Source organism: Novosphingobium mangrovisedimenti (assembly GCF_025153475.1).
GTDB classification, from domain to species: domain Bacteria; phylum Pseudomonadota; class Alphaproteobacteria; order Sphingomonadales; family Sphingomonadaceae; genus Novosphingobium; species Novosphingobium mangrovi_A.
The window spans coordinates 1-56,416 of sequence record NZ_JANZXA010000008.1 but is presented as its reverse complement, the minus strand read 5'-3'; the positions used below and the strand labels follow the sequence as shown (position 1 = coordinate 56,416).

51 protein-coding genes and 1 other RNA gene (1 of these 52 cut by a window edge) are annotated in these 56,416 nt (G+C 64.9%); 31 read left to right on the top strand and 21 right to left on the bottom strand.

The window, feature by feature from the left end; all coding sequences use genetic code 11:
- The 3 genes from secD to NZK81_RS12640 all read left to right on the top strand — a co-directional run.
- A protein-coding gene (secD, locus tag NZK81_RS12650) for a protein translocase subunit SecD (protein WP_260046453.1) crosses the window boundary here: on the top strand, positions 1-716 show its 3' end. 898 nt of this gene lie to the left of the window's left edge; 716 of the gene's 1,614 nt are visible here — the last part of the coding sequence; its start codon lies off the left edge, out of view; it ends in the stop codon at positions 714-716.
- A 12-nt stretch (positions 717-728) separates the two neighbouring features.
- A complete protein-coding gene (gene secF, locus NZK81_RS12645; protein WP_260046452.1) occupies positions 729-1,715 on the top strand; it encodes a protein translocase subunit SecF in 987 nt (328 codons plus the stop codon).
- An 81-nt stretch (positions 1,716-1,796) separates the two neighbouring features.
- Positions 1,797-2,582, top strand: coding sequence for a hypothetical protein (locus tag NZK81_RS12640; protein WP_260046451.1), 786 nt, complete (start codon positions 1,797-1,799; stop codon positions 2,580-2,582).
- Between the two features lie 286 nt (positions 2,583-2,868).
- Here the strand turns inward: NZK81_RS12640 and NZK81_RS12635 are convergent, their stop codons facing one another.
- Positions 2,869-4,095, bottom strand: coding sequence for a glycosyltransferase (locus NZK81_RS12635; protein ID WP_260046450.1), 1,227 nt, complete (start codon positions 4,093-4,095; stop codon positions 2,869-2,871).
- A gap of 22 nt (positions 4,096-4,117) precedes the next feature.
- Entirely contained in the window at positions 4,118-4,690 is a 573-nt protein-coding gene (locus NZK81_RS12630) for a helix-turn-helix domain-containing protein (protein WP_260046449.1), read from the bottom strand.
- Between the two features lie 89 nt (positions 4,691-4,779).
- Here NZK81_RS12630 and NZK81_RS12625 point away from each other — a divergent pair, with 89 nt between their 5' ends.
- On the top strand, positions 4,780-5,250 hold the full coding sequence (locus NZK81_RS12625; protein WP_260046448.1) for a DUF6456 domain-containing protein: 471 nt from the start codon (positions 4,780-4,782) through the stop codon (positions 5,248-5,250).
- Between the two features lie 351 nt (positions 5,251-5,601).
- Here the strand turns inward: NZK81_RS12625 and NZK81_RS12620 are convergent, their stop codons facing one another.
- Positions 5,602-7,386: an ABC-F family ATP-binding cassette domain-containing protein gene (locus NZK81_RS12620; protein ID WP_260046447.1), complete on the bottom strand. Its 1,785-nt coding sequence runs from the start codon at positions 7,384-7,386 to the stop codon at positions 5,602-5,604.
- 133 nt (positions 7,387-7,519) lie between these two features.
- On the opposite strand from NZK81_RS12620, the gene NZK81_RS12615 reads away from it, so the two are divergent.
- The 4 genes from NZK81_RS12615 (at position 7,520) to NZK81_RS12600 (ending at position 10,318) form a co-directional block, all read left to right on the top strand.
- A complete protein-coding gene (locus NZK81_RS12615; RefSeq protein ID WP_260046446.1) occupies positions 7,520-7,825 on the top strand; it encodes a PepSY domain-containing protein in 306 nt (101 codons plus the stop codon).
- An 89-nt stretch (positions 7,826-7,914) separates the two neighbouring features.
- Positions 7,915-8,592 (top strand): response regulator transcription factor, encoded by a 678-nt coding sequence (locus NZK81_RS12610; RefSeq protein WP_260046445.1) that lies wholly within the window; start codon positions 7,915-7,917, stop codon positions 8,590-8,592.
- A gap of 109 nt (positions 8,593-8,701) precedes the next feature.
- Positions 8,702-10,024, top strand: a complete 1,323-nt coding sequence (locus NZK81_RS12605; RefSeq protein WP_260046617.1) for a sensor histidine kinase — start codon at positions 8,702-8,704, stop codon at positions 10,022-10,024.
- 90 nt (positions 10,025-10,114) lie between these two features.
- A complete protein-coding gene (locus NZK81_RS12600; RefSeq protein WP_260046444.1) occupies positions 10,115-10,318 on the top strand; it encodes a hypothetical protein in 204 nt (67 codons plus the stop codon).
- Between the two features lie 21 nt (positions 10,319-10,339).
- On the opposite strand, the gene NZK81_RS12595 is transcribed toward NZK81_RS12600, so the two are convergent.
- Positions 10,340-10,639: a chorismate mutase gene (locus NZK81_RS12595; protein WP_260046443.1), complete on the bottom strand. Its 300-nt coding sequence runs from the start codon at positions 10,637-10,639 to the stop codon at positions 10,340-10,342.
- 109 nt (positions 10,640-10,748) lie between these two features.
- On the opposite strand from NZK81_RS12595, the gene NZK81_RS12590 reads away from it, so the two are divergent.
- A complete protein-coding gene (locus tag NZK81_RS12590; RefSeq protein WP_260046442.1) occupies positions 10,749-11,765 on the top strand; it encodes a polyprenyl synthetase family protein in 1,017 nt (338 codons plus the stop codon).
- Positions 11,766-11,771: 6 nt separating this feature from the next.
- Here NZK81_RS12590 and NZK81_RS12585 read toward each other — a convergent pair whose 3' ends face one another.
- Together NZK81_RS12585 and NZK81_RS12580 are read right to left on the bottom strand one after the other, a co-directional pair.
- Positions 11,772-13,007 carry a glycosyltransferase family 4 protein gene (locus NZK81_RS12585; protein ID WP_260046441.1) on the bottom strand — a complete coding sequence of 412 codons (1,236 nt, stop codon included), beginning with the start codon at positions 13,005-13,007 and terminating at the stop codon, positions 11,772-11,774.
- Complete coding sequence (locus tag NZK81_RS12580) at positions 13,004-13,993, bottom strand: MlaA family lipoprotein (protein WP_260046440.1); 990 nt, start codon at positions 13,991-13,993, stop codon at positions 13,004-13,006. Before NZK81_RS12580 ends, NZK81_RS12585 begins: the two co-directional genes overlap by 4 nt.
- Before the next feature lie 204 nt (positions 13,994-14,197).
- On the opposite strand from NZK81_RS12580, the gene NZK81_RS12575 reads away from it, so the two are divergent.
- The 12 genes from NZK81_RS12575 (at position 14,198) to NZK81_RS12520 (ending at position 26,541) form a co-directional block, all read left to right on the top strand.
- Complete coding sequence (locus NZK81_RS12575) at positions 14,198-14,956, top strand: energy transducer TonB family protein (RefSeq protein WP_260046439.1); 759 nt, start codon at positions 14,198-14,200, stop codon at positions 14,954-14,956.
- Between the two features lie 50 nt (positions 14,957-15,006).
- Entirely contained in the window at positions 15,007-17,460 is a 2,454-nt protein-coding gene (gene hrpB / locus NZK81_RS12570) for an ATP-dependent helicase HrpB (protein ID WP_260046438.1), read from the top strand.
- Between the two features lie 45 nt (positions 17,461-17,505).
- Positions 17,506-17,784, top strand: a complete 279-nt coding sequence (locus NZK81_RS12565) for an ETC complex I subunit (protein ID WP_260046436.1) — start codon at positions 17,506-17,508, stop codon at positions 17,782-17,784.
- A 73-nt stretch (positions 17,785-17,857) separates the two neighbouring features.
- An RNA gene (gene ffs, locus NZK81_RS12560) (signal recognition particle sRNA small type) lies at positions 17,858-17,952 on the top strand.
- 92 nt (positions 17,953-18,044) lie between these two features.
- A complete protein-coding gene (locus NZK81_RS12555; RefSeq protein ID WP_260046435.1) occupies positions 18,045-19,940 on the top strand; it encodes a DNA polymerase III subunit gamma/tau in 1,896 nt (631 codons plus the stop codon).
- Between the two features lies 1 nt (position 19,941).
- Complete coding sequence (locus NZK81_RS12550) at positions 19,942-20,277, top strand: YbaB/EbfC family nucleoid-associated protein (RefSeq protein WP_260046434.1); 336 nt, start codon at positions 19,942-19,944, stop codon at positions 20,275-20,277.
- Positions 20,278-20,434: 157 nt separating this feature from the next.
- Positions 20,435-22,882, top strand: a complete 2,448-nt coding sequence (gene lon / locus NZK81_RS12545) for an endopeptidase La (RefSeq protein WP_260046616.1) — start codon at positions 20,435-20,437, stop codon at positions 22,880-22,882.
- A 181-nt stretch (positions 22,883-23,063) separates the two neighbouring features.
- Complete coding sequence (locus NZK81_RS12540) at positions 23,064-24,089, top strand: aspartate-semialdehyde dehydrogenase (protein WP_260046433.1); 1,026 nt, start codon at positions 23,064-23,066, stop codon at positions 24,087-24,089.
- Between the two features lie 20 nt (positions 24,090-24,109).
- Positions 24,110-24,850, top strand: a complete 741-nt coding sequence (locus NZK81_RS12535; RefSeq protein ID WP_260046432.1) for a DUF4336 domain-containing protein — start codon at positions 24,110-24,112, stop codon at positions 24,848-24,850.
- Between the two features lie 33 nt (positions 24,851-24,883).
- Complete coding sequence (locus NZK81_RS12530) at positions 24,884-25,300, top strand: carboxymuconolactone decarboxylase family protein (protein WP_311202092.1); 417 nt, start codon at positions 24,884-24,886, stop codon at positions 25,298-25,300.
- 51 nt (positions 25,301-25,351) lie between these two features.
- Entirely contained in the window at positions 25,352-25,789 is a 438-nt protein-coding gene (locus NZK81_RS12525) for a GFA family protein (protein WP_311202091.1), read from the top strand.
- Positions 25,786-26,541, top strand: coding sequence for an alpha/beta fold hydrolase (locus tag NZK81_RS12520; RefSeq protein ID WP_260046430.1), 756 nt, complete (start codon positions 25,786-25,788; stop codon positions 26,539-26,541). Before NZK81_RS12525 ends, NZK81_RS12520 begins: the two co-directional genes overlap by 4 nt.
- A gap of 7 nt (positions 26,542-26,548) precedes the next feature.
- Here NZK81_RS12520 and NZK81_RS12515 read toward each other — a convergent pair whose 3' ends face one another.
- The 5 genes from NZK81_RS12515 to rpsF all read right to left on the bottom strand — a co-directional run bounded on the left by NZK81_RS12515 (position 26,549) and on the right by rpsF (position 31,424).
- Positions 26,549-28,522, bottom strand: coding sequence for an OPT family oligopeptide transporter (locus NZK81_RS12515; protein ID WP_260046429.1), 1,974 nt, complete (start codon positions 28,520-28,522; stop codon positions 26,549-26,551).
- Between the two features lie 107 nt (positions 28,523-28,629).
- Positions 28,630-30,060 (bottom strand): AMP nucleosidase, encoded by a 1,431-nt coding sequence (locus NZK81_RS12510; protein WP_260046428.1) that lies wholly within the window; start codon positions 30,058-30,060, stop codon positions 28,630-28,632.
- 150 nt (positions 30,061-30,210) lie between these two features.
- Entirely contained in the window at positions 30,211-30,819 is a 609-nt protein-coding gene (gene rplI / locus NZK81_RS12505; protein ID WP_260046427.1) for a 50S ribosomal protein L9, read from the bottom strand.
- Between the two features lie 14 nt (positions 30,820-30,833).
- Positions 30,834-31,058: a 30S ribosomal protein S18 gene (gene rpsR, locus NZK81_RS12500; RefSeq protein ID WP_039284546.1), complete on the bottom strand. Its 225-nt coding sequence runs from the start codon at positions 31,056-31,058 to the stop codon at positions 30,834-30,836.
- A 3-nt stretch (positions 31,059-31,061) separates the two neighbouring features.
- Positions 31,062-31,424 (bottom strand): 30S ribosomal protein S6, encoded by a 363-nt coding sequence (gene rpsF / locus NZK81_RS12495; RefSeq protein WP_260046426.1) that lies wholly within the window; start codon positions 31,422-31,424, stop codon positions 31,062-31,064.
- Between the two features lie 652 nt (positions 31,425-32,076).
- Here rpsF and NZK81_RS12490 point away from each other — a divergent pair.
- On the top strand, positions 32,077-32,943 hold the full coding sequence (locus tag NZK81_RS12490; RefSeq protein WP_260046425.1) for an OmpA family protein: 867 nt from the start codon (positions 32,077-32,079) through the stop codon (positions 32,941-32,943).
- Positions 32,944-33,108: 165 nt separating this feature from the next.
- Here NZK81_RS12490 and NZK81_RS12485 read toward each other — a convergent pair whose 3' ends face one another.
- From NZK81_RS12485 to NZK81_RS12470, 4 genes are all read right to left on the bottom strand, one after another.
- Positions 33,109-33,822 carry an energy transducer TonB family protein gene (locus NZK81_RS12485; protein WP_260046424.1) on the bottom strand — a complete coding sequence of 238 codons (714 nt, stop codon included), beginning with the start codon at positions 33,820-33,822 and terminating at the stop codon, positions 33,109-33,111.
- A 2-nt stretch (positions 33,823-33,824) separates the two neighbouring features.
- Positions 33,825-35,960, bottom strand: a complete 2,136-nt coding sequence (locus tag NZK81_RS12480; RefSeq protein WP_260046423.1) for a TonB-dependent receptor plug domain-containing protein — start codon at positions 35,958-35,960, stop codon at positions 33,825-33,827.
- 125 nt (positions 35,961-36,085) lie between these two features.
- Positions 36,086-36,487, bottom strand: coding sequence for a DUF2946 family protein (locus tag NZK81_RS12475; RefSeq protein WP_260046422.1), 402 nt, complete (start codon positions 36,485-36,487; stop codon positions 36,086-36,088).
- Between the two features lie 86 nt (positions 36,488-36,573).
- Entirely contained in the window at positions 36,574-37,809 is a 1,236-nt protein-coding gene (locus NZK81_RS12470; RefSeq protein ID WP_260046421.1) for a polyhydroxyalkanoate depolymerase, read from the bottom strand.
- A gap of 125 nt (positions 37,810-37,934) precedes the next feature.
- On the opposite strand from NZK81_RS12470, the gene NZK81_RS12465 reads away from it, so the two are divergent.
- Positions 37,935-38,603 carry a glutathione S-transferase gene (locus tag NZK81_RS12465; protein ID WP_260046420.1) on the top strand — a complete coding sequence of 223 codons (669 nt, stop codon included), beginning with the start codon at positions 37,935-37,937 and terminating at the stop codon, positions 38,601-38,603.
- A gap of 110 nt (positions 38,604-38,713) precedes the next feature.
- Here NZK81_RS12465 and NZK81_RS12460 read toward each other — a convergent pair whose 3' ends face one another.
- Entirely contained in the window at positions 38,714-39,538 is an 825-nt protein-coding gene (locus NZK81_RS12460) for a flagellin N-terminal helical domain-containing protein (protein ID WP_260046419.1), read from the bottom strand.
- 249 nt (positions 39,539-39,787) lie between these two features.
- Between NZK81_RS12460 and NZK81_RS12455 the strand changes: the two genes are divergently transcribed.
- Positions 39,788-40,732, top strand: coding sequence for a DUF808 domain-containing protein (locus tag NZK81_RS12455; protein WP_260046418.1), 945 nt, complete (start codon positions 39,788-39,790; stop codon positions 40,730-40,732).
- 15 nt (positions 40,733-40,747) lie between these two features.
- On the opposite strand, the gene NZK81_RS12450 is transcribed toward NZK81_RS12455, so the two are convergent.
- Entirely contained in the window at positions 40,748-42,277 is a 1,530-nt protein-coding gene (locus NZK81_RS12450; protein ID WP_260046417.1) for a globin-coupled sensor protein, read from the bottom strand.
- A gap of 167 nt (positions 42,278-42,444) precedes the next feature.
- Positions 42,445-43,860, bottom strand: a complete 1,416-nt coding sequence (locus tag NZK81_RS12445; RefSeq protein WP_260046416.1) for a UDP-N-acetylmuramate--L-alanine ligase — start codon at positions 43,858-43,860, stop codon at positions 42,445-42,447.
- Between the two features lie 134 nt (positions 43,861-43,994).
- Here NZK81_RS12445 and NZK81_RS12440 point away from each other — a divergent pair, with 134 nt between their 5' ends.
- The 4 genes from NZK81_RS12440 to fabG all read left to right on the top strand — a co-directional run bounded on the left by NZK81_RS12440 (position 43,995) and on the right by fabG (position 47,361).
- The gene (locus NZK81_RS12440) at positions 43,995-44,828 is read left to right on the top strand and encodes an LD-carboxypeptidase (protein ID WP_260046415.1); all 834 of its coding nucleotides are present in this window, start codon (positions 43,995-43,997) and stop codon (positions 44,826-44,828) included.
- A gap of 71 nt (positions 44,829-44,899) precedes the next feature.
- A complete protein-coding gene (gene fabD / locus NZK81_RS12435) occupies positions 44,900-45,835 on the top strand; it encodes an ACP S-malonyltransferase (RefSeq protein WP_260046414.1) in 936 nt (311 codons plus the stop codon).
- A 149-nt stretch (positions 45,836-45,984) separates the two neighbouring features.
- Positions 45,985-46,587, top strand: a complete 603-nt coding sequence (locus NZK81_RS12430; protein WP_260046413.1) for an SAM-dependent methyltransferase — start codon at positions 45,985-45,987, stop codon at positions 46,585-46,587.
- Positions 46,588-46,596: 9 nt separating this feature from the next.
- The gene (gene fabG, locus NZK81_RS12425) at positions 46,597-47,361 is read left to right on the top strand and encodes a 3-oxoacyl-[acyl-carrier-protein] reductase (protein ID WP_260046614.1); all 765 of its coding nucleotides are present in this window, start codon (positions 46,597-46,599) and stop codon (positions 47,359-47,361) included.
- Positions 47,362-47,388: 27 nt separating this feature from the next.
- Here fabG and NZK81_RS12420 read toward each other — a convergent pair whose 3' ends face one another.
- Positions 47,389-47,748 carry a hypothetical protein gene (locus NZK81_RS12420; RefSeq protein WP_260046412.1) on the bottom strand — a complete coding sequence of 120 codons (360 nt, stop codon included), beginning with the start codon at positions 47,746-47,748 and terminating at the stop codon, positions 47,389-47,391.
- 219 nt (positions 47,749-47,967) lie between these two features.
- Here NZK81_RS12420 and dnaN point away from each other — a divergent pair, with 219 nt between their 5' ends.
- Positions 47,968-49,086 (top strand): DNA polymerase III subunit beta, encoded by a 1,119-nt coding sequence (gene dnaN / locus NZK81_RS12415; protein ID WP_260046411.1) that lies wholly within the window; start codon positions 47,968-47,970, stop codon positions 49,084-49,086.
- A 102-nt stretch (positions 49,087-49,188) separates the two neighbouring features.
- On the opposite strand, the gene NZK81_RS12410 is transcribed toward dnaN, so the two are convergent.
- Both NZK81_RS12410 and NZK81_RS12405 read right to left on the bottom strand, forming a co-directional pair.
- Positions 49,189-49,923, bottom strand: a complete 735-nt coding sequence (locus NZK81_RS12410) for an MBL fold metallo-hydrolase (protein ID WP_260046613.1) — start codon at positions 49,921-49,923, stop codon at positions 49,189-49,191.
- Between the two features lie 16 nt (positions 49,924-49,939).
- Positions 49,940-51,256 (bottom strand): FAD-dependent oxidoreductase, encoded by a 1,317-nt coding sequence (locus NZK81_RS12405; RefSeq protein ID WP_260046410.1) that lies wholly within the window; start codon positions 51,254-51,256, stop codon positions 49,940-49,942.
- 199 nt (positions 51,257-51,455) lie between these two features.
- On the opposite strand from NZK81_RS12405, the gene NZK81_RS12400 reads away from it, so the two are divergent.
- Both NZK81_RS12400 and lepA read left to right on the top strand, forming a co-directional pair.
- Positions 51,456-54,179, top strand: a complete 2,724-nt coding sequence (locus NZK81_RS12400) for an EAL domain-containing protein (protein ID WP_419181678.1) — start codon at positions 51,456-51,458, stop codon at positions 54,177-54,179.
- Positions 54,180-54,237: 58 nt separating this feature from the next.
- Positions 54,238-56,055: a translation elongation factor 4 gene (lepA, locus tag NZK81_RS12395; RefSeq protein ID WP_260046408.1), complete on the top strand. Its 1,818-nt coding sequence runs from the start codon at positions 54,238-54,240 to the stop codon at positions 56,053-56,055.
- The last annotated feature ends 361 nt before the right edge of the window (positions 56,056-56,416 follow it).

The following is a 56,416-nucleotide window of genomic DNA, read 5'->3' as shown; positions in this document are numbered from 1 at the left end:
AGAACGTCAACAAGCGCTTCGCCATCATCCTTGACGGCAAGGTGCTCTCGGCGCCCAGCATCAACGAGCCGATCATGGGCGGCAGCGCCCAGATCTCGGGCAGCTTCTCCGTGCAGTCGGCGACGCAGCTTGCGATCGCGCTGCGTTCGGGCGCGCTGCCGGTCGATCTCACCGTGGTCGAGGAACGTACCGTCGGGCCTGACCTCGGCGCCGATTCGATCAAGAAGGGCCTGATCGCCATGGGCATCGGCTCGGGGCTGGTCGTGCTGCTGATGATCGCGGTCTACGGCCGCTTCGGCATCTATGCGACGATCGCGCTGGTCTTCAACCTGCTGATGATCCTGGGCATCATGGCGGTCATGGGCACGACCCTGACGCTGCCGGGCATCGCCGGTTTCGTGCTGACCATCGGCGCGGCGGTGGACGCCAACGTGCTGATCTACGAGCGCATGCGCGAAGAGCGAAAGAAGGGGCGGCGCGTGATCGCCGCAGTGGAGAACGGCTACAAGGAAGCCAGCCGCGCCATCTACGATGCGAACATCACCAACTTCATCGCCGGCGTGCTGCTCTTCGCCTTCGGCTCGGGCCCGGTGCGCGGCTTCGCGGTGGTTCTCATCATCGGCCTGTTCACCTCGGTCTTCACCGGCGTGATGCTGACCCGCATGTGGGTCGCCAGCTGGCTGCGCAAGGCGCGGCCGACCGAACTGAACGTCTAAGGGACCTGCCCAATGCGTCTTCTCAAGCTCGTCCCCGACAACACCAACATCAAGTTCCTGCGCTGGCGGGTGCCGTTCTACGTGGTCAGCATGATCCTGATCGCCGCGAGCTGGGGCCTGATCATGACCAAGGGGCTCAACTACGGCGTAGACTTCGCCGGCGGCCAGGAAATCGAGGCGACCTTCACCAAGCAGGCCGAGGCGCCCGTCGCCGATCTGCGCAAGGAAGTCGGCAAGCTGGGCTACGGCGATCCGGTGATCCAGCGCTTCGGCGCGCCCAATGAAGTCTCGATCCGCACCAAGCTGCCGGCCAGCGCCGAAGGCAATGCCGGCGCGGCCGAGGCGATCAGCAAGCAGGTCATCGCGGCCATTCGCGCCAGCAATCCCGATGTGCGCATCGAAAGCGTCAGCACCGTTTCGGGCAAGGTCTCGGGCGAATTCCGCCAGACCGCGATCTACGCGCTGGGAGCCGCCATGCTGGCGATCTCGATCTACATCTGGGTCCGCTTCGAATGGCAGTTTGGCGTGGGTGCGCTCTTCGCGCTGTTCCACGACGTTTCGCTGACGCTGGGCATGTTCGCGCTGCTCCAGCTCGAATTCAGCCTGCAGATCATCGCCGCGATCCTGGCGATCATCGGCTACTCGCTCAACGACACGATCGTCGTCTACGACCGTATCCGCGAGGATCTGAAGAAGTTCCGCAAGATGCCGCTGCCCGAACTGCTCGACATGTCGGTGAACGAGACGCTGGCGCGCACGGTGATGACTTCGGCGACGCTGCTGGTCGCGCTGATCCCGCTGCTGTTCTTCGGGCCGGAAAGCCTGTTCGGATTGACCGCGGCGATCGTGCTGGGCATCTTCGTGGGTACATATAGCTCGATCTACATGGCGGCCCCGATCCTGATCTGGCTGGGCGTGAGCGGCAGCAGCTTCGTCCCCACCGAATCGGCGGTCGAGCGTCAGGAGCGTCTGGCGAGGGAACGCAGCGCAAGGCCCTGAACCGGGCTGCCGCTCCTCGCCTGCGGACAACACCTGCGAACAACACCTGCGAACAAGGGCAGGGGGGCGAGGAGAGGCGTGATGGCGAAAGTTCTGGTGGTGGAGCCCGACAAGGCTCCGGAGGTTGCCATGCCCGGCGGACTGCGCGGGCAGGGCAAGGTCTTCGCCGCCGTCACGGCGGATCGCTTTCCGCTGGAACTCCACCGTATCGAAATGGCGCCGGGCGAGCGCTGCGAGGCCGGGCCGCACGGAAGCGATACGGTGCTTTATGTCCTGGCGGGCGGCATCGGCGCTGGCGGCTGCTCGTTGCCGGCAGGTTCGAGCATGATCGTCGAGCGCGGCGCGCGCGCGATTTTCCAGGCTGGCTTCGAAGGCGCGACGGTGCTCGTCTTCGCCGGTACCCGTGCCGGGCGGGGCGAGGGCGGCCATGTCCATCTCCTGCCCAGGGCGCGCGTCCCGGCCTGCGAACGCATGAGTGAGCAGAGCGACACCGGCGGCGCGATCCATGCCGACTCGGACTGCCCGAGCTGCGAAGTCTGGCTGCACGAGAACCATTTCTCCGGCACCGCGCCGCCCACGCCAGAAGAGGCCGCGCGCGGCGTTCACTCGCACAGCGAGGACGAGATCATCGTCGTGCTCGATGGCGCGATGCGGCTGGGCGGCAAGCTGGTCGGCCCGGGCACTGCGCTCGCGATTGCGGCGGATACACTCTACAGCTTCACGCCGGGGCCCGAGGGGCTCTCCTTCGTCAACTTCCGTGCGCACCGCCCCGGCGACATTCGCTTCGTGCAGGGCCCGGCGATGAGTGAGACGAGCCTGTGGCGCGAGATCCTGCCGAGGCCCGAATACCTCGAGCCGCTAGCCTAGGTGCAAGGGTCGGAAGGCCGGTAGGACCAGCAATTCCCCTGTCCCCGTCATCCCAGCGAAGGCTGGGATCGCTGGCCGCTAAACGATAGGTTCGAACAGATCGTTCCAGCCGCCCATGGCGCGAGGGCATGAAATGCCGATAGCGAGTCGCTAAGTTCACAAACGAAGTGCAACACCAGCTTAATACCAGCCTGCGCGGGGATGACGGCAATATTCTAACGGGACCATTGCTCGGCGTACCCGGTCAGTCCGCTTTCAGGCAGGAAACCTCAGCAGCTGATGCCCGCTACCAGGCCCCCGCCAGATGCGCGTCTTCCGCGATCGGCGTGCCGTCGAGCACGTCCTTCCAGAAGCGCACGATGTTCTGGGCATTCACGCCCCAGCTGAAGCGGCTGACGTTCTCGGCCACCTCCGCTTGGCTGGGCGGAGCGGCCAGGATGGCCGCGACGGCCCCGGCAATGCTCTCGGGCGTGCGTTCGACGAGCCGCCCCGCGGTCTCGTCCTTCACGATCTCGCGCGCGCCGCCGATGTCGGGGATGACGATCGGCGTTCCGCAGGCCAGTCCCTCAACCCAGACGTTGGCGAGGCCCTCGCTGGCCGAAGGCAGCACCAGCACGTCGGCGGCGCACAGGACGTGGGGCAGCACGTCATGGTTGACGAGGCCGAGGAAATGGACGCGCTCGGCCACGCCGAGCTGCTTTGCAAGGGCCCTTAGGTGGCCTTCGTCCTCGCCGGTGCCCGCCAGTGCCAGCCGCGCTTCGGGCAGCCGGGTCAGGGCCTCTATCACCAGCCTCTGCCCCTTGCGGGGAATCAGCGCGCCGGGCGTGACCAGCAGCGGCCCTTCGGACCAGATGCCAAGGTTGGGCATGGCCGAGACGAGCGCGCGCGCGGCGCCGCGCTCGACCGGGTGGAACTTCTCGCGGTCGAGCCCGGTGTAGTGCACGCCGATGCGTTCGGCGGGCATGCCCAGCGCGATCATGTCGTCGCGCATGGCCTGGCTCACCGCGAGCAGGCCGGCCGCCTGCTGCGCCGCCTGCTTCATCTGCGCGAGGGCGCGCGGGCGCTGGCCCCAGAAATGGATGTCCGCGCCGCGCGACTTGATCGTCAGCGGCAGGTCGAGCTTGCGGGCAATGATCGCCGCGGCGGGGCCATCGGGAAAGAAGAATTCCGCATCGACCAGGTCGAAGGGCTTCCGCGCATGCAGTTCGCGCACCAGTGGTAGCACGGCGCTGGCAATGCGACCGGGATTGGAATCGCCGCCGATCTTGGGAAACAGCGTGAAGCGGGGGTAATGGACCTCGATTCCCACGGCATCGCTGGTTTCGGGAATGTCCCGCAGCCGGGCATAGGGCGGGCGGGTGGAGAGCGGCCAGGGCGGCATGCCGATGGGGCTCACCATCGTCAGGTCGACATCGCCGCGGGCCATGACCGCGCGCATCTGGTTGCCGACGAAAACGCCGAACGAAGGCTTCACCGGATTCGGGAAAAGCGTTGAGATCGAAAGGATCCGCATGGGTGAAGCCGTTCGTAGTGCCTCAGAGTTTTCTGACAAGCATTTCGGCAACGGCCAGCCATGCGGGATGTTCCACGATCACCTGTCGTTGCCCGCTGGACGGGGGCAGCAGGGCCACGCGTTCCCCGTCGCGGTCGATCAGGCGCCCGAAAGCGAAGCGGCCGCCGGGACGGGGGGCCAGAACGTCGCGGTTCATCAGCTTGCCGGCCTCTTCGGGCGGATGCTGGCGCAGCCAGACCTGGTCGCCGGCGCGGTACTCGCCGCAAGCGGTCTCTACCGCCAGCACCAGCCACGGAGCATCGGCGGAGAGGGCATTGGGCAGCACCGCCTCGATCGGCGCACGTATGGCATCGGCGCCCTGTTCGCCCAGCATCGCGACAATGCGGGGTGGCTCGCTCGCCTCGCTGCGCAGAAGCAGTTCGGGTTCGACGTTCAGCGCGGCCGCGATGCGGTTCATCCAGACGAGTGAGAGATTGCGCATACCGGTTTCGAGCCGGCCGATGGTCTGTGCGGTGGTGGGTGGCTCGCAGGCGGCGGCGACGTCGGCCAGCGTCAGGCCTTTCTGCAGGCGGATGTCGCGGATGCGGTTGATCATGACGGACCTTTAATAACCTATTTGGTTTTTACTTTCCTACATATCTTCCGTTTTGGCAAGGTTGGGTCCTATCCAACAGGGAGACAGTGATGAAGCGAGACCTCGTCGAGCGCGAACTGACCAGCGAAGGACCGGCGCGATCGGGCCCCCGGCGCGGCCGGCGCAGCGTAACGGTCAACCTGGCCGAATCGCCGCTGAGCTGGCTGCATGCGCGCGGCCACCTCACGGATCGGCAACTGGCCGCGGGCGAGCAATTGCGGTCCGACTGGGAGCGCGCGCAGCTTGCGCCGCGCGTGACCATGCGCTGGGATCCGGTACGCGTGGCCGGCGGGGCGGAGGCGGACCTGACGCCCGGCGAGCGCCAGCTTGCGGCCAGATCGCGTTTCGATGGGGCTATTGCGGCGGCAGGGCCGGGCCTGTCCGACATCCTGTGGCGCGTCGCCTGCGCGGGGGAGGGGCTGCCCGCGGCGGAAAAGGCGCTGGGCTGGCCGGTGCGCAGCGGCAAGCTGGTGCTGGGGCTGGCGCTCGACCGGGTGGCGGATTTTCATCGGTTGGGGTGAGAGTAGAGCATGGCCAGCAGTTCGTCGTCATTGCGAGTGGCCGAAGGCCGCGCGGCAACCCAGTGCGGTTCAGGCTGCCCTGGATTGCTTTACCCGCGTCGCGGGTTCGCAATGACGAAGCAAATGGGGGACGGCGGTGCGCGGAGGTGGTTCCTGGCGCAAGGTGACACCGGGTGTGCAAGGTGACACTTCGAGACAAGGTGACACGTTTCACTCTGGACAGTGTAAACCGTGTCAACCGGGTGTCACCTTGTCCATCCTTCGACAGGCTCAGGATGAGCGGAGAGAGGGGGGGATGACTTTGCCTTTTACCCGCTCGTGCTGAGCTTGTCGAAGCACGCTGGCGCAGCGTCAGCCCTCGACCTGCTCCGCCAGTTCCAGCCAGCGTTCCTCCGCCACTTCCTTCTCGCCGCGCGCCTTTTCGATGGCGGCGCTCAGCGCGGCGAACCTGTTCGGATCGCGCGTGTAGAGTTCGGGATCGGCCATGGCTTCCTCGTCGCGCGTGATCGCGGCTTCCAGTTCCTCGATGCGCTGGGGCAGGAGGTCGTAGTCGCGCTGGTCCTTGTAGGAGAGCTTGGTCTTCCTCGGCGGCGGGGGAGGGGGCGGGGTGGCCCCTTCGGCTTTCGCCCTGGCCTTGGCGGGCGCGGTGCGCTGCTTGCGCTTGGCTTCCCAGTCGGCATAGCCGCCCGCGATCATGTCGATACTGCCCGAGCCGTCGAGGCCGAGGGTGAGGTTCACCGTGCGGTCGAGGAAGTCGCGGTCGTGGCTTACGATCAGCACGGTGCCGTCGTAGTCCGAGATCACTTCCTGCAGCAGGTCGAGCGTTTCGAGGTCGAGGTCGTTGGTCGGCTCGTCCAGCACCAGCAGGTTGGAAGGGCGGGCGAACTCGCGGGCGAGCAGCAGGCGCGAACGCTCGCCGCCCGACAGCGTGCCGACCTTGGCATCGATCAGGCCGGGATCGAACAGGAAGTCCTTGAGGTAGCCCTGCACATGCTTGCGCACGCCGCGCACATCGAGCCAGTCGCTGCCTTCGGCGATCACGTCGCGCAGCTTCATCTCGGGCTTGAGCAGGCTGCGCTGCTGGTCGATGACGATGGTGGTCAGCGTTTTGGCCAGCGTGACCGTGCCTTCATCGGGCTCCAGTTCGCCGATCAGGATCTTGAGCAGGGTGGACTTGCCCGCCCCGTTGCCGCCGACAATGCCGATCCGGTCGCCGCGCTGGATGCGCAGGTTGAAGTCCTTGATGACCGTGCGGTCTCCAAAGCGCTTGGTCACGTGCTCGGCGACGATCACCGACTTGGTCTTGCTGCCATCGCCCGCAACGGCGAGCTTGGCAGTGCCGGTGGGGGACATCATCGCCGCGCGCTCGGCACGCATTTCCCAGAGCTTGGCAAGACGCCCCTGGTTGCGCTTGCGCCGGGCAGTGACGCCGCGTTCCAGCCAGTGGGCCTCGATCTTGAGCTTGGCGTCGAGCTTTTCGGCGGCGCGGGTCTCTTCCTTCTGGACTTCCTCTTCCCACGCCTCGAAGCCGCCGAAGCCGACTTCCTTGCGGCGCAGCGATCCGCGGTCGAGCCAGAGCGTCGCCCTTGTCAGGCGGGTGAGGAAGGTGCGGTCGTGGCTGATGACCACGAAGGCGCCGTTGTAGCGTTGCAGCCAGCTCTCCAGCCATTCGATCGCAGACAGGTCGAGGTGGTTGGTCGGCTCGTCGAGCAGGAGGAGGTCGGGCTCGGATGCCAGCGCGCGGCACAGCGCCGCCCGGCGCCGCTCGCCGCCCGAGGCACTGGCCGCCTCGCGCGACAGGTCGATGCCGAGCTGGTCGGCGATGGCTTCCACTTCGTGCTGCTGGGGCGCGTCGGGGCCGTGCAGCGTGAAATCGAGCAGGGTGTCGTGGCCTTTGAAGAACGGGTCCTGTTCCAGCGTGACGACGCGCGTTCCGGGCTGGATCGAGCGCTTGCCTTCGTCCGCGTCGACAAGGCCGGCGATCAGCTTGAGCAGCGTCGTCTTGCCCGCGCCGTTGCGCCCGATCAGCGCCAGCCGGTCGCGCGGGGCGATATTGATGTCGAGGTCCCGGAAGAGCCAGCCGGAACCCTGGATCAGGCCGAGGCCTTCCCAGCTGAGGATCGGTGCGATTGCCATGGCGCGCCCCTACAGCCGGCGGCGGGGGGCTGGCAAGCCGGAGTGGGAAATCGGCAACAGGTCATGCTGTCTGCCACCTTCCAGCCACATTCAGCACTTGTTCAACGCCCGAAGCTTAGGCACCCAGACTGTGATGAAGATGCTTCTTGCCCCATTCGCCGCGCTGTCCCTCCTTGTGGTCGGCGCGTTGTCGCTGCCAGCCCATGCCGACAACGGAGGCGATCAGGGCGAAGCCCGCAAGGAACGCAAGGCCGGCAATATCCTCTCGATCCGCCAGATCGAGAAGATCGTGCTACCGCGGATGGGGGGCAAGCAATACCTCGGGCCGGATTACGATCCGGCGGCAATGGCTTATCGCCTGAAGTTCATCGAAGACGGCAAGGTCTATTTCGTCGATGTCGATGCCCGCACCGGGCGCATCATCGGCCAGTCGCGTTAAGACCGCCGGGCATTGTCCATCAGGCGCCGTCGCTTGACGCTCAAGGGCTTTCGGCCCATTTCACCCGGGTTCATGAAGGGAGACCGGAATTGCGCATCCTGATCGTCGAGGATGAACCTACCCTGGGCAACCAGCTCAAGACCACGCTGGAGCAGAATGGCTATGCCGTCGACTTGTCGACGGACGGCGAGGACGGGCATTTCCTGGGCTCGACCGAGGAATACGATGCGGTGATCCTCGACCTCGGCCTGCCCGAGATCGACGGCCTGACCGTGCTGGGCATGTGGCGCAAGGAAGGGCGCAATTTCCCCGTCCTCGTGCTGACCGCGCGCGACAGCTGGTCCGACAAGGTGGCCGGTCTCGATGCCGGCGCCGACGACTATCTGGCCAAGCCCTTCCAGACCGAGGAACTGATCGCCCGTCTGCGCGCGTTGATCCGCCGTGCCTCGGGCAATACCTCCAGCGAACTGACCGCCGGCGACGTGCGGCTGGATACCCGCTCGGGCCGCGTCACGCTGGCCGGTGAGCCGGTCAAGCTGACGGCGCAGGAATACAAGCTGCTGAGCTACCTGATGCACCACAAGGGCAAGGTGGTCAGCCGCACCGAACTGATCGAGCATATCTACGATCAGGATTTCGACCGCGATTCGAATACGATCGAGGTCTTCGTCACGCGCATCCGCAAGAAGCTGGGTGCCGATGTCATCACGACGATCCGTGGCCTTGGATACAGTCTCGACGATCCCGCCGACGCCCCGCGCGGCTGAGGAGCCGTCCGCTTCGGCAGGCGAAACCGCGGTGAATGCGGTTTCGCCGCCGGCGACGGGCGCCGCCGGGCCGGCGCATGTCCGTCATACCGGCTCGCTCGCCCAGCGCATGATGCTGATCGCGGCGGGCTGGATTTCCATCCTGCTGCTGGTCGGCGGGCTCGCGCTCGATCACACGCTGACCGGGCTCATGACCCGCAATTTCGATGAACAGCTCGGCTACATGCTGACCGGCATGATCGGCTCGGCCGAAATCGGGCCGGACGGCGAGGTGTTCTTCATCCGCCCGCTGGGCGACCAGCGCTTCATGGAGCCCAATTCCGGCCTCTACTGGCAGATTCGCGGCAAGGGGCACGAGGACTATCCCTCACGGTCGCTGTGGGACCGCAGTCTCGACGTGCCCGAGGATCACTTCGACGCGCAGCCGCATGTCTATGACAGCGACCAGTTCGCGGGTGAGCCGCTGCGGGTCATGGAACGCTCGATCATCCTGCCCGGCAGCAATACGAAATGGATGTTCACGGTCGCCGCGAGCCGCCAGGATCTCGACGATCAGATCAAGATGATCCGCTCGATCCTGATCTACAGCTTCGTCGCGCTGGGCGTCGGGCTGTTGCTCATGGCCGGGCTGCAGACCTGGTATGGCCTGTTCCCGCTGCGCCACGTGCGCCGGGCTATCCAGAAGCTGCGCGCGACGGGTGCCGCCCGCGTCACCGATCCGCTGCCACGCGAGGTCGAACCGCTGGTCGATGAACTCAATGCGCTGCTGGCCCATACCGAGCGGCAGGCCGAGGAAGCGCGCACCCATGCCGGCAATCTCGCCCATGCGCTCAAGACGCCGCTAACGGTGCTGATGAACGCCGCGACGGCAAGGGCGCCCGATCTTTCCGACACGGTCATCCGCGAGGCGGCGGTGATGCGCCGGCAGGTCGACCATCACCTCGCCCGGGCGCGGGCCGTGGGGCGGCGCGCGGCCGGCATGTCGCGGGCAGAGGTCTGGCCGAGCCTGGAGGCGGTGCTGCGCGCGGTTGGGCGGTTGCACGAGGAGACGCGCTTCGATCTCGACGGCAACCACCACGCGACGGTCGCGATCGAGAAGCAGGATCTGGAGGAAGTGCTCGGCAACCTGATCGAGAACGCGGCCAAGTATGGCGGCGGCAGCGTGTTCGTCACGGTCGACGCCGGGCCGAAATCGGATGCGCGCTGCTGCGAGATCTGGATCGAGGACGACGGCATGGGTATCCCGCAGGCCGAGCGCGTGCGCATCTTCGATCGCGGTGCACGGCTCGACACCGGCAAGCCGGGCACTGGGCTGGGCCTTGCCATCGTGCGCGATGTTGTGGAAATCTACGGTGGCACCGTCGAACTCGACGAGAGCGAGGACCTCGGCGGGTTGCTGGTGAAGCTCAAGCTGCCGCGCGCGGTGGGCTGACGGATTTTCCGGTGGGATCGCGCGGGATCACGGTTGCGCGATCTCCGTTGTGCCGCCATGTGCGGCTCGTTCGCAAATCAAGGAGCACTCATGAACCAGACCATCAATCTCTCGCTCTCTTCCGATGAGATCGAAATGCTGGTCGATGCGCTTGAAGCCGACATGGAAGGCTACGTCGAATCCGCGAAGGAAGCGCGCGGCAACGGCAATCGGGACGAAGTGAAGACTTTCACCGAAGCCGCGACGCGCATTCAGACGCTGATGAGCAAGCTGCAGGACCTGGTCGAAGGGTAAGCTGCCCGCCAAAAGCGGGGATTACCCCGCTTTTGCCTGCTGGTGGTGGCGGATCACTTCGTCGATCACGAAACGGATGAACTTCTCCCCGAAGTCGGGGTCGAGGTGGGCATCCTCGGCCAGTTTGCGCAGGCGGACGATCTGCCGCTCCTCGCGTCCGGGGTCCGAGGCCGGCAGGTCGTGCTCGGCCTTGTAGGCGCCCACGGCCTTCGTGATGCGGAATCGCTCGGCCAGAATGTGGATCAGAGCGGCATCGATGTTGTCGATGCTCGCGCGATAGCCGGCAAGAACGGGGTCGATAGCGGGAGTGTCCTGAGTCATCGTGCCGTTCCGCTAGCACGGGTTTTCGGCCTCTGCCAGCCGCACAGTTTGCGTCGATGATGGCGTTTGCCCTTGCGTTAATCTCGCTCAGCGCGCAATGCGCGGGGCAATGAGTGCAGATGTCATCACCCTGCGCCCGCGCAGGCAGGAACCCTCCCTTGCTCCCATGCTGGCACTGACCGCTGCCGGCATGAACAGCGTCAATTCCGTCATCCTCGATCGGATGCAGAGCGAGATTCCGCTGATCCCGGCGCTCGCCGGTCACCTGATTTCGGGCGGCGGCAAGCGCATGCGCCCGATGCTGACTGTCGCGGCGGCAGAACTGTGCGGTTATCAGGGCGCGCGCCACCACAAGCTGGCGGCAGCGGTGGAATTCATTCACACGGCAACGCTGCTGCACGACGATGTCGTCGACGGCTCGGACCTGCGCCGTGGCAAGGCGGCCGCCAACATCGTCTACGGCAATCCGGCTGCGGTTCTCGTGGGCGACTTCCTGTTCACCCGCTCTTTCGAGCTGATGGTGGAGGATGGCAGCCTCAAGGTGCTCAAGATTCTCTCGCGCGCCAGCTCGGTGATCGCGGAGGGCGAGGTCGACCAGCTCACCGCCCAGCGCAAGGTCGAGACGAGCGAGGAGCATTACCTCCAGATCATCGGCTCCAAGACCGCCGCCCTGTTCGCCGCCGCGACGCGCATCGCCGCCGTCGTTGCCGAGAAGAGCGAGGCCGAGGAACTGGCACTCGATGCCTATGGCCGCAATCTGGGCATTGCCTTCCAGCTCGTCGACGATGCCATCGACTACGATTCGGAAGCGGCGGAATCGGGCAAGGACAAGGGCGACGACTTCCGCGAGGGCAAGATGACGCTTCCGGTCATCCTGGCCTACGCACGCGGCGACGCGAAGGAACGCAAGTTCTGGGAAGAGGCAATCGCCGGTTTCCGCACCGAGGACGAAGACCTTGCTCACGCGGTCGAACTCATCAACCGCCACGGTTGCGTCGAGGCAACGCGCGAACGCGCGCAGCATTACGCCCAGCGCGCGATCGATGCGATTGCCTGTTTCCCGGCGGGCGAGGCCCGTTCGGCGATGGCCGAAGCGGTCGAGTTCGCCGTGGCGCGCCGCTACTGAACGGTTCTACGCCGGCCGGGTGTGGCTGGCGAGTGCCGCGAAATAGGCTTCCACGATTCCGGCATTGGCGCGGTCCCAGGTAAAGGCCTGGCTGTGCGCGTGCGCGTTGAACGCATGGGCCTTGCGTAGCGCGGGGTCGGCCAGATAGCGCGCGATTGCCCGGGTATAGCCCTCGACATCGGCCGGCGGGACCAGTGCGCCGGTCAGGCCATCGACAACGAGATTGCTGTTGCCGGTCGCATCGGCAGCTACCACCGGCACGCCGCAGGCCATTGCTTCGAGCGAGACATTGCCGAAAGCTTCGGTCGTTGATGGATTGAGCAGGAGGTCGGAACTGGCGATGGCACGCGCCAGTTCAACGCCGTGCTGAAAACCGATAAAAACGGCGTCGCGGAGCCTTTCGGCGAATTCGGCGCGAGCGGGACCATCGCCGATGACAAGGATTCGGAAGCGCGCATTTTCGGCACGAAGCCGGGCGATGGTGTCGGCAAAGTCGCCCAGACCCTTTTCGACCACGAGCCTGCCAAGAAAGGCAATGACGGGTTCGTCCCCGAATCCGTGGGCCCGGCGCCATTCCAGATCGCGTCGGGCAGGTGAGAATGTCTGGGTATCGACACCGCGGGTCCAGATACCGATGTTTTCGCCCATGCCCTGGGCTTGCATCGTTTGCGCGGCGGATTCGCAAGGCGCCACGACCTTGTCGCAGGCCCGGTAGAAGCGGCGGAGCACGGCAAGCAGGGGTTTTTCGAAGATGCCCAGCCCGTAGTAGCGCGGGTAGGTCTCGAAGCGGGTGTGCATCGCGGCGACTACGGGCAGGTCCATCGTGCGGGCCAGCTTGAGCGCACTGCGGCCATGCAGCAGCGGCAGTGAGATATGGAACAGGTTCGGCGCAAATGCCCTGATGTCGTCGCGCGTCACCTTGGGCAGGTGCCAGGCTATCCGGTATTCCTTGCGGCCGAACGGCAACGGCGACGAGGGTATGCTGACAAGGTCGCCCATCGGTTCGAAAGCGGGATTATCACAGGTCGGCGAATAGACGCGCACGGTCGCTCCCCGATCCAGGAGGTAGCGTACCAGCATGTTCTGCGCACGGTTGGCACCGTCGCGAAGGCAGTTGTAGTTGCCGCTTACGAAGGCGATTCGCAGCGCGGAGAGGTCCCCGGCAGGCCGGGACAGGCCCGCACCGGTTGGGGGTGCGGGCGCAGCCAGGTCTTCAGGGTCGAGGCGGGCGGACTGGCTCATGGCGTGCCGGTTGTTTCCGGCATGGCGGCAGGATCTGCCGGAGCCTCTTGAAGGGGAGCGGCCTCGGGCTCGGCGGCCGGTGCGTCCTCCGATTCGATCAGCGGGCCATCGACCGTCTTGCGACGCCCCTTGAGTACGTCGATTTCGGCCCGCCTGCGGGCCAGATATTCCTCGCGCTGCGCGACATAGGGATCAGCGCTCTCCTGGAAGCCAGTGAGCTTGTCGTCATTTTGCGCGCGCTCGTCGACAGCGCTCAGGACGCCTTTGCCGAGGGCGACTTCTGGCCTTGCGAAGGGCTTGGGCGCGATGGCGGGAAGGATCGCGAGATCGAAGGGCCGGGCAAGCAGATCGCGCAAGGTGGTGGCGCCGATGATCGGAAGGAACATGTAAGGGCCGGGGCCTACGCCGTAGTAGCCGAGCGTGTCGGCAAGGCCATTGGAACGGCGCGGCAGGTTGAACGGCTTCTTCTTCGCGACATCGAACAGCCCGCCGAGGCCCAGGGTCGTGTTGATGACGAAGCGTCCGAGCGTTTCTATCGCCTTGCCCGGCTTCAGCTGAAGCAGGAAGTTCACGAACACGATCGGCTCGTCGAGGTTGTCGAGCACGTTGTGCACGCCGTCCTGGATCGGCTCGGGAAGCGTGCGCTTGTAGGTCCGGGCGATCGGTCCGACGATGGCCTTGTCCAGCGCCTGAACCGCTTCGTAGGAGACGACATTGAAGGCTTCGACCGGATCGGCGGGGGAAGCCGCGCGGTGCGTGACGATAATGGTGTTGTCCGCGGGAGCGTTTTCCGCGGATGATTGGGCGTCTTGTTGTCCTGTAGCCTGCTCCTGCTCGGCAGTGGTCGCTTCATCGGCAGGCGAGGGCGGGTTGGCTTCCTGCGATGTTTGCGCCGCTGCGATCGGCGGCAGCGTTGATGGAAGGTCACCTGCCTCCACTGGCGCGCTGGCCAGCAGAACAGGCAGTGCAAGCATTGAAACGCTCAAGAAGTTTCCCCGGTTTTCCCTCAGTGTACGTGGTCTCGACGTCATCGAGTCGTGACCATCTGTTACGACGTAACCGCGGGCACATAACCACAGTTGCATGCATGGGTAAAACTTGCGTGTGGATGAACAGGGCAGGACATCGCAATCGGCTGTGGGTGAAATCTGGCGTTGCCGCTCTGGCGCGCGCCGTCTAGGTCAAGGCCGATGCGTTCCGATACCGATCGGGCTGTGACGGGTTACAGGCCCGGGTCGCCCCGCCAGCGTGCGATTTCCAGCGTCCTCTCTGCGGGGCTGATCCTGCTTGTCCTGCTTCTCGCGATCTACCAGACCGGCGTCGTGCCCATGCTCGACAAGCGCAGCAGCAATCCGGTGACTTTCGATGTGGCGGGCAAGGATGCCGATCAGGGGGCCAAGTCGCCCGACAAGCAGCCGGAAAAGCGCAAGCAGCGAAAGGCGAAGCAGGAGGCGGTCAAGGAGACGAGGGTTGTGCCCCCGGTCGAACAACCGGTTGAAAAGAAACCCGCCTTCACCTTTCTCAAGCTTTCGAGCGCCGATTTCGCGGCTTCGGATATCGGCGCGATGAAACCTTCGCAAAGCGACGATGCTGCGTCGGGCGGTGGGAACGGTGGCAGTACATATGGTCCCGGAGAGGGGCCTGGCGGGGCCATTCTCTATAATGCCAACTGGTACAGGGAGCCGAGCGATGCGGAACTGGGTGGCTACCTGCCTCCGAACGCTCCTCGCGAAGGCTGGGGCATGATCGCCTGCCAGACGAAGGCTCACTACAAGGTCGACAATTGCGAGATTCTGGGAGAGTCGCCGCGCGGTTCGGGGTTCGGCAGGGCAGTGCTCGATGCGGCGTGGCAATTTCAGGTGGTGCCGCCGCGCATCAACGGAAAACCGCAGCTGGGAGAATGGGTGCGTATCCGAATCGAATATGGAACGAGGAAGGCCGCGGGCTGAAGCAGGGTCGGGGCGTGACCTGACGGCCTTCGCGGCCTAAGAGAGCGCCGGTGAGCGAGCTTCCGATCAACTCTGTACTGCCGGACCTGCTGGGCGCTTTGCGTGCCGGCACGGGTGGCGTGCTGATCGCGCCGCCGGGTGCGGGCAAGACGACGGCCGTGGCACCCGCGCTGCTCGGTGAGGCGTGGTGTAGCGGAACCGTGATCCTGCTTTCGCCCCGCCGCGTCGCCGCGCGTGCCGCTGCCGAGCGCATGGCGGAGCAACTGGGCGAGAAGGCCGGCGAGACAATCGGTTACGTGACGCGCCTCGATACCCGGCGCTCGGCGAGAACACGCGTTCTGGTGATGACAGAGGCGATTTTCGTTTCCACGATCCTGTCCGATCCCGAACTGTCGGGCGTTTCGGCCGTGCTTTTCGACGAAGCGCATGAACGTCATCTCGACAGCGATCTTGGCTTGGCCCTTGCGATCGAGTGCCGCGATGTGCTGCGCGACGACCTGCGGCTGGTGGTCATGTCCGCCACGATCGACGGCACGCGTTTCGCGGCACTGCTGGGGGAGGATACCCCAGTGGTCGAGAGCGAGGGCAAGGCCTGGCCGCTGGACCTGCGCTGGCTGGGCAGCGCGCCCGACCAGCGGATCGAGGATGCCATGACCTCCGCGATCCTGACCGCATGGCGCGAGCAGGAGGGGGACGTTCTCGCCTTCCTGCCCGGCGTGCGCGAGATCGAGCGGGTGGCCGAACGCCTTGCCGACAAGCTCCCGCAGGCGCTTGTCCTGCCGCTCCACGGCCAGTGCGAGCCTGCCGCGCAGCGCGCCGCGATCCGGCGGGATCGTGAGGGCCGCCGCCGGATCGTGCTAGCCACCGCGATTGCCGAGACATCGCTGACGCTCGACGGGGTTTCGGTCGTGGTCGACAGCGGCCTGTCGCGCCGCGCCGAATTCGACAAGGCGGCGGGCGTGACCCGGCTGGTGACGCACCGGGCAAGCCAGGCCTCCGCCGCGCAACGTGCTGGACGCGCCGCGCGGCAGGGGCCGGGTGTCGCCTACCGGCTGTGGGAGGAGGCAGCGCACGCGGGGCGTCCGGCGTTTGATCCGCCCGAGATCGTGACCAGCGATCTGGCGCCACTGACACTTTCTCTTGCGCAATGGGGCAGCGGCAATCCCGCGGCCATGGCCTGGCTCGATCCACCGCCGGTTCCCACGCTGGAAGCGGCACGCAAGGGGCTGCAGGCGCTGGGCGCTCTCGATGAATCGGGGCGGATCACCGAGTTCGGAGGAAAGGTCGCCAGCCTGCCGATGGAGCCTGCGCAGGCTGCGATGGTGCTGCGCGGCAGCGAGCTTGGTGCGAGCGAGACTGCCGCCCGGGTGGCCTTGCTTCTGCAGGAGCGGGGCCTTGGGGGCCGTAGCGACGATCTGGCGCAGCGTCTGTCCCGATGGAACGGGGATCGGTCACCACGCGCCGAGGCATCGCGCAAGCTGGCTGGGGGGTGGGCGAAGCGCGCCCGGTCGCTGGTTTCCCGTGCAAGGGGCGACGAAGAGATACCTGTTGGTGCGCTGCTGGCACTTGGCCGCCCTGATATGGTCGCGCGCCGGCGCGATCCTTCGGGCGAAAGCTGGCTTTCGGCCGGGGGCAGGGGATACGTGCTCGATCCCGCCTCGCCGCTTGCCGCGCGCGAGTGGATGGTGATCGGCGATGCACAGGGGCAGGCCAAGGGCGCGCGAATCCTCTCGGGGGCGTCCCTTGAAGCATCCGAAGTGGAGCAATGGCTTGGTGAGAGCATCGCCCGACGCTCGATCCTGCGCTGGAACGCGGAGGAGGGGCGTGTCGAGGCGCGGCTCGAACGCCGGCTCGGCTCGATCACGCTGGCGAGCGGTCCGGACCCGTCGCCTGATCCGGCGGCAATTTCGGCCTTCTTGCTGGAGCGCGTGCGGGAGAAGGGGCTGGCGCTGGTGCCTTTCGGAAAATCCAGTCTCTCGCTTCTGCGTCGCGCGCGCTTTGCAGGGATCGAATCGCTTTCCGAAGAGGCTCTGCTGGCCGATCTGGCCGAATGGCTGGGGCCGCTGCTGGGGCGTCGGCTCGATGCGCTGGATAAGGGCGCGTTGCACGGGGTCTTGAAGGGGCGGCTGACCTGGGATGACCAGCAAAGGCTGGAGAAACTGGCCCCGCCCGAGTTCCGCAGCCCGGCCGGCACCACGCATGCGATCGATTACGAGGATGAAGGCGGCCCCAGCGTGGAAGTGCGCGTGCAGGCACTGTTCGGACTCGACCGGCATCCCACGTTCGGCCAGCCGGCGCAGCCGTTGCTCCTCAAGCTGACATCCCCGGCGGGCCGGCCGATCCAGGCGACGCGCGATCTGCCCGGCTTCTGGCGCGGATCCTGGCGCGACGTCCAGCGTGACATGAAAGGCCGCTATCCTAGGCACCGCTGGCCCGATGAGCCGTGGACCGAAGATCCCAGCCTCAAGACCCGCAATGCCTTCGAGGCTTCGAAGGGAAAGTGATTTCGGCTTGATTTTCGGCCTGATTCGGGGGCAAAGCGCTCTCTCATGAGTGCACGCATTTATCAGCGCCCGAAGAACGCCATGCAGTCCGGCAAAGCGCTTCTCGACCAGTGGATCCTCGAATTCACGCCCGCCGAGGCGAAGAAGGCCGACCCGCTCATGGGTTGGGCCGGATCGGGCGACATGCAGCAGCAAGTCACGCTGAAGTTTCCCACGTGCGACGAAGCCAAGGCCTATGCCGAACGCTACGGCATCGAGGTGGAGGTTCACGCCACGCCGCCGCGTCGTCTCAAGATCCAGGCTTACGCCGACAACTTCCGCTGAGTTCGTTCGTTCGGCCTTCCGGGGCTGGACAAACGGGACTGGACAAACGGCAGGGCTCTCTCCATATGGCCGCCCGGGAGTCGGTCGGACGCTTGCGTCCGCCAACCTGGTCAGGTCCGGAAGGAAGCAGCCACAACGGGTTGCGGCGGGTCGGCCGGCTCCTTTTTTCCACATCGCTGAATAGAGTGTGCCTTTCGCGGCTGTGGAGCAATTTGGATTTCTCCTGACAATCCCCGTGCCACCGCCTAGTTTGGGATGCGATGGACGATTCACGCGACATATTCGGCGATTCCCCTCCCTGGGACAACAAGGACGAGGAAGACGCCGCGCCCAGCGCCGCAGAGCTTGAGGCGGCGGGGCAGTCGTCGATGTTCGGTGAACCCGAGCCTGCACCGCCTGAGCCCGAGCCCACGGCTGCCGAACTGGAAGCGGCTGGACAGTCGGCGATGTTCGGTGAAGCCCCCGCGGCCGCGCCGCAGCCCGCTGTGGCTCCCGCTCCAGCAAGCCCGCCCGCCGGTACGCCTTCGCAGCCCTATCGTGTGCTGGCCCGCAAGTACCGTCCGCAGACCTTCGGGGAACTGATCGGGCAGGAAGCGATGGTCCAGACGCTGGCCAACGCGATCAAGCGCGACCGGCTGGCCCATGCCTTCCTGATGACCGGCGTGCGCGGGGTCGGCAAGACCTCGACCGCGCGCCTCATCGCCAAGGCCCTGAACTGCATCGGTCCGGACGGACAGGGCGGCCCGACCATCGATCCCTGCGGCCAGTGCGAGCCGTGTCTGGCGATTGCCGAAGGCCGCCATATCGACGTGATCGAGATGGACGCCGCCAGCCATACCGGCGTCGACGACGTGCGCGAGATCATCGAGGCGGTGCGCTATGCGGCCGTTTCGGCACGCTACAAGATCTACATCATCGACGAAGTCCACATGCTGTCGCGCAATGCGTTCAACGCCTTGCTCAAGACGCTTGAGGAACCGCCGGCGCATGTGAAGTTCCTCTTCGCGACTACCGAGGTCGACAAGCTTCCCGTCACTGTGCTCTCGCGCTGCCAGCGCTTCGACTTGCGCCGGATTCCCACGCCGATGCTGGCCGAGCACTTTGCCCGCGTCTGTGGGAAGGAAGGCGTCGAGGCCGAGGAAGAGGCGTTGGCCATGGTTGCCGCTGCGGCCGAAGGGTCGGTGCGCGATGGCCTCTCGATCCTCGACCAGGCGATTGCCCATGCCGATCTCGACGGCGAAGGCAAAGTGCGCGCCGACAAGGTGCGCGACATGCTCGGCCTGTCGGACAAGTCGGTGCAGCGCAAGCTGCTTGCCGCGATCCTCGACGGCAAGGGTGCCGAACTGCTCGATCTGGTCGCGCATCAGTTTGCCCTCGGCGTCGAGCCGATCGCGATGCTGCGCGGGCTGATGGAACTGACGCACCGCGTCGCCGTGGCCCAGGTCAGCGGCAGCGCGGCCGATGCGCCCTCGTCGGAAGAGCGCGAGGCGCTGGAAGGTTGGGCTAAGGCCTTGCGGGCCGGGCAGCTTCACCGTCTCTGGCAATTGCTGTTGAAGGGGCATGACGAGGTCAAGTCTGCCCCCGATCCGCTGGTGGCCGCGCAGATGGCGCTGCTGCGCATCATGCATGCCGCCGACATGCCCGATCCGGGCTCGCTGGTGAAGAAGCTGGAAGAGCTGGCCTCGCGCGCACCGGCTGCGGCACCGGCGGGCGAGGGTGGTGCGGCTGCGCCTGGCGCGCCTTCGGCTGCGGCCCCTACGGCCATCGCGCCGCGCTGGGAAGCGCTGGTCGATGACGTCGAGCATCTGGGGCAGCCTGTCGCGGCCAATGTCATGCGCATGCAGGTCCGGGTGGTGGAACTGGCGCCCGGTGTGCTGCGTTACACCCAGCCTCCGGGCTTCAACGAGGACATTTCCGGGCAACTGCGCAGCGCTCTGGGCGAGGCCACGGGCGATCGCTGGCAGGTGGAACGGGTGAACGCGGAAGGCGCGCCCACGCTGGTCGAGCAGGCGGAAGCGAAGAAGGCGGCGGATACGCAGGCCGTGCGCGGTGCGCCGCTGGTCGAGGCCACGCTTGCCGCTTTTCCCGGCGCAGAATTGATCGAAGACGACCGCCCGGCCGCGATCGGCGGCGGATCGCGCAACTGGAGACGCTGACATGAAATCGATGGAAGAGATGATGCAGGCGGCGCAGAAGGCCGCCGAAACCATCCAGAAGCAGATGAACGAGACCCAGGCCAAGCTCGACGAGCTTGAGGTGGAGGGGCTTTCCGGCGGCGGTCTGGTCAAGATTCGCTGCTCGGCCAAGGGCCGTGTGATCGGCGTCTCGATCGATGACAGCCTGATGCAGCCGTCGGAAAAGGCCATTCTGGAAGACCTCGTCACGGCTGCTTTCAACGACGCGCGCGTCAAGGCGGACTCGGTGGCGAACGAGGAGCTGGCCAAGGCACAGCAGGGCATGGGCCTGCCGCCGGGTTTCAAGCTGCCGTTCTGATCCGTCTGCAAATGACGGCCTGAGGGAAATAACGGGTTGCGCGGCATGCGCTTCCACAGTCTTTAGTACCTAATACGTTGCACGGTAGCTCAGAGCCCCCATATCTTGGGAAATGGCCGTGGGAGTTCGCAAGACCTCCCTGTGCGCGATGAAATGGATGTATTCTGTGAACCTGTTACCCCTTCTCCCGCTGCGCGACATTGTCGTTTTCCCGGGCATGGTCGTGCCTCTTTTCGTTGGCCGCGAGAAATCCGTGGCCGCGCTCGAAGCCGCGATGGCTGGCGACAAGGACATTTTCCTGCTCGCACAGCTCGATCCCGGTTGCGACGATCCTGATCGCGACGATCTTTACGACACCGGCGTGATCGCCAGTGTCCTGCAGCTGCTCAAGCTTCCGGACGGCACCGTGCGCGTGCTGGTCGAAGGTCAGGACCGTGCGCGCCTTGAAGGGCTGCGCGCGGAACAGACCGACGACGGCGAAATGCTGGTGGCCGAGGTCGAGACGATCGAACAGCTCGAAGCCGAAGGCACCGAAGTGTCGGCGATGATGCGTTCGGTCATCGAGCAGTTCAATGAATATGCCAAGCTCAACAAGAAGCTGAGCCAGGACGCCGGCGACCAGTTTGGCGATATCGAGGATGCCGCCAAGCTGGCCGACACCGTGGCCGCGCAGCTTTCCGCGAAGGTTTCCGACAAGCAGGCCGTGCTGTCCGAGCCCGATCCGCTCAAGCGCCTCGAAATGGTCTATTCGTTCATGGAGGGCGAACTCGGCGTCCTGCAGGTCGAGCGCAAGATCCGTGGCCGCGTGAAGCGGCAGATGGAAAAGACCCAGCGCGAATATTATCTCAACGAGCAGCTCAAGGCGATCCAGAACGAACTGGGTGGCGGCGATGGCGAGGAAGCCAACGAACTGCAGGAGCTGCAGGAAAAGATCGAGAAGACGCGCCTGTCCAAGGAAGCGCGCGAAAAGGCCACGGCCGAGCTCAAGAAGCTCAAGTCGATGCAGCCGATGAGCGCGGAAGCGACCGTCATCCGCAACTACCTCGACGTGCTGCTCGGCCTGCCCTGGGGCAAGAAGAGCAAGCTCAAGCGCGACATTTCGGCGGCGCAGGACATCCTCGATGCCGATCACTACGCGCTCGACAAGGTCAAGGACCGGATCATCGAGTATCTGGCGGTGCAGGCGCGCACCAACAAGTTGAAAGGTCCGATCCTGTGCCTCGTCGGTCCGCCGGGCGTCGGCAAGACCTCGCTGGGCAAGTCGATCGCCAAGGCGACGGGGCGTGAGTTCATCCGCCAGTCGCTGGGCGGCGTGCGCGATGAGGCCGAGATTCGCGGCCACCGCCGCACCTACATCGGCTCGCTGCCGGGCAAGATCGTCACCAACCTCAAGAAGGCTGGCAAGTCGAATCCGCTGTTCCTGCTCGATGAGATCGACAAGCTGGGTCAGGACTTCCGCGGCGATCCGGCTTCGGCGCTGCTCGAAGTGCTCGATCCCGAACAGAACGCCAAGTTCCAGGACCACTATCTGGAACTGGACATCGACCTGTCGGACGTGATGTTCGTGTGCACGGCTAACAGCCTCAACCTGCCGCAGCCGCTGCTCGATCGCATGGAGATCATCCGGCTCGAAGGCTATACCGAGGACGAGAAGGTCGAGATTGCCCAGCGTCACCTGATCGCCAAGCAGATCGATGCGCATGGCCTAAAGCAGGGCGGCTTGTTCGTGGATAATCTCGGAGGGCTTCAGAAATGCGAGTTTACGCTGACCGAGGCAGGCCTGCGCGACCTTATTCGCTACTACACCCGCGAGGCCGGCGTCCGCACGCTGGAGCGCGAGATCGCACGCCTCGCTAGGAAATCGCTGCGCCAGATTCTCGAAGACAAGGTGACTGCCGTCACCATCACTCCCGAAAACCTTGCCGACTACGCAGGTGTGCGGAAGTTCCGTCATGGCGTGGGCGAGGAAGAGCATCAGGTGGGGGCGGTCACCGGCCTTGCGTGGACCGAGGTTGGCGGCGAACTGTTGACCATCGAAAGCGTCACGGTTCCCGGCAAGGGGCAGATCAAGGCCACCGGCAAGCTGGGCGACGTGATGAACGAGTCGATTTCGACCGCGTGGAGCTTCGTGCGCGCCCGCTCGCCCGCCTATGGCATCAAGCCGAGCGTGTTCAACAAGAAGGACATCCACATCCACCTGCCCGAAGGCGCGGTGCCCAAGGATGGTCCTTCGGCGGGCATCGGCATGGTCACTTCGATCGTCTCGACGCTGACCGGCGTTCCGGTGCGCAAGGATGTCGCCATGACCGGCGAAGTCACGCTGCGCGGCCGGGTTCTGCCGATCGGCGGGCTCAAGGAAAAGCTGCTGGCAGCGCTGCGTGGCGGGATCACCACGGTCCTCATTCCGGAGGAGAACCGCAAGGATCTGGCGGAGATTCCGGAAAACGTGAAGCAGGGGCTGGAGATCATTCCTGTCAGCCACGTTGACGAGGTCCTCGCCAAGGCGCTTACCGAAACGCTGACCGCGATCGAATGGACCGAGGCCGACGAACTGGCCGCGGCCCCGCCGCAGCACGCTCCGGCCACTGGAGCGACCGCACACTGACCTGATCCCGGACCGGGCGTGTTTCGTTTCGCGATACGCGTCCGCCGGGACATTTTGCTGCCGAGTTTGGCGTCTGAGGGAAAGGGCAGGGTCTTGCCCGCTTGTCAGGCGGCTTAAGGACCTGTAACGGGCCGCGTTCGCGCGCGTTTCGTGCGCGACTTTTTGCATGAAGGATCTTGAAATGGGTTACCGGGTAGCCGTTGTCGGCGCGACCGGAAATGTCGGACGCGAAATGCTCAATATCCTCGCCGAGCGCGAATTCCCCTGCGACGAGATCGCAGCGGTCGCTTCGCCCCGCTCGACGGGCACGGAGATTGAGTACGGCGAAACCGGTAAAATGCTCAAGGTCAAGAACATCGAGCATTTCGATTTTACCGGCTGGGACATTGCGCTTTTCGCCGCAGGGTCGGGGCCGACCAAGATCTATGCGCCCAAGGCCGCCGCGCAGGGTTGCGTGGTGATCGACAACTCGTCGCTCTACCGCATGGAACCCGACGTGCCGCTGATCGTGCCCGAGGTGAACCCGGATGCGATCGACGGCTACACGCAGCGTAACATCATCGCCAATCCCAACTGCTCGACCGCGCAGATGGTCGTGGCGCTCAAGCCGCTGCACGACAAGGCGAAGATCAAGCGCGTCGTCGTCTCGACCTACCAGTCGGTGTCCGGTGCGGGCAAGGCGGGTATGGACGAGCTGTTCGAACAGAGCCGTGCGATCTTCGTGGGCGATCCGGTCGAGCCGAAGAAGTTCACCAAGCAGATCGCGTTCAACGTGATCCCGCACATCGACGTCTTCCTCGACGATGGTTCCACCAAGGAAGAGTGGAAGATGGTCGTCGAGACCAAGAAGATCATGGACCCGAAGGTCAAGGTGCAGGCGACCTGTGTGCGCGTGCCGGTCTTCGTCGGCCACGCCGAATCGATCAGCCTTGAATTCGAGGACGAGATTTCGGCCGAGGAGGCGCAGAACATCCTTCGCGAAGCGCCGGGCGTGATGCTCGTCGACAAGCGCGAGGACGGCGGATACGTCACGCCGGTGGAATGCGTGGGTGACGGTGCGACTTACGTCAGCCGCGTGCGTGAGGACCCGACCGTGGAGAACGGCCTGGCGCTGTGGTGCGTTTCGGACAACCTGCGCAAGGGCGCGGCGCTCAATGCCGTGCAGATCGCCGAACTTCTGGGCCGGCGCCATCTAAAAAAAGGCTGAGTTATGATAGGTTTCCACGCATGGATTCGATGGAAACCTATTCGCCGCTGAATTGCCCCAAGCCATTTGGCGAGGGCATCTGGATTTTTGACGGCCCGTTGATCCACATGGATCTCGGGCCGTTCAAGGTTCCATTTCCCACGCGCATGACGGTCGTCCGGCTGACCGACGGGGCACTGTGGGTGCATTCGCCGATTGCGCCCGACGAAGCGCTGTTCGCGGCCGTCGATGCACTGGGCCCGGTGCGGCACCTGATCGCGCCGAATTCGATCCATTACTGGTACATGGCCGACTGGCTGACGCGCTATCCCGATACGCAGTCCTACGCCGTTGCCGATCTGGCCATCACGGCCAAGCGCCCATTCCGGATCGATCATCCGTTGGCTGACGGCGCGCGCTTCGCTTGGGAAAGCGAGATCGACTGGCTGCTGGTGCCGGGCACCAAGGTGAACGAGGCCGTGTTCCATGTGTCGGCGGCACGAACAGTGATCCTCGTGGACCTGATCGAGAATTTTGAACCTGCGAAGCTATCCAATCCGTTCATGCGGTTCATGCTGAAACTGGTTGGCGGTCTCGACCCCAATGGTATGGCGCCGCTCGACTTGCGGATGACGTTCCGGCCGAAACGCAAGCAGGTGCGCGAGCGGCTGCAGCGCGTTGTCGACTGGGAGCCGGAAAAGGTCATCATGGCGCACGGCAGGATCTATGATCGGGGAGGAACCGGGGAACTGCGCCGCGCATTCCGCTGGGCGATCGGATGATCTCGGGAATGGCGGGCATGTTTGATTTCGCGCATGGTGGCGGTTTCGCTGCCGGGCAAAGAAGTGATTGAAAGGAAACGCACTATGGCGAAAAGCAATTTCAAGGACTGGCCGAACATGGCCAAGGCGATGAACCCGGCGGTGGGCGAGCTGAAGCGGAGCGCGCCGGGGCCGATGCAGGCTTTTTCCGAGATGGGCAAGACGGCGCTGGAACCCGGCGCGCTCGACACCAAGACCAAGGAACTGATTGCGCTCGCCATCTCGGTGGCGGTGCGCTGCGATCCTTGCGTGACCTATCATTCGTCCGCTGCGCAGCGCGCCGGGGCTACGCGCGACGAGGTGGCAGAGGCGATGGGCATTGCCGTCTACATGGGGGCAGGGCCGTCGGCGATGTATGCCGCGCAGGCTCTCGAAGCCTTTGATCAGTGGGATGAAAAGGCGAAGGGTTGAGCCTTTCGCGCCTCCGGCAGGTCGTCTAGCCTGCCGGGCATGAGCAAGACCATGACCGGCGGTTGCCAGTGCGGCCGCATTCGCTACAGCGTCGAAGTCGAGGGCGAGCAAGCCGGCTTGTGCCATTGCCGCAAGTGCAAGAAGGCGACGGGCGGGTTTGCCGCGGCGATTGCCATGGTGCAGCGAAGCGCCGTGCAATGGAGCCGGGAACCGGACTGGTATGCGAGCTCTCCGGTCGGGCGGCGCGCATTCTGCTCGTCTTGCGGCTCGCCGCTCGGCTTTGCCTATGTCGACCCCGACGAGCCGGAGATGGATCTCTACATCGGCTCTTTCGATGAGCCCGGTTTTTTCCGTCCCGTCGCGCATGGCGGTGCGGAAAGCTTGCATGAAGCCTGGCTCGATACCAAAGACCTGCCACGCAAACGCACGGCGGAGAGCGCAGGCGTTGCAAAGCAGTGGAAGGCGGCAGGCCTGGAGGTTCCCGAGTGAGCGAAGTGCGCAAGGATTACGTGGAAGGTTTTGGCGGTACGCGGCTCGCCGTGCACACGATGGGGGCAGGGCGTCCGCTGTTGCTGCTCCACGGCCTGTTCTCCAGCGCGCAGGTAAACTGGATCAAGTACGGCAATGCACAGATCCTTGCCGATGCCGGTTTCGAGGTCATCATGCCGGATTTGCGCGCCCATGGTGAGAGCGAGGCGCCGCACGACCCGGACCTCTATCCCGAGGATGTGCTGGTCGACGATCTCAAGCTTCTCGTGGCCGAACTCGGCCTTTCCGATTTCGATCTGGGCGGCTTTTCGCTCGGTGCGCGCACTTCGGTGCGCGGGGTTCTGGCCGGCCTTGAACCGCGCAAGCTGATCCTGGGCGGCATGGGGCTTTCGGGCCTTGCCGGCTGGGCGCGGCGCAGTGCGCATTTCGTCGATGCCATCGACCGGTTCGGGACCATCGAGCGGGGCGATCGGGCCTTCGTGGCGCAGGCCTTCATGAAGACGATGAAGATCGACCGCGTGGCGGCACGCCTCCTGCTCGGTTCCGTCGATGACACGCCGCCCGAAGCCATCGCCAGCATAACGATGCCGACCCTGTGCGTGTGCGGAAAGGACGATGCGGACAACGGTTCTGCACCGGACCTCGCGGCAGCCTTGCCGAACGGCCACTATGCGGAGACCCCGGGAAATCACATGTCCTCGGTCACCTTCAAGGAGATGGGCCGGGCCATGGTGGACTTCCTGCAGTCCTGATGCCGACCTAGGGTGCGATCACGAGGCGCCGGGTTCGCATATAGAGCAGATAGACTAGCGTGACGAACAGTGCCGTCCCGCCCACAAGCGCGGATGTCTCATAGCCGTCGCCGATCAGGACCAGTGCGCTGTCGCTGCCGGAAGCGGCGACAATGCCTGCGAAGGTCACGCCCCACAGGCTCTCGCCGACAATGAGGCCGGTCGCGGTCAGGACGCCCATGCGTATTGCGAATTCGGGATCGGCCCGTCCAGAGGCCCAGCGATCGTAGACCCAGCCGAGCAGCGAGCCCACGACGACGGGCAGGATCGCACTCATCGGCAGATAGATACCGATGCCCACGCCGAGTGGAGGCAGGCGCATGCGGTTCATAAGACCCAGAATTTCGTCGAGAGCTACGAAGGCAAGGCCTGCCACAGCGCCCCAGCCGATCATCGTCCAGTTGAGATCCCCGCCCAGCACGCCCTTGGCCAGAGCGGAGATGAGCGCGGCCTGCGGCGCGGGCAGGGCATTCGGGCCTGCACCCGGCGCCCCGGCAAAGCCGAAGGCGGTGTTCAGAAGGTCCAGAACCGGCGGAATGACGAGCGAGCCGAAGACCACGCCGATCACCAGTGCCACCTGCTGCTTCCAGGGCGTGGCGCCGATGAGTTGCCCGGTCTTGAGATCCTGCAGGTTGTCGTTGGAAATGGTCGCGACGCCGAACACGATGCCGGTGACGATCAGGGCATAGGCCACGAGCGCGGCGGTGGTGTCCGCATCCTGATCTCGCCCGAATAGCCCGACGAGCATCATCGCGGCTGCGACCACCGAGAGAATGCCGATGCCCGAAACCGGCGAGTTGGAAGCACCGATCAACCCTGCCATGTAGCCGCATACGGCTGCGATCAGGAGCCCGATCACGACAACGAAGACAAGCGCCCCGGCAATCAGCACCAGTTCCGAACCGGCGAGCGGGCCGCCCGTCGTCAGTGCCCACAGCAGGATTGCGATCGGGACCAGCATCGCCAGCGCGCCGCCGAAGACGAATGCGATCGGCAGATCCTGTTCCTCGATGGCCAGCACCTCGCCTGAATTGCGGGCGCGACTGGCGGCTATTGCCGAGCGGATGCCCCGGATAACGGGGCCGGCGATGCGCACTAGCGTCCAGACTGCGGCGATACCGATCACGCCCGCGCCGAAGAAACGGACATCGGCGCTGAAGACGCTCGTTGCCCAGACTTCAGGGCCGCCGGGAAGCGGGTTTTGTGCGGTCAGGTAGGGCAGCAGCACCCACCAGCCGACGACAAGGCCGAGGAACATGGCCATGCCGACCGACAGGCCGACGAGATGGCCGACGCCAAGCAGGGCAAAGGAGAGGCCGCTGGAAATCCCCGTCGCGCCGGCGCCTGCGCGAAACCATACCGCGGCTTCGCCGACGACCAGCCGTGTCTGGATTAGGATGGCAAAGCCGGCGGAAGCCAGCGCGTTCCAGATCAGAACGGAAAGGCCCTTGGCGCTTTCGGCGGCACCTTCGCGCGAGCCGGAACCGACCCGGAGGACTTCCGCCGCGGCATGGCCTTCGGGATAGGGCAGCGGCGTGTCGACGACGAGCGCGCGGCGCAGAGGCACGGAAAACAGTACGCCCAGGATGCCGCCCGTGCCGGTGATGGCCGCCGTCGTCCAATAGGGGAAGCCCTGCCACCAGCCGATCATGACAAGCCCGGGAAGCACGAAGATGATCGCCGCCAGCGTCCCCGCCGCGCTGGCGATGGTCTGGACGATGTTGTTCTCCCAGATCGTCGAGTCCTTGAACCCGCGCAGAATGGCCATCGAAATGACGGCGGCAGGAATGGAGGTGGCGAACGTCAGCCCGACCTTGAGGCCCAGATAGACATTGGCGGCCGTGAACAGCAGCGTGATCACGCCGCCCAGGACAATGCTGCGGAAAGTCAGCTCAACCGCAGAGCCTGTTGCCGGACGGATGCCGCCAGTCTCGTTCGTCATCGCCTGTTTGTCCCCGCCGAAAGTCATGCAGCTTGATGGCATGCCAAGGCCTTGCAGGACAGCGCCAATTTGCCGGGCATGCCATCAGCGTCCGCCGACGCCGCGCGTTACCGGAATGGAGGCTCGTTGAACGCACGCAATTTGCGCGAGTGCAGACGCTCGCCCTGTTCTCGCAGCAGGTCGCAGGTGATCAGGCCGATCTTGAGGTGGCTGGCGATAGCCTCCTCGTAGAAGCGGTTAGCCTGTCCCGGCAGCTTCAGTTCGCCATGCAGCGGCTTGTCGGAGACGCACAGCAGCGTGCCGTAGGGGACACGGAAACGGTAGCCCTGCGCGCTGATCGTGGCGCTTTCCATGTCGATGCCGATGGCGCGGCTGAGGCTGAAGCGTTTGGCCGAGGCGGTGTAGCGCAGTTCCCAGTTGCGGTCGTCGGTGGTGACGACGGTGCCGGTGCGCATGCGCTTCTTGAGGTTCGCGCCGCCGCCGCCGCTGACGGTCTCGGCCGCTTGCGCCAGCGCCAGCTGCACTTCGGCGATGGCCGGCAGCGGGATCTCGGGCGGCAGGACCGGGTCGAGCACGTGATCGTCGCGCAAATAGGCATGGGCCAGCACGTAGTCGCCGATACGCTGGCTTTCGCGCAGGCCGCCGCAGTGGCCGATCATCAGCCAGGCCTCCGGCCGCAGCACCGCGAGGTGATCGGTAATGGTCTTGGCGTTCGACGGGCCGACGCCGATGTTAACGAGCGTGACCCCCGAACGGTCGGGCCGGATCAGGTGATAGGCCGGCATCTGGTGGCGCCGCCATGCGGTGTCGGAAAGGCGCTCGCGGGCATTGTCGACCGGTGAGTCCAGATAGAGACCGCCCGCGCCCGACAGTGCTACATAGCCGTCCGAACCAATCTGCTTTCCGGCCCAGTCCACGAACTCGTCGACATAGCGGTGATAGTTGGTGAACAGGACGAAGCGCTGGCAGTGCTCGGGGCTGGCGCCGGTGTAGTGGGCGAGGCGGGCGAGGCTGAAATCGGTGCGCAGCCCGTCGAACAGCGCCAGCGGCAGCGGGTCGTCCTCGTCGAACACGTGGATGCCGTCGGCGATCTCGTCGCCGATCATGGCCAGTTCGGTGCTGGGGAAGTGCTGCGCCAGGTCCTGCGGCTTCACGGCGCCGATGGCGATGCCGTCGAGCACGTAGGGGAACGGGATTTCCTGGTTCGATCGACTGACCTCGAATTTGACCTCGTACTCTGCTTCGAGCAGGCTGAGCTGCTCGGCGAGATAGTCCGCGAACAGGCCGGGCCGCGTCACGGTGGTGCAATAGGTCCCCGGCGCTTCCAAGCGGCCGAAGGCGCGTGTCGCGGTGGCGGCGCGTTCCTGGCCGCGATAGGTCACGCGCAGCTCGGGATAGGTCCAGAGCCGCTCGGCGCGGCGATCGGGAGGGGGAAGGGTGCCGTGCTCCACGAAGGCGGTGATGTCGGCCTTGAGGCAGGCTACGGCGGCGTCATATACGCGGACCAATTCCGCGAGGGTTTCTTTCATCATTTGCATGACCGTCTATCGCGCAATTCATGTTGCGGCGCAATAGGTGGGCTTTTTGCACGGGAGTGTTGCAGAAAATGGGGGTGTTGCAGAAAAAGGAAAGGCCTCCGCTCCACGGGAGAGCGAAGGCCTTCAATTCCCTGACAGTGAAGGGGAAGCTCAGGCTTCCTCTTCGCCCTCGGCCGGAGCAGCCTCTTCGGCTTCCTCGGTCGCGATCTCGCCGGGCTCGGCGTTGGGATCGTAGGCTTCGGTGAAGCCCGAGGTGTCCTGCTCGAACATCGCGGCCATGACGTCGACGCCCTGCGACTGCAGTTCGGCTTCGTCGGGCGAGCGGGCGACGTTCACCTGAACGTTGACGGTCACTTCCGGGTGGAGGTTCACGCGAACGTCGAACAGGCCGAGCGTCTTGATCGGGCGTTCGAGCACGATCATCTGCTTGGCAACATCGGCGCCTTCGGCGTTGAGGGCCTCGACGATGTCACGCACCGAAACCGAACCGTAGAGCTGGCCCGAGTTCGACGAGGCGCGGATCAGGACGACCTGCTTGCCTTCGACGTTGCCCGAGTGAGCCTCGGCGGCAGTGCGCTTCTCGGCGTTGTCGGCCTCGATCTTGGCGCGGTTGGCCTCGAAGACCTTCTTGTTGGCTTCGTTGGCGCGAAGAGCCTTCTTGTTCGGCAGCAGGTAGTTGCGCGCGTAACCGTCCTTGACGGAGACGACGTCGCCGATACCGCCGAGCTTCTCGACGCGTTCCAGGAGGATGATGTCCATGGTGTCAGCCCTCCTTACTTGACGATGAAGGGCAGCAGGCCGATGTGCCGGGCGCGCTTGATGGCCTGGCTCAGCTCACGCTGCTTCTTGGCGGAAACCGCGGTGATGCGGCTGGGGACGATCTTGCCGCGCTCGGACATGAAGCCCTGCAGCAGACGGACGTCCTTGTAATCGATCTTCGGCGCGTTCTTGCCCGAGAAGGGGCAGGACTTGCGGCGACGGAAGAATGCACGTGCCATGGATCAGTTCCCCTCACGTTCGCGGCGGCGACGGTTGTCGCGGTCGCTCTTGCGCATCATCACCGACGGGCCGCCTTCGTGCTCGTCGACGCGGATGGTCATGTAACGGATGACGTCTTCGTTGATCTGGGTCTGACGCTCGAGCTCGGCGACGACATCGCCTTCGCACTCGATGTTCAGCATCACGAAGTGCGCCTTGCGGTTGCGCTTGATCTTGTACGCGAGATTCTTGAGGCCCCAGGTCTCGGTCTTGGTGACCTTGCCCTGGCTCGACTCGACGATCTCGGTGGCGGCGGCGGCCAGCGCATCGACCTGCGACTGGCTAAGGTCCTGGCGCGCCAGGAACACGTGCTCATATAGAGCCACGGCAGCTTCCTTTTCTCTATCTAACCGATCGCTGGCTTGTCCGCGGGATTGCGGGGCCCCTCCGGCTTTCTTCAGTTTTCCCTGAACATGGGGAAGGCGGCCCCTTAGCCGATCGGACGGGAAATGCAAGCGCTTTGGCCCCCAAGGCGACGCTTGCCACAAGGTGACAAGTTGACACGGTTGACACGGTCCAGGGCAAAAAGTGTCGCCTTGCGTTGTAAGTGTCACCTTGCGGCACGTTGCCGCGACCGGCTCCGGCGACAGCCGGCGGTGGAGCGGCGGGGAGGGCAGGCGGAGAAGGGCTGGGGCATGCGAAGAGAATACCGAACACCGGTTGTGTAGGAAAACGATTGCAGCATTGCGTGCAACTTTCGACGCCTGACGTGCGTTCGTGCGATGCGGCCTGCATCGGTTCGCCGCACGGTGCACTCGAATTACCCGCACAACTAACGGTGTTGCCGAAAGCGTTCATGTGTCAGAAAGGTTGGTCTGAACACGCAGAAAATCCGTGGCCCCCGGTGAAGCGGAAATGACGCGCATCCTGCAAGACGGGATGAAGGGGGCTGACGACAGGACACGCCATCACGCACCGGTGGCCGGACGCAAAGCCGCAATCGCGCCGCCGGCCGGGACAGATTGAAGGAGTAACGTAATGAGTGTGATTTCCAAAGGGCCGCAGGCTCTTTTACTGTTGGCCATGCTTGCCGTGCCGGCATCGGGCACGCTGGCCGCGCAGCCGCAGGACGCGCCTGAAGGCGATGTCCTGACGACCGTCTATGATTCGACGCCCCTCACCGAAGGGCCCGTGGTCGAAGGCATCATCTCCGCGCGCAGCGGCGACAAGATGCAGGTCACGGCTGCCGACGGCACCGCCACTGTCATCACCATCAACGATGATACCCGGATCAAGGGCCGCGGAGGCTTCCTCGGCCTCAACAGCAAGGAGCGGGCTGCTGCATCGCTGCTCAATGGCCTGCCGGTCGCTGTCGAGACGCTGCAATCGGACAGCGGCCTGGTGGCGAGCCAGATCAAGTTCCGCAACAACGACCTGAAGACCGCGACGATGATCCGCAACGGCACTGACCAGCGCTTTGCTGAACAGACCGCGGCGACAGAGGCGCTGCGCGGCCGCATGGGCGACATCGACAAGTACAACATCAAGAGCACGACGAACGTGCACTTCGCTACCGGCAAGGCTGTGCTTTCTCCCCAGGGCAAGGCCGATCTCTGTGCCGCGGCAAGCGAGGCCGAGGGGATCGACAATGCCTTGCTGCTGGTTGTGGGCTACACCGACTCCGTCGGAAGCGAGGAATACAATCAGGTCCTCAGCGAAAAGCGCGCCAGTCGCGTCGTCAATTACCTCCAGCAGGCCTGCGGCTGGAAGCCCTACCGCATGCTGACCCCCACCGGGATGTCCGAGGCGGACCCGCTGGCGAGCAACGACACCATCGAAGGCAAGGCGCAGAACCGCCGCGTTTCGGTGAATGTACTGGTCAGCAAAGGTCTCGACGGTCTGTGAGACGCGCGGGGGTGGGTTCGCCCACCCCCGAATTTGCGGCGGGACATCGCCGGTTCGGCCGTGACCGGAAATCCTGGTCCGGCGGCCTTGATGCAAGCATGATCCCTTTCGGTCCGGTGTGCATCGTCATCGGGCCGGGGCCCCGTTGCCGGGCAGAGCATCCGATCAATGAAACGCCACCGGCACGGTGAAGGCCAGTGGCGGGGTGCCCAGGCTTTCGGGCGGGGGCGGAAAGGGGGCTGCCCGGCGAACGGCCTGCAGTGCCATGCGATCGAGCATGAATCGGCCGCTCGAGCCGACAATGTCAGCCGAAAGGAGTGCGCCGTTGCGGTCTATGCGAAAGCGGATTTGCACGGTTCCGCTGCCTCGTGCCCCGCGCGGGCGGGCGGCGAGGATGCGGTTCCAGATCTGCTGCCGATAGGCATCAAGCACGTCCGCCGCAGCTTCGGGCGACGGCGTGGGGGCCGGACGCGAGGCGGCGGGAGCAGGCGGTTCAATCTCCGGCACGAGTGGCTGCGGCAGCGAGGCGGACGGCGGCGTAGCGCCGGGTTTTGCCAGCAGGACGCGGGCCGGCTTTTCTTCCGGAACGGGCAGGCTGGCCACGTGGTCCTGTCGGCCCGAGGCTTCCACCTTTGGCGCAGAAGGCGGCGGCGTTGTGTGCCGCGGTTCGGGCCTGAGCGCAATCGACACCAGTGCGTGGCGCTCGCCGGTCGGCAGCAGGCGCGGACCGCGCATGGCGGCGACGACTCCGGCCAGCAGCAGCATATTCAGCAGCAGACTGGCCGCAATCGCGCCGCCCTTGCGCGAGAACGCGCGCCGGCCCGGAGCATACCGGCCGGGTTCCCTGTCTTCGAACGCAAAGGCAGGGCGCGCGGACATGGTCAGAACTTCGTGCTGATGCCGAGGTTGACCGAACGGCCCCGGCCCGCAACCGGCCGCAGGATGCCGGTGTTCTTGTAGTCGCCGATCGCGACGCCGCCGAGCGGCAGGTCGTAACCCTTGTCGAGCAGGTTCTCGGCTTCGACGCTCAGGCGCCACCCGGCAAGCGTGTATGCCGCGCGCAGGTTGACGAGGGCATAGGAGGCGGTTTCCGGCTCGTTGCGGCGCGGATCGACGCGATCCTTGCGATCGACCCATTCCACTTCGCCGCCCAGTTCGAACGCGCCCTGACGGTGCGAGACGCCCAGCTTCGCGTTGAACGGCATCTGGTGGTAGAGCGGGAGATCCTCGGTCAGGTTCTGGCCGTGGACCCATGCCAGCGATCCGCTCAGCATGGTGCCGTTCTCGCGCGTGCCCGCCAGCACGGCCTCGCCCGACAGGTCAACGCCGTAGAATTCGGCGTCGAGATTGGCGAACTGCAGTTGCACGAAATCGGTGGGCATGCCCATCGGGGTCAGCAGGTCCTGCAGATAGACGGCGTCGATGTAGTCGTTGACGCGCGTGTAGTAGGGCGAGACCTTCAGCGATACGCCCTGCGCCGGGGTCAGCGACAGAGTGGCGCTGAAGGTGTCGGCGCGTTCGGGCTTGAGGTCGGGATTGCCGACATAGCCGTTGCCGTCGCCGAACCAGCCGATCATGCGGCTCGCCATCGAACCGCGGCCCCAGGTGTAGCGCTCGTAGATGTTGGGCGAACGGGCCTTGTGGGCATAGCCCAGTTCGATCGCGAGCGTGTCCGCGGGCGCCCAGGTCACGATCGCCGAAGCGCTCCAGTTGTTGTCGTTGCGGTTGCGGTCGATGGAATTGAACATGGCCGCCGCCATCACGTCGGCCATCTGCATCATCGAGGTGCCGTAGGGCTGGACGTCGCCCGTGTTCATCTCGACGCGGTCATAGCGCACGCCGACCACGCTCGAAAGCGTATCCGACCACTGCGCCTGCCATTCGGCATAGGCGCCGATGCGGTTGCGGTGACCCTGGTTGATGTTCACGAAAGTGTCCGGGCCCATCATCATCGAGCCTTCGACCGGCGGCCAGTAATCGTCGAGCCACTGGTGATGATATTCGAGGCCGAACTTCAGTGTGTCGCGCATGGTCACCGGTACGGAGAACTTGGCCGCGCTGGTGAAGGTGTGGACTTCGGTGTTCATCGGCATGTCGCCGGGCAGCTTGTCGGCGAGGAAGTTCATCTTGTGGTCGGTATCGCGGTAGCTTGCCGAGATGTCGACATCGCCCCAGTCGAACACGCCCCGGTAGCGGCCCTGCACGAACCAGCTCTTGTTGGAGGTCATGTCCATCCACTGGTTGGCGAAGCCTTCGTAGGGGCTGAAGTGATAGCCGCCCTTGATCTCCCACAGCCCGGCCTCGTTCTGCCAGGCGAGCGCGAGGGCGTGGTCGGTCTTGGCGTATTCGGTGGAGCGGACCTCGCCTTTGCTGCCGCCGCCGTCGTAGTTGTCGCTCTGGGTGTAGGAACCGGTGTAGGTGGCGCTGAGGTTGGAACCGGCGGCCGTCACCGTCACCGCCCCGCCGAAGCCGTCACCGTTCGAACGGTAGAAGGCCGAGGCTTCGCCGGTCAGCAGCAGGGTGCCATCGGTCGAGAAGCGCGGCTCTGCCGCGGCGACCGAGATGACGCCGCCGATATTGTCACCGCCCATGCTGACCGGCGCGACGCCCGGGATTACCGTGACCGACGAAAGCGTCTGCGGCATCGTGTAGGACAGCGGCGAGTTCATGTCGTTGGGGCAGGCGGCATCGATTGGCTGGCCGTCGACCAGCACCTTGATGCGCTGTTCGGACAGGCCGCGGATCGTCGGCATCGAGGAGAAACCGCCGCCGCCATTGGCGCTGACGCCGGGCAGGGCGGTGAGGATGCCGGCGGTGTCGCTGGAGGTGGCATCGCTGCCACGCAGCGTTTCGGCGGAAACCGTGGTGCCGGCAAGGGGCTTTCCGGCCTGCACCTCGCCGGTGGTCTCGACGTCGACGGTGGGAAGCTGCGTTGCGTCCTGGGCATAAGCACCGGTGGGCGCAAGGACGGCGGAAGCAAGCAGGGCGGCGCGCAGGGCGCGGGTCATCTGGGTCATGAAAAGGTATTCCTGAATGTCGTGAAACGGCGCTGCGCGCAGCCCGTCCGGGTGCGGACGGTCTGGACGCGAGGGCGCATTGTCAGGCCTTGCGCATGCTTATCGGCAGCAGCGCATGGCGGTTTTCAGGAAAGGGCCGGCGGTCCTCTGAGCGGCGGCGTCAGGAAGCCCGGGCGGGCAAGGCGCAGCGGCGGCGCGGGGGCGAAGCCGAGCGCGAGGATGAAGGCCAGCGCAAGGCCGAGCAGAAGCGGATCGGTGCCTTCGAGCGCAACCATCGACAGCGCCGTATAGGGGCACTCCTTGGCCGCCTTGGCGTGGTCGTCGCTTTGTTCGCTGCCCTTGCCGGGGATCGAGATGGCCTTGAACGTGCTGTTGCCCTGGCCGTTACAGATCTCGATCGTCAGTGTCCGGTCGCCAGCGCCGACCATGTAGCCGGGCGGCACCGCAACCTTCATCGCCAGCGCCAGCACCAGGATCAGGGCTGCGAGCTTGCGGTTGCAAGTCAGGAAGGCGCGAATCGCGGACATTGGCAGGCCCGTATCGTTCTTCGCCCGCCATGTCATCGTTTCGTCTCGAGAAATCGTGGTGGAGTTGCCCCGATCAATGCATGGCATCAATGCATGGCGAGGACCAGGTTCCGCACTTGCGGATAGACCTGCTTTTCCCACTTCGAGCCGGAAAACACGCCGTAGTGCCCGACGCCGGGCTGCAGGTGATGGCGCTTCAGGTGCGGGCGCAGGCTGCTGCAGAGCAAGTGTGCCGCCGCCGTCTGCCCCACCGCGCAGATGTCGTCGCGCTCGCCCTCGACCGTGAGCAGCGCGGTCTTGCGGATGGCGGAACAATCCACCGTCCGCCCGCGATGCTGCAGTTCGCCCTTCGCGAGAAGCGCGCGCTGGAACACCTTGTCGATGGTCTCGAGATAGAATTCGGCGGTGAGGTCGAGCACGGCGAGGTATTCGTCGTAGAAGTCCCCGATCTTGTCGACTTCGGCCTGCTCGAGATCGGCGATGTGCTGGTACAGCTTGCGGAACTGGCCGAAGTGGCGGCCCATGTTCATCGACATGAACGCGATGAGCTGGATGAAGCCCGGATAGACCTTGCGGCCCGCGCCCTTGTAGCGCCAGGGCACGGTCTGGATCAGGTTCGCCTCGAACCATTCGTAGGACTGGCCGGTCGCCAGTTCGTTGACCACGGTAGGCGATTCGCGGGTGTCGATCGGGCCGCCCATCAGCGTCATCGTGCGCGGCTGGCACGGGTCGTCGTCCTGCGCCATGACCGCGACGGCGGCGAGCGCGGGCACGCAGGGCTGGCATACGGCCAGCAGGTGGGCGCCGCGCCTGGCCTCGGGATCGCCGATTTCCTGCAGGAAGCGGATCAGGTAGTCGACATAGTCCTCGAACCCGAACATGCCTGCCGAAAGCGGTACGTCGCGGGCGTTCTTCCAGTCGGTGATATAGACGTCGTGATCGCGCAGCAGCGTCTCCACGGTGTTGCGCAGCAGGGTCGCGAAGTGACCCGAAAGCGGCGCGACGACGAGAATTTTCGGTTGCGGGGCAGTAACTTCGGGCTTGGCGAAGTGGAGCAGGTCGCCGAACGGGAGATCGAGCGTCACTTCCTCGTGCACTTCGACCATCCGGTTGCCGGAAAGCACCTCGGTAATGCCGTAGGGCGGGCGGTGATGGGTGATCTTGGCCTGTTCGAATACTTCGGCGAGTGCGAACATGCGGCGGGTGAAGGGCATCTTCTGCGCCCCACCCATGACGCGGTCGCGAAATCCCGTCGCGGCACGTGCGGCAAAACGCGCCGGCGCCATCATGTCACAATAGGCTTGGTAGGCCTGATATAGCATTTGCAACATTCCCCCCGGCCGCCGAAAAAGCCGTGAATCAGCCATGGCTGCGCAATCGGACTGGATTCATGCTGCGCTGCATCATAAGCTGATGCAAGCAAAACACGGCGGTGGAGGTGAAGTCGATGTCCGATGATGCAGAGATCGGGGCAACGCTCACGATTTCCAGCAAGACCTACTCGGCCTGGTCGCTGAGGGGATGGCTGCTGTGCAAGCTGGCCGGCCTCGAAGTGGCCGAGCAGCAAGTGCCCAACGATGCGGCCAACCGGGCCGAACTGCTCCTGCTCTCGCCCTCGGTGCTGGTGCCGCGCCTGACGTATCGCGGCGCTAGCGTGTGGGACACGCTGGCTATCGCCGAGTTCCTCAACGAGCAGTTCCCCGAAGCGCACATGCTGCCGGACGAACCGATAGCGCGGGCGCATTGCCGTTCGATTTCGGGCGAGATCCATTCGGGCTTCACCAACCTGCGCTCGGCGCTGCCGATGAATCTCAAGGTCGAGCACGAGATGTTCCCGGTCTTTTCGGGCGCGCGGCCGGATATAGAGCGGATCGAGGCAATCTGGACCGATTGCCTGGAACGCTATGGCGGCCCGTTCCTGTTCGGCGAGAAGCCGACGGTGGCCGATGCGATGTATGCCCCGGTGGCGACGCGCTTCGTCACGTATGCCGTCGCGGTTTCGCCGCCGTGCCAGGCTTATTGCCGCACCATCCTGGAATGGGCGCCGATGAAGGAATGGATCGCGGCGGCGCAGGCCGAACCGGAAGAGATGGAAGAACTCGACGTCGAGTTCTGAGTTCCGGCATTCCGCGCTGCGGTGCGGCGGGCCGGGCGCCGGACACAGTTGACCCGGCGGACGCTAAGCCCGCCGGGTACTTTCGGGACCTGGTTGGGTCTCGCTGGGGATTACTTCAGCAGGCTCAGGACGTTCTGCTGGGCCTGGTTTGCCTGGGCGAGCATCGCGGTCGAGGCCTGCGAGAGGATCTGCGCCTTGGACATGGAGGTGGTTTCGACCGAATAGTCGGCATCCTCGATCCGCGAGCGGGCGTCCGCGAGGTTCGTCACGTTGCTGGTCAGGTTGTTGATCACCGATTCGAGGCGGTTCTGGCCGGCACCGAGCGAGGCGCGGGTGGCGTTGACGTCGGTCAGCGCGGCGTCGACGTTGTCGAGCGTGGCCTGCGCGTTGCCCAGCGTCGATACGTCGAGTGCCGTGGCGTCGATGTTGGTGCCGTCGATCGCGGTCGAGGTCAGCGTGACGTTCTCACCCGAGTTGGCGCCCGTCTGGATGTTGAAGGTGACGTCCGTGCCGGCGGTGGTCGAGAACAGCGTGTTGCCGTTGAACGTGGTCTGCGAGAGCACGTCGGCGATCTGCTCGGTCAGGGCGCTGACTTCGGACTGCATCGCGGTACGGTCGGAGTCCTGGTAGGTGCCCGACGAGGACTGGACGGCGAGTTCGCGAACGCGCTGCAGCATGTTGGTGACTTCCGACAGCGAACCGTCGGCGGTCTGCGCAAGCGAGATGCCGTCGTTCGAGTTGCGGATGCCCTGGTTCATGCCCTTGATAAGCGAGGTCATGGAGGTGGCGATGGCGAGGCCGGCGGCATCATCCTTGGAGCTGTTGATGCGCTTGCCGGTGGAAAGACGTTCCATCGAGGTGCCGAGCATCTTGGAGGCCGCGACGGAGGCGTTCGAAGCGCGGATGGCGCTGATATTCGTGTTGATGACAGACATGCTTAATTCCCCAGATTACAGTCGCTTGTGAGCCCCGTTCGGGGCGCCCGTTGGACAATGAGGAGAACGGACATGGTTTGCAGGCTTTAAGGGTTTTCGCGAGGAAGGGCTGTTTTTCGTGGCTTCCAGCCCGGCGGGATACATGAAAAAGCGCGTAATTTCCTCGACTTCAAGCGCTTTGGCTTGATCGACGGCAAAATCACCCGCATGCCCCGTCCTGCACATTTCAGGTACGGGAATCACTGTTTCATGCCTTCCGGTCTTGTTGCTCTTCTCGACGACGTGTCCGTAATAGCCAAGGCCGCCTCGGCTTCGCTCGACGATGTCGGCGCCGGTGTCGCCAAGGCCGGAAGCAAGGCCGCCGGCGTGGTGATCGACGATGCGGCGGTGACGCCCGGCTACGTCACCGGCTTCACCCCCGACCGCGAATTGCCGATGATCTGGAAGATCACCAAGGGATCGCTGCGCAACAAGCTGCTGATCCTGTTGCCGCTGGCGTTGCTGCTGAGCGCATTGCTACCTGCCGCGATCATTCCGATCCTGATGCTGGGGGGTGCTTATCTCTCGTTCGAAGGCGCGGAGAAAGTGATCGAGAAGCTGGGAGGCCAGAAGCATGGCGAGACGCTGGAAGATCCGATCGAGGACCCGGCGGCTTTCGAGCAGACCCGCGTTTCCGGCGCGATCCGCACCGATCTGATCCTGTCCGCCGAAATCATGGCGATCGCACTTTCACAAGTGGAGGATGCGCCCATGCTGACGCGTGCGGTCGCCCTGGCGCTGGTTGGCGTGCTGATTACCGTCGGCGTTTATGGCGCGGTGGCGCTGATCGTGAAGATGGACGATGTCGGGTTGCATCTGGCTCGAAAGACCGGCGCCGCGACGCAGGCGGTCGGCCGTTTCCTGCTGCGCGCCATGCCGGTGGTACTGCAGGTGCTCGGCAGCGTTGGCACGCTTGCCATGCTGTGGGTTGGCGGCGGGATCATCCTGCACGGGCTCGAGGAACTGGGCCTTCCGCAGCCCGCGCAGGTCGCCCATGGCATCGAGCATGGGCTGGCCGAAGCCGCAGGACCGCTTGGCGCGATCCTGGGCTGGTTCGGCTATGCTGTGGCCTCGGCGCTGGTCGGCCTGGCGCTCGGCGCGGTGATCGCAGTCACCGTTCACCTGATCGGTGCGCTGCGCGCGAAGCCGGCCTGATCGACCGGTGCCGCGTCAAAACTCGGTCCAGTCGTCCGGATTGGACTTGAGCGCCAGTGCGCCCACCGTGCGCGGAGCAGGCGCGCGGGAAACCGCGGGAGCGGGGCGCATGGTCATGGCCGCATGGGCCGGGGCGGACGTGCCCCGCTCCAGCCTGAACATCTTGACCAGACGCGCCAGTTCTTCCGCCTGCTGTGCAAGGTTGCGTGCGGCGGCGGTGGTTTCTTCGACCATCGCGGCGTTCTGTTGGGTCATGCGGTCCATTTCCCCGACGGCCGAATTGACCTGGGTAAGCTGGACTGCCTGGTTCTGGGCCAGATCCGAAATCTGCGAGGCCTGACTGGTGATTCCGCTGACCTGCTCGATGATGCGGTGGAACACGTCACCGGTCTGACCGACGAGGCTGACGCCGCGTTCGACCTGCTGTTCCGCATCGTTGATCAGGTTCTTGATGCTCTGCGCCGCTTCGGCGGAGCGCTGGGCGAGCGCGCGCACTTCGGTGGCGACGACGGCGAAGCCCTTGCCGGCATCACCGGCGCGGGCGGCCTCGACGCCGGCGTTCAGCGCCAGCAGGTTGGTCTGGAAAGCAATGGAATCGATGACGTTGACGAACGAGCCGATTTCCAGCGCCGATTTCTGGATGCCGTCCATCGCCAGGACCGCGTTCTCGACGACCTTGCCGCCTTCGCGCGCCTCCGCTTCGGCATGGACGACCGCCTGGTTCACTTCGCTGGCGCCCTGCGCGGCTGACTGGACACCGGCGGTCAGCTGGTCGAGCGCGGCTGCCGATTCCTCCAGCGTGGCCGCCTGACTTTCGGTCCTCTGCGACAGGTCGTCGCTGGCCGAGCGAATCTCGGACGCGCCGACGTGGATCTGGTCCGAGGAGGCGGCAACGCCGTCCAGCGCCTTGGAAATGCTCTCGCACATCGTCGCGAAGTCGGCCTGGACCTTCTCGAAATCCTGCGGCAGGTCGGTGATCTTCACGGTGAGATCGCCCTTCGAGACCTGCGCCAGTGCCTTGGAGAGCTTTTCCAGCGTGACTTCCTGGTTCTGGTCCCGGGCCTTGAGATAGGCCGAGGTCGCCAGCTGCATGTCGAGCAGCGCGGCCTTGACGAGCGTGCCGATCTTGCGGGCCTTTGCCTTGCCCAGCATGCCGCCGATCGAATGGGTCAGTTCCGCTTCGATGAGTTCCGAAAGGATGCTGGCGTAGGCGCCGGTGTAGAAGCAGGGATCGAGCCCGACCCGGGCGTGGACGTGGCCAATGTGCTCGGCGCGTTCGATGTAGGAGCGGTCGATGGTGCCCGAGAACAGGTCGTTCCAGTGCTTGAGCTGCTGCGAACGGGCATTGTCCATGTGCTGGCGGGACGGAAAGAACTTGGCGCGGGCCGGATCCGAGCGGATTTCAGCGTAAAACTTGTCGAGGATCTTCGGCGCGAAGCGTGCAACCGATCGGCCGACGCTGGAGAAGCGCGCGAAATCGTCGGCATGTAGCGAGAAGGAACGAAGTTTCGCGCCGATTTCGTCGTTGGGAGGCGTGTGAGACATTGTCTTTCCTTGTTGAACCCGTCTCGCGTTCTTCGGCGATTGTCCCCTATTTTGCGTGTTGAGAAAGCTACGTATTCTACCCTGTATGGGGCCGGTAAACCCGGTCATATCCGCGTGTTAGAAGCGCCTTTGCATGCCCTGCCTCGAAAGGTGTGGGCAAGGGGCGTTCAGGTGCCTGCATGGGCAAGCAGGGTGCCGGCAAAGGCGCTCAGCGTGTCGTCGCGCGCGCCCATGACGACGATGCGGTCTCCCGGCCGGACAATTTCGGCGATGCGGCGTCCGCAATCCTCGCGTGAGGGGACATATTCGGCCTTGCCGCCGGCCTCCCGGATCAGCCGCACGATCCGTTCGCTGCCCTCGCTGCGGTCGACGGTGCCGCCATAGTAGACCGGGTCGCACAGGATGGTGACGTCGTCGGGGCCGAGCTTGCGGGCGAAGACCTCGGCCAGTTCCGCGCCCATCTGGCGCAAGGGGCCGTAGCCGTGGGGTTGGAAGAAGGCGATCACGCGGCCGGGGTGCGCCTTGAGCGTTGCCAGCGTGGCCGAAACCTTGTCCGGGTTGTGGCCGAAGTCGTCGATCACGGTCACGCCGGCCTCATTGGTCCCGACAATGTCGAAGCGGCGGGCAAGGCCGGCAAAACTGCCGAGGGCGGCCACGGCGTTGGCGACGGACACCCCCGCGGCGTGAGCGGCGGCGATGGCGGCCAGCGCGTTGTAGAGGTTGTGCCGCCCCGGCACCTTGAGTGCGAGCGGATGGGCCGAGCCGTCGCGCCGGTCGAGCACGGTGGCAGTCAGCGTGGCGGCACCTTCGACAATGTCCATCGCGCCGATCTGTGCGTCGGGGGAGGTGATCCCGAAAGTGACCAGGGCCTTTGCGCGCGGGGCGAGCGCGGTCGTCTCGGCATCGTCGAGATTGATGACGGCGACATCCGCGCGGGACACGAAGTCGCCGAAGAGATCGCGCAGTTCATCGAGGCTCTTGTGATCGAGGCTGACATTGCCGAGTACCGCCACCTTCGGTTGATAGAGCGCGATCGATCCATCGCTTTCGTCGACTTCGGAGACGAACACCGCGCCTTGTCCGACGCGGGCGCTGGCGAAAGGGGCGTCGGGACGGACGAAGTTCTTCATCACCGCGCCGTTCATGATCGTCGGGTCGCGTCCCGCCTGCGTCATGATCCACCCGGTCATGCCGGTGACCGTCGACTTGCCGGAGGTGCCGCCGATGGCGATGCCGAAGGGCGCGGCGTTGAACAGCGCTGCGAGCAGTTGCGCGCGACTCATGCGTTCGCACCCGAGCGCCTGTGCGCGCACGACTTCGGGAACGGTGTCTTCCACCGCGGCGGAAGCGACGAGGGTCTGCCGGGCGGACACGATGCCGCTGCCGTCCTGCGGGAAGAGCTGGAAGCCCAGGCTTTCCAGCCAGGTGAACTTCTCCGGCGTGCGTCCCTGGTCGCGGCTGCGGTCCGATCCTGCGACTTCTGCGCCCTGACCCTTGAGGATCAGCGCAAGCGGCAGCATGCCCGAGCCGCCGATGCCGCAGAAGAACCAGGGATGCGATGTAAGGGCAGGGGCGTTGGTCATCTCCACTCGCTAGGCACCCAGGCGCGCCAAGACAACTCCCGTCGGGCGCAACAGGGCCGCGATGCCGTCCGGATGCGGTGGAAAAGCGACACGCCGGCTTTCGCGGGGAAGTCGAATGGGGGTAGGGAAGGCGCATGATACGTATCGCCGTCTGTGCGCCGTCGACGCCCATCACCTCCGCGGACGCGGAGCGGGTGAAGGCGCTGGCCCTCGCCGAATTCCCGCAGCTGGACCTCGTGATCCACGAGCAGTGTTTTGCCGAGGAAGGGCATTTCGCCGGCAGCGATGACGTGCGCACGGCCGCGCTGGTCGAATGTGCCAACGATCCATCGGTCGATGCCGTGTGGTTCGCGCGGGGCGGCTACGGTGCCTGCCGGATCGCCGAAGCGGTGCTTGAGCGGTTCGATCATGCCGCGCAGGGCAAGACCTTTCTCGGCTACTCGGATGCCGGGAACCTGCTGGGCGGGCTCTATCGCGAACGCATCGGCAGGCCGGTGCACGCGCCCATGCTGGCGGACATCCGGCGCGAGGGGGGCGAGGACGCCGTGCGGCGCACGCTCGCGTTCGTTTCGGGCGAGCGCTCGGGTCTGGAACCGTCGCTTGCCGGGGAGAAGCATCCCGTCGTCGCCTTCAACCTGATGACGCTCGCCATGCTGTGCGGCACGCGGTTGATGCCGGGGCTGGCGGGGCATGTCGTGATGGTGGAGGAAGTCTCGGAATATCTCTACGCGGTCGACCGGCTGTTCTTTCACCTGACGGCGCATCTGGGCGGCATCGCCGGGCTCCGGCTGGGACGCGTCAGCGATGTGCCCGGGAACGACCGTCCCTTCGGTTCCGATGTGCCGGAGATTGCCCGCTACTGGTGCGATCGCCATGCGATCCCCTTCCTTGGAAGCGCGGACATCGGCCATGACGCCGCCAACAGGATTGTGCCCTTCGGGCTTGCGGAGGCGGGCCAAGGGCAATAACCCGCCCCGCCACACCCGATTCGCAAGCGGCAGGCGCGTATGGGCCTGCAGGATAAAAGGAGCGGTCGCCTATGCGTGCATTCGTTTTTCCCGGACAGGGCAGCCAGAAGGTCGGCATGGGCGCCGATCTGGCAGCCGCCAGTGCCGCTGCCCGCGAGGTCTTCGAGGAAGTCGACGAAGCCCTCGGACAGAATCTTTTCAAGCTGATGACCGAAGGTCCCGACGATCAGCTTACCCTGACCGAAAACGCCCAGCCGGCGATCATGGCCAATGCCATCGCGGTGCTGCGCGTGCTCGAGAAGGAAGCCGGGATCGCGCTTGCCGACAAGGCGGACTTCGTCGCCGGCCACTCGCTGGGTGAATATTCCGCGCTCTGTGCTGCCGGCGCTTTCAGCCTGGCTGATACCGCGCGCCTGCTGAAGCTGCGCGGCCAGTCGATGCAGGCCGCCGTGCCGGTGGGCGTGGGCGCCATGGCCGCGCTGCTCGGTGCCGACATCGAGAAAGCCACCGCGCTTGCCGAAGCAGCAGCCGAAGGGCAGGTCTGCACCGTCGCCAACGACAACGATCCGACGCAGGTCGTGCTTTCCGGCCACAAGGAAGCCATCGAGCGCGCCGTCGCGCTGGTGAAGGACTTCGGCATCAAGCGCGGTTTGCTGCTCCCCGTCTCGGCGCCGTTCCACTGCCCGCTGATGCAGCCTGCGGCCGATGCCATGGCCGAAGCGTTGGAGAAGACGCGCCCCGGCACGCTGCAAGTGGCGCTGTTCGCCAACGTGACCGCCAGCGTTGTTACCGATCCCGCCGAAGTGCAGCGCCTGCTGGTCGAGCAGGTCACCGGCCGCGTGCGCTGGCGCGAAAGCGCGATCGCGATGAAGGATGCGGGCGTCGAGCAGTTCGTCGAACTGGGCGGCAAGGTCCTGGGTCCGATGATCAAGCGTTCGGCGGGCGAGGTCGAGGTGACGTCGGCCGTGTCGATGGAAGACATCGAGGCGCTGGCCAAGGCCCTCTGAATTTTGAACGGATCGTCATTGCGAGAAGACGTAGCCGACGAAGCAATCCAGAGCCGCGTAAACCGCCGATGGATTGCCGCGCGACCTTCGGTCGCTCGCAATGACGAACTGTTTTATTCGAACGTGATCATGGACTAGAAGCGCTTTCCATGTGGGATGACCGTTACAGCGAGCCGGGTTTTGCCTATGGTACCGAGCCCAACGATTTCCTGCGCGAGCGCGTGGCCGATCTCAAGCCGGGCCGCTGCCTGTGCCTCGCCGAAGGGGAAGGTCGCAACGCCGTCTGGCTGGCGCAGCAGGGCTTCGATGTCACTGCGATGGACCAGTCCGCGGTGGGCATGGAAAAGGCGCATGAGCTGGCCGAAAGCCGCAGCGTTTCCATCGCCACGCAGGTCGGCGATCTGGCGGACTGGGACATGGGTGAGGGTGCGTGGGATACGATCGTCGCCATCTTCATGCACCTGCCGCCTGCGCTGCGTGCCGATGTCCACGCCCGGATCGTGCGCGCGCTGGCGCCGGGCGGGACTGTGCTCGTGGAAGCCTATACGCCGGACAAGTACGATCATCCCGGCATGGGCGGTCCGCCGCCGGGGCAGCGGGACATGACCTTTACCCGGTCGATGCTGATCGAAGATTTCACGGGCCTCGATGTCGTTCATGCCGAAGAGACGGTGCGTGACGTCAGCGAGGGCAAGTACCATCACGGCCGCAGCGCGGTCGTCCAGTTCCTCGCGAGAAAGCCTGGAGAATAGGAAATGAGCATGTTCGACCTGCATGGAATGACCGCACTCGTGACCGGGGCTTCGGGCGGGATCGGCTCGGCCATCGCGCGTGGCCTTGCGGCGCAGGGCGCGCGGCTGGTGGTCTCCGGCTCGAACCCTGACAAGCTGCGCGCCTTCCGCGACGAGCTGGACGAGCACACCCCCCAGCACCTGCAGGAAGTCGATCACGTCGCCATCGCCTGCAACCTGTCCGATCCCGAACAGGTGGAAAAGCTGGTGCCAGCCGCGATCGACACGCTCGGCAAACTGGACATTCTCGTGAACAATGCCGGCATCACCCGCGACAACATCGCCCTGCGCATGAAGGACGAGGAGTGGGACGCGGTGATCAAGGTGAACCTCGAATCGACCTTTCGCCTGATGCGCGCGGCGACCAAGCCGATGATGAAGGCGCGCTTTGGCCGCATCATCAACATCACCTCGATCGTCGGTACCACCGGCAATCCCGGACAGATGAACTACTGCGCGGCCAAGGGCGGCATCACCGCCATGTCCAAGAGCCTCGCGCAGGAACTGGCGACCCGCAATGTCACCGTGAACTGCATCGCGCCGGGCTTCATCCGCACCGCCATGACCGACGTGCTGCCCGACGCGCAGAAGGAAGCGCTCAACGCCAAGATCCCGGCGGGCCGCATGGGCGAGGGCGAGGACATCGCTGCGGCCACCGTGTTCCTCGCCAGCAAGGAAGCGGGCTACGTCACTGGCCAGACGATCCACGTCAACGGCGGCATGGTGATGGTCTGAGGCAGGGTTTCGGGCAGGGCCGGGCGCTTATCCGCAGGCCTTGCCCTTGTCGTCGTAGACGTGCGCGCCGAGTTCGCCGGCAAGGCTGCGGGCGAGGGTGAGCACCGGGTCGTCCTTCATCTCCGGCTCGGCGAAGCGCACGGTTCCATCCGGCGTCCAGAAGAGCGCGCGCAGCCAGCGTTCGCAGTCCTCGCGGAACACTTCGGCGTCGCCGCCGCGATTGGGCAGCACCACGATGTGTTCATTGCGCGGATTGGAAGCATGGGCATCGCCGTTCGCCATGCGCACGCCTTCAACATGGTCGACGGCTTCGGTCCATTCCTCCAGCGTAATCGCGCTGGGCTCGCCATCTGCTTTCTGACGCTCGATATGAAGATTGCGGACCAAGTCGTTCGTCTCCTGCATTTCCCGCCCGTTTCCGTTCCGTTTTGGCGCTTGAGGCGCCCACCTCCTTCGGATAACGCACAAAACCCCGATTTTATCCCCAGATTCGCAGGTTTGCGGGCATATCGTGCTTGCCGCGGGCTATGGTCGCGTTAGAGATATTTGTCCTGAATTCGGGGATCCGAGTATCCCCAGGCCTACCAAGGGGGACCTGAGGCTGTCATGAAGGCCACGATCGAACGTTCCACGCTCCTGCGCTGCCTGTCCCACGTGCAGTCCGTTGTCGAGCGGCGCAATACCATTCCGATTCTCTCCAACGTGCTGATCGAGGCTTCGGCCGGCGGTGCGGTAAAGGTCATGGCGACAGACCTCGACCTGCAAGTGGTCGAGGCGCTTGGCGCGGTGTCGGTCGACCAGCCCGGCGCCATCACCGTTTCGGCGCACTTGCTGTTCGACATTGCCCGCAAGCTACCCGAAGGCAGCCAGGTCAGCCTCGACGCGGCCGAGAACCGCATGATCGTGAAGGCGGGCCGCAGCCGCTTCACGCTGCCGACGCTCCCGCGCGACGATTTTCCCATGATCGCCGAGGGCGAACTGCCCACCAGCTTCGAGATTCCGGCCGCCACGCTGGCCGAAATGATCGACCGCACCCGCTTCGCGATCTCCACCGAGGAAACGCGCTACTACCTCAACGGCATCTTCCTGCATGTCGCGGACGACGAGCTGAAGGCTGCGGCCACCGACGGCCACCGCCTCGCGCGCTTCACCATCAAGCGCCCCGATGGCTCCGAGGGCATGCCCGACGTGATCGTGCCGCGCAAATGCGTGGCCGAACTGCGCAAGCTGCTGGAAGAAGCGCTGGATACCAATGTGCTGGTGGACCTTTCGGCGAGCAAGATTCGCTTTACGCTGGGCGGCCAGAATGGCGTAGTGCTGACCAGCAAGCTGATCGACGGCACCTTCCCCGACTATACGCGCGTCATCCCGACCGGGAACGACAAGCTGATGAAGGTCGATCCGCGCACGTTCTTCGAAGGCGTCGACCGCGTCGCCACGATCGCCACCGAAAAGACCCGCGCGGTCAAGATGGCGCTCGAGCAAGACCGCGTGACCCTTTCCGTGACCTCGCCGGACAACGGCACCGCGGCTGAGGAAGTGCCCGCGCAGTACAGTTCGGAAGGTTTCGAGATCGGCTTCAACGCCAACTATCTCAAGGACATCCTCGGCCAGATCGAGGGCGACTCGGTGGAACTCCACCTCGCCGACGCCGGCGCGCCGACGTTGATCCGTCAGGATGAGAAGAGTCCGGCGCTCTATGTGCTGATGCCGATGCGGGTGTGATCTTCCCGATCACGGCATGATGGAAGAGGCCGGGGCACTTGCTCCGGCCTTTTTCGTTTTGAGGGCCGGCGCGGAGTGTGAGCAGGCGGGCGAACCGGTTCGTCAGTCGATGGCGATCACCTTGCCGTCTTCGGCCGTCTCGAAATTGTCGCGGTCGCGATGCTGGAGCATCTCGTCGCTCATGTGCGTCAGCACGAGCCGCTTGGGGCGAAGCTGAGCGAGATGCGCCTCTATCGCGTCGAGGCTGAGATGCGTGACGACAGTCTTGTCTCGAAAATAGGCTTCGGCGATGAAAAGGTCGGCATCCTGCGCCGCGGGGATCAATGCCGGTGTCCATTCGGTGTCTCCGGTATAGGCCACGCTGCGACCCTCCGCTTCGATCCGTACCGCGAGGCAAGGGCCGTCCGACGGGCCATGGACGGCCTGATAGGCTCTGATTGTCGCTTCGCCGACCTTCACCGATGAGTCGGGGGTGATTTCCAGCAGGTGCAGCTCGAACTTCCGCGATGCCCCGGCCGACCCCGGGAAGGCGGTTTCCATGACGCGCTCGTACCAGCTTGTCAGCCCGACCGGCCCGACAATCGTCAGCGGTTCACGGCGCTTGCTGAGGAACTGGGCATCGAGAATGAAGAACGGAATGCCGCCGAAGTGATCGGCATGAAAGTGCGTGATGACGATTGTGGAGATCGCGTTACGGTCTATTCCCAGCCGTTTCATCGAAATGAGGGAGGATGCCCCGCAATCGATCAGCAGGTTCACCTGTTCTCCCACAAGGTGGAAGCAGGTGTTGAACCGTCCGCCAGAGCCGAAGGCGTCGCCGCATCCGACAAATTGCAGGGAAAGCGCCAGGACCCTAGCCTTTGCTCACCACGTCGATCATGCGTTCCACCGCCACGAACTTCTCGCGCGGGGCGCCTTTGCGGGCATTGGAGATCTCGGCTTCGTCGATCTTCTGCCAGTCGGTGAACTTGACGACCTGGACGCCGCGTTCTTCGGCGAGGGCGTCGAACCCCGGGCGGCCCCGCTTGCCCGATCCTTCTCCGATGTCCTCGGCCACCTTCTCGATGATCGCGAAGCCGTCGGGGCGGTTGGTGCCGATGGTGCCGGTCGGGCCGCGTCGGGCCCAGCCGACGCAGTAGAGGCCCGGGGCGATGCGGCCATCCTCGTTGGCGAAGTGTCCGCCCCTTTCGTCATAGGGAACGTCTGGCATCTTCGAGGTCTGGTAGCCGATGCAGGCGACTACCAGACCGGCGGGGATGCGATAAGTCTCGCCGGTGCCCACTGCCCGAATGCCATTCGGCCCGTTTTCGAGCCGCGTGCGCTCGACTTCCACCTCCTCGACGCGCTCGCTGCCGATGATGGCCCTTGGCGAGGCGAAGAAGTCGAATTCGATGACGACATCGCGGTCCGCGCAGGGGCCGGCGGCGGCATAGGCGCGCAAATGGCCGACCGACTTGCGCTGGCCCGGATCGAGCGCCGCATCTTCGGCCTCGTCGGGAAAGTCCGCCGCGTCGGCGCGCGGGCAGGCGCGGGAAAGGTGGCCAAGCTCACCCAGTTCCTTGGGAGTCATCGCGATCTGGTGCGGTCCGCGGCGCCCCAGGATGACGATGCGGCGCACTGCAGAGGCATCGAGCGCCGTGAGCGCATGGGCGACGATGTCAGAGCCTTCGAACTCGGCAGGCGACTTGGCGAGGATACGCGTGACGTCGAGCGCGACGTTGCCGTTGCCGATCACCACGGCCGTGTCGTGAGACAGTGCGGGATCGAGGTCCGCGAAGTTGGGATGGCCATTGTACCAGCCGACGAACGAAGCCGAACCGAACACGTTGGGCAGATCCTCGCCAGGCAGGCCCAACTTGCGGTCGTTGGGCGCCCCGGTGGCAAGCACCACGGCATCGTAAAGGTCCTGCAATTCGGCAATGGTGACGTCGCGGCCGATCGTCACGTTGCCGACGAAGCGGACGTTTTCCGTCAGCGCGGTCGCCTCGTAGCGGCGCGACACGCCCTTGATCGACTGGTGGTCGGGCGCGACGCCGGTGCGGATCAGACCGAAGGGCACGGGCAGCGTATCGAAGATGTCGACCCTGACCTCGTCTCCCCACAGCTTGAGAGCGGCTTCCGCCGTATAGTAGCCAGCAGGGCCCGAGCCTACGATCGCGATGTGCCGCACGGATGTTCCTCTCAATCGGATCAAGCGGTTGTCGACCGCTTTTCGGCAAGCAAGCATGGCTCGATTACTTGGGCAAGTGAATTCGCGATCTTGTACGGCACTGGCTGGACTGGTTGTTTCAAAGAAAACAATACGAGATAGGCCGATTGTTGTCGGAGACTTAACTGTTTGGAAATGGGCGTCCGGGCATTACGCAATCATGGCCAGACAGGGGCTTCGCTCACAATCGGAGACGGCACGGTCCGGTGCCGGGCCTGTTCCCGCAACGACGCGGGAGCAGCAGGCGATGTCCGTGTGTCCGGCGACGACGGAAGAAGCGGAGGCGCAGACGCAGACCAGCGTCGCGCGGTTCCTCTATGGCCCGGCCAACGATCCGGTGCATTTCTTCATCCCAAGCCGATGGTCCGCCATGGCCCCGGCACTGCTTGGTCTGGCGGGGCTCCTGGGGCTGATGTCCAGGACCGTGCCAGACGCGATCTCTATCTCCTGCCTGGCCGTCGCGATCATGATCTGCCTGTGTGCCCCGCTGCTCGCGCGGATCGAGGGAACGCTCCATCACCGTGACTGGCGGCGCTATCCCCTGATGGCGCTGGCAATAGCCTTGCCGATGGCGTTGTTCGGCTTTGCCACGGCCCGCTGGATGTCTCGTTTCCATTCGGTCGGATGGGACATGACGGTCCAGATCTACGTCGTCCTGTTCCTGGTTGCGATCGCGCTTCTTGAACTGCGGCTGACGTCGATCGTGGCGGCTACGCTGGCGATCTGGAGCGGTCTGTCCATTGTCGGGGCCTCCCCGACGTCACTCCTGCTGCTCTGTGCCGGCATTTGCCTGGGCATGTTCCTGATCGTCCGGCACGACCGTCGGGCCGAGCAGCAATCGGAGCGTAGCGCCGAGCGCGAGCGCGAACAGCGGCGTGCCGAGGAACTTCTCAACGAATACGAGGAAACCGGGCAGGGGTGGTTCTGGGAAACCGACCGCCGCGGCCAGATCACCTATGTCTCCGCGTGCATTGCCCAGCTTCTGGGCAAGGAGTCGCAGGAACTGGAAGGGCGGCCGTTCACCAGCCTGTTCGCACTCGAGGCGCGTGGGCAGGAAAGCGAGCGCACGCTTCCGTTCCATCTTTCCACGCGATCCTCGTTCCACGAACTTTCGGTGCGCGCCGCGACCGACGAGAGCAACGAGCGGTGGTGGTCTATTTCGGGCCGGCCGATCCTCGACCAGTTCGACAACTTCATGGGCTTTCGAGGTTCGGGCACCGACCTTACCGAGACGCGCCGGTCGCAGCAGCATGTAACGCAGCTGGCCCGCTTCGATTCGCTCACCAAGCTGGCCAACCGGTTCCAGATGTCGGAATGGCTGGAGAAGATCCTCAACGCGCCCCGGCTGGAAAGCCGGGCCTGTGCGGTCTTCCTGCTTGATCTCGATCGCTTCAAGCAGGTCAATGATACCATGGGACATCCGGCGGGCGATGCGCTGCTCAAGCAGGTGGCGGAGCGGCTTTCGAGCACCGTGGGCGACATGGGGCGCGTCGGGCGCCTGGGTGGCGACGAGTTCCAGGTCGTCCTGCCCGGACATCTCCAGCGGGAAGGGCTGGCCCAGCTCGCACAGCGCATCATCGAGAACCTCTCGCAGCCTTATTCGATCGAGGGCGCGCGGGTCGTTATCGGCGCCTCTGTGGGCATTTCGCTTTGCCCGGACGATGGGGTCTGTTCCGAAGAGATCATCCGCAATGCCGACCTCGCGCTCTACGCGGCGAAAGGCGGCGGACGCGGACGCCATCATTTCTACGACGAAGACCTGCATTCCGATGCGAAGGAGCGCCAGCAGCTCGAGGAGGACCTGCGCGATGCGATCGCCAATGGCGCTCTCGAACTGCACTACCAGCCGCAAGTGCGCACCACGGCCGAGAAGATTACCGGTTTCGAGGCCCTGCTGCGCTGGAAGCATCCCGAGCATGGCTACATTTCGCCGGCCAAGTTCGTACCTGTGGCCGAAGACACAGGCCTCGTCGGGCAGATCGGCGAGTGGGCGCTGCGCACCGCCTGCCGCGACCTCGCCAACTGGCCCGAAAGCGTGCGTGTGGCAGTCAATGTCTCGCCCCTGCAGTTCGCAAGCCCGGCGCTCCCGGCAATTGTCACCAGTGCCATCGCGGCCGCCGGCGTAAGTCCCTCGCGGATCGAACTGGAGATTACCGAGAGCGTCTTCCTGGGAGATGACAAGGGCACGGAGGCGATGTTCGCCGCGCTCAAGGGCATCGGCGTGCGTCTCGCGCTCGATGACTTCGGCACCGGCTATTCCTCGCTGGGCTATCTGAAGAAAGCGCCGTTCGACAAGATCAAGATCGACCAGAGCTTCGTGCGAGGCGCCACGATCGAGGGCAGCCGCAACGGCGCGATCATCGCATCGATCGTCAGCCTGGCCGAAGCGCTGGGCATGGAAACGACCGCGGAAGGTGTCGAAACGCTCGACGAACTCGATCTCGTGCGCATGCTCGGCTGCAGCCATGTGCAGGGTTACATCTACGAGAAGGCATTGACCGTGGAGGCCGCGTCGCTGCGTCTTGCCGAAGGTCTTACCGCCATTGCCCGTGGTCCGCGATCGGCCCGTGCACCGCGCCAGACAATGCTGCGCAAGGTGGCGCTGGAGCATGGGAACCACGTCTACAACGGCACCATCCGCAATATCTCGCAGAGCGGGGCGCTGATCGAGGGGCTGTGGAACGTGCCGCCGGGCACCGAGTTCGGGGTGCACCTGGCCGAAGGCTACATCGTGATGGCGACGTCGCGGTGGTGCAAGGAGGACCGCATGGGTGTGCAGTTCGCCCAGCCGCTCGAACTCGATGGCACCGGAGCCGTGCTCTTCACACCGCCGCGTTCGAAGCGGGAGCGGGGGGAGCAGGCGGGGCTGCGCAAGACCGGGTGAGCGGGCCTGTTGACGATACCCGCTGACAGGGCCGAAAAGCGCTGCTAACGGCGCTTTCATGACAGACCTCGCCCAGATCCGCAATTTCTCGATCATTGCCCACATCGACCACGGCAAATCGACGCTCGCCGACCGGCTGATTCAGTTCACCGGCGGCCTCACCGAGCGCGAGATGTCGGCGCAAGTCCTTGATAACATGGACATCGAGAAAGAGCGCGGGATCACCATCAAGGCGCAGACGGTGCGCCTCAACTACACCGCCAAGGACGGCGTGACCTATGAGCTGAATCTCATGGACACCCCCGGCCACGTCGACTTCGCCTACGAAGTCAGCCGCAGCCTCGCCGCCTGCGAGGGCGCGCTGCTGGTGGTGGACGCGGCGCAGGGCGTGGAGGCGCAGACGCTCGCCAACGTCTACCAGTCGATCGAGCACGACCACGAGATCGTCCCCGTCATCAACAAGATAGACCTGCCCGCCGCCGAGCCGGAGAAGGTCAAGACCGAGATCGAGGACATCATCGGCATCGACGCCTCGGACGCGGTGCTGGCCAGCGCCAAGTCCGGCATCGGCATCGAGGAAGTGCTGGAATCCGTCGTCCAGCGCATCCCCGCGCCCAAGGGCGACCGCAACGCGCCGCTCAAGGCGCTGCTGGTCGATTCCTGGTACGATCCCTACCTCGGCGTGGTCATCCTCGTGCGCGTGATGGACGGCGCCATCAAGAAGGGCCTCAACGTCAAGTTCATGCAGGGCGGCACCGAGCACCTGATCGACCGTGTCGGCTGCTTCACCCCCAAGCGCATCGACCTGCCCGAACTCGGCCCCGGCGAGATCGGCTTCATCACCGCGCAGATCAAGGAAGTGGAGCAGGCCAAGGTCGGCGACACCATCACCACCGTGAAGCAGGGCGCCACGCAGGCGCTGCCCGGCTACAAGGAAGTGCAGTCCGTGGTGTTCTGCGGCCTGTTCCCGGTCGACGCGGCGGATTTCGAGAAGCTGCGCGAATCGATCGGCAAGCTGCGCCTCAACGACGCCAGCTTCACCTACGAGATGGAAACCAGCGCCGCGCTCGGCTTTGGCTTCCGCTGCGGCTTCCTGGGGCTGCTGCACCTGGAGATCATCCAGGAACGCCTCAGCCGCGAATACGACCTCGACCTCATCACCACCGCCCCCTCGGTCGTCTACCGCATCCAGCTCTCCAAATCGAAGAGCGAGGAAGCGCAGACCATCGAACTGCACAACCCGGCCGACTACCCCGATCCCAACCGCATCGAGATGATCGAGGAGCCGTGGATCAAGGCCGTGATCTACACCCCCGACGAATACCTCGGCGCGATCCTGAAACTGTGCCAGGACCGCCGCGGCATCCAGACCGACCTCACCTACGTCGGCGGCCGCGCCCAGGTGACCTACGAACTGCCGCTCAACGAAGTGGTGTTCGATTTCTACGACCGCCTGAAATCGATCAGCCGCGGCTATGCCAGCTTCGACTACGAGCAGATCGGCCTGCGCGAAGGCGACCTCGTGAAGATGAACATCCTCGTCAACGGAGAACCGGTGGACGCGCTCTCGATGATCGTCCACCGCTCGGTCGCCGAGGAACGCGGCCGCGGCATGTGCGAGCGCCTGAAAGACCTGATCCCGCGCCACCTGTTCAAGATCCCGATCCAGGCCGCGATCGGCGGCAAGGTGATCGCCCGCGAAACCATCGCCGCCCTGCGCAAGGACGTGACCGCCAAGTGCTACGGCGGCGACATCACCCGCAAGAAGAAGCTCCTCGAAAAGCAGAAAAAGGGCAAGGCGAGGATGCGCGAATACGGCAACGTGAGCATCCCGCAGGAGGCCTTCATTGCCGCGCTGAGGATGGGTGAGGAGTAACGCCTCGCGCGGCAAAGCCGCCGCGAGCCCACAATCTCCCCTCCCGTTCACGGGAGGGGCCGGGGGAGGGCGTGTTCCCCGGGTGCGGACGCAAGAAATCCTCCCCGAACCGGGAAGGGGGACCATCTCCGCTCATCCTGAGCTCGTCGAAGGAAGAATGGTGGAGGAGCACAGGCCCCAAGGCGGAACGGTGAAGAAATAAGATGCGAGGGCCATCGCCCTCGCGCTCCCCATACCTAGAGCGAGATGACATTGCATTGACTCGGTATGTGCTTCCCAATCGCGGTTGCATGTGATTCATGATGCCTGCTGGGCAAGGAGGCCAGCATGGCATGGTTCGAGCCTATTCGATGGACCTTCG

Excerpts from the sequence above, each read along its gene's own strand:
- NZK81_RS12535 (WP_260046432.1), top strand. The coding sequence starts at position 24,110 with ATGGATTCGATGGAAACCTATTCGCCGCTGAATTGCCCCAAGCCATTT.
- NZK81_RS12455 (WP_260046418.1), top strand. The coding sequence starts at position 39,788 with ATGCCTTCCGGTCTTGTTGCTCTTCTCGACGACGTGTCCGTAATAGCC.
- NZK81_RS12445 (WP_260046416.1), bottom strand. The coding sequence starts at position 43,860 with ATGACCAACGCCCCTGCCCTTACATCGCATCCCTGGTTCTTCTGCGGC.
- NZK81_RS12605 (WP_260046617.1), top strand. The coding sequence starts at position 8,702 with ATGATGCTGATCGCGGCGGGCTGGATTTCCATCCTGCTGCTGGTCGGC.
- NZK81_RS12550 (WP_260046434.1), top strand. The coding sequence starts at position 19,942 with ATGAAATCGATGGAAGAGATGATGCAGGCGGCGCAGAAGGCCGCCGAA.
- secF (WP_260046452.1), top strand. The coding sequence starts at position 729 with ATGCGTCTTCTCAAGCTCGTCCCCGACAACACCAACATCAAGTTCCTG.
- fabG (WP_260046614.1), top strand. The coding sequence starts at position 46,597 with ATGTTCGACCTGCATGGAATGACCGCACTCGTGACCGGGGCTTCGGGC.
- NZK81_RS12525 (WP_311202091.1), top strand. The coding sequence starts at position 25,352 with ATGACCGGCGGTTGCCAGTGCGGCCGCATTCGCTACAGCGTCGAAGTC.
- NZK81_RS12430 (WP_260046413.1), top strand. The coding sequence starts at position 45,985 with ATGTGGGATGACCGTTACAGCGAGCCGGGTTTTGCCTATGGTACCGAG.
- NZK81_RS12480 (WP_260046423.1), bottom strand. The coding sequence starts at position 35,960 with ATGACCCAGATGACCCGCGCCCTGCGCGCCGCCCTGCTTGCTTCCGCC.
- lepA (WP_260046408.1), top strand. The coding sequence starts at position 54,238 with ATGACAGACCTCGCCCAGATCCGCAATTTCTCGATCATTGCCCACATC.
- NZK81_RS12540 (WP_260046433.1), top strand. The coding sequence starts at position 23,064 with ATGGGTTACCGGGTAGCCGTTGTCGGCGCGACCGGAAATGTCGGACGC.
- NZK81_RS12615 (WP_260046446.1), top strand. The coding sequence starts at position 7,520 with ATGAAGATGCTTCTTGCCCCATTCGCCGCGCTGTCCCTCCTTGTGGTC.
- NZK81_RS12400 (WP_419181678.1), top strand. The coding sequence starts at position 51,456 with ATGGCCAGACAGGGGCTTCGCTCACAATCGGAGACGGCACGGTCCGGT.
- NZK81_RS12555 (WP_260046435.1), top strand. The coding sequence starts at position 18,045 with ATGGACGATTCACGCGACATATTCGGCGATTCCCCTCCCTGGGACAAC.
- NZK81_RS12470 (WP_260046421.1), bottom strand. The coding sequence starts at position 37,809 with ATGCTATATCAGGCCTACCAAGCCTATTGTGACATGATGGCGCCGGCG.
- NZK81_RS12625 (WP_260046448.1), top strand. The coding sequence starts at position 4,780 with ATGAAGCGAGACCTCGTCGAGCGCGAACTGACCAGCGAAGGACCGGCG.
- NZK81_RS12630 (WP_260046449.1), bottom strand. The coding sequence starts at position 4,690 with ATGATCAACCGCATCCGCGACATCCGCCTGCAGAAAGGCCTGACGCTG.
- NZK81_RS12440 (WP_260046415.1), top strand. The coding sequence starts at position 43,995 with ATGATACGTATCGCCGTCTGTGCGCCGTCGACGCCCATCACCTCCGCG.
- NZK81_RS12600 (WP_260046444.1), top strand. The coding sequence starts at position 10,115 with ATGAACCAGACCATCAATCTCTCGCTCTCTTCCGATGAGATCGAAATG.
- NZK81_RS12530 (WP_311202092.1), top strand. The coding sequence starts at position 24,884 with ATGGTGGCGGTTTCGCTGCCGGGCAAAGAAGTGATTGAAAGGAAACGC.
- NZK81_RS12485 (WP_260046424.1), bottom strand. The coding sequence starts at position 33,822 with ATGTCCGCGCGCCCTGCCTTTGCGTTCGAAGACAGGGAACCCGGCCGG.
- NZK81_RS12475 (WP_260046422.1), bottom strand. The coding sequence starts at position 36,487 with ATGTCCGCGATTCGCGCCTTCCTGACTTGCAACCGCAAGCTCGCAGCC.
- NZK81_RS12595 (WP_260046443.1), bottom strand. The coding sequence starts at position 10,639 with ATGACTCAGGACACTCCCGCTATCGACCCCGTTCTTGCCGGCTATCGC.
- NZK81_RS12585 (WP_260046441.1), bottom strand. The coding sequence starts at position 13,007 with ATGAGCCAGTCCGCCCGCCTCGACCCTGAAGACCTGGCTGCGCCCGCA.
- NZK81_RS12565 (WP_260046436.1), top strand. The coding sequence starts at position 17,506 with ATGAGTGCACGCATTTATCAGCGCCCGAAGAACGCCATGCAGTCCGGC.
- NZK81_RS12490 (WP_260046425.1), top strand. The coding sequence starts at position 32,077 with ATGAGTGTGATTTCCAAAGGGCCGCAGGCTCTTTTACTGTTGGCCATG.
- rplI (WP_260046427.1), bottom strand. The coding sequence starts at position 30,819 with ATGGACATCATCCTCCTGGAACGCGTCGAGAAGCTCGGCGGTATCGGC.
- NZK81_RS12510 (WP_260046428.1), bottom strand. The coding sequence starts at position 30,060 with ATGCAAATGATGAAAGAAACCCTCGCGGAATTGGTCCGCGTATATGAC.
- dnaN (WP_260046411.1), top strand. The coding sequence starts at position 47,968 with ATGAAGGCCACGATCGAACGTTCCACGCTCCTGCGCTGCCTGTCCCAC.
- NZK81_RS12640 (WP_260046451.1), top strand. The coding sequence starts at position 1,797 with ATGGCGAAAGTTCTGGTGGTGGAGCCCGACAAGGCTCCGGAGGTTGCC.
- NZK81_RS12515 (WP_260046429.1), bottom strand. The coding sequence starts at position 28,522 with ATGACGAACGAGACTGGCGGCATCCGTCCGGCAACAGGCTCTGCGGTT.
- NZK81_RS12460 (WP_260046419.1), bottom strand. The coding sequence starts at position 39,538 with ATGTCTGTCATCAACACGAATATCAGCGCCATCCGCGCTTCGAACGCC.
- NZK81_RS12575 (WP_260046439.1), top strand. The coding sequence starts at position 14,198 with ATGCGTTCCGATACCGATCGGGCTGTGACGGGTTACAGGCCCGGGTCG.
- NZK81_RS12465 (WP_260046420.1), top strand. The coding sequence starts at position 37,935 with ATGTCCGATGATGCAGAGATCGGGGCAACGCTCACGATTTCCAGCAAG.
- rpsR (WP_039284546.1), bottom strand. The coding sequence starts at position 31,058 with ATGGCACGTGCATTCTTCCGTCGCCGCAAGTCCTGCCCCTTCTCGGGC.
- NZK81_RS12450 (WP_260046417.1), bottom strand. The coding sequence starts at position 42,277 with ATGTCTCACACGCCTCCCAACGACGAAATCGGCGCGAAACTTCGTTCC.
- fabD (WP_260046414.1), top strand. The coding sequence starts at position 44,900 with ATGCGTGCATTCGTTTTTCCCGGACAGGGCAGCCAGAAGGTCGGCATG.
- lon (WP_260046616.1), top strand. The coding sequence starts at position 20,435 with ATGTATTCTGTGAACCTGTTACCCCTTCTCCCGCTGCGCGACATTGTC.
- NZK81_RS12620 (WP_260046447.1), bottom strand. The coding sequence starts at position 7,386 with ATGGCAATCGCACCGATCCTCAGCTGGGAAGGCCTCGGCCTGATCCAG.
- NZK81_RS12590 (WP_260046442.1), top strand. The coding sequence starts at position 10,749 with ATGAGTGCAGATGTCATCACCCTGCGCCCGCGCAGGCAGGAACCCTCC.
- NZK81_RS12635 (WP_260046450.1), bottom strand. The coding sequence starts at position 4,095 with ATGCGGATCCTTTCGATCTCAACGCTTTTCCCGAATCCGGTGAAGCCT.